This window comes from Psychroflexus salarius, assembly GCF_900129035.1.
In the GTDB taxonomy this organism is placed as follows: Bacteria; Bacteroidota; Bacteroidia; order Flavobacteriales; family Flavobacteriaceae; genus Psychroflexus; species Psychroflexus salarius.
In genome coordinates, this window is sequence record NZ_FQTW01000002.1 from 1 (window position 1) to 57671 (window position 57671).

A 57671-nucleotide genomic window follows, 5' to 3' on the forward strand; every position below is an offset into this window, starting at 1 on the left:
ATCAATGAACTTTAATCTAAATTCTTCGCTTAAACAAACCAAATCAATGACTCGTTTCTGTTTCTGATTTTGCGAGTGCAAATGTAAAACTATTTCCTAACATAACAAGCTTTTTTAGAAAAAAAATTTTACAGCCCTTACACAAAATCAACCTTAAATACTTTTAAAGAACTTTATTTCCTTGCGGGGCGCAAAACTACAACCTTTATCCGCAATCACAAAACTTTTTTTAAACGTTTTTGAAAGAAATATCAAATCTCTACTTTTGCGAACTTATAATCAAGCAATTATAAACAAATTACTTATGTTTAGCATTTATCTTATTAGTGTCATTTTCATCATTGGAGGTGCATTTCACTTCATAAAGCCTAAAATTTACTTAAGAGTTATGCCTCTTTATTTACCATACAGGTTATTTTTAATTTATTTGAGTGGTGGATTAGAAATATTAGCAGGTTTATTATTTTATTTTCACAACACTAGAATATTTGGTGGTTATTTAATTATAGGATTATTAAGTATTTTTTTAGTTGTACACGTTAATATGCTAAGAGGTGGAAAACATGCTGCTGGATTACCAATGTGGATCTTAGTGATACGTTTGTTATTACAGTTTATACTTATTTACTGGATTACATATTTAATTTAAAAATCATGAAAAATTTTAATTTAAGACAAATCGATCGAATTATAGAAATGGCTTGGGAGGATCGCACCCCATTTGAGGCTATTGAGTTTCAATTTGGGGTGACTGAAAAAGAAGTGATTAAAATTATGCAACGTGAAATGAAAGCCTCAAGTTTCAGAATGTGGCGGAAACGTGTTGAAGGGCGAGCAACAAAGCATAGAACACTTAGAAGTTATAAAAAAGGACGTTTTAAGAGTACACGTCAAGGAAATATCAATATGAATAAAATTTCGAAGAGATAATTTAGCCAAATACTTTATTAAGCATAACTGCTAATCTAATTCCACCTTTATTTAGTTGTGATTTCACTACACTAAACCAATCATACATATATTTATAACTTAAATTTTCGTTAGTTTCAGCAGAGTTGTACACTTTTTTAGTTAAACCTCTAGTTTCTTCGACCCAATCTAATAGGCTTCCTTTTTGAATTTCAGCAACTTGATATTTTGATAGTGAATTCAAGTTGGCAGCTAATTCTGAATAACTCATATTATAACTTCTAATCATTTCAGTGTCCCAAACTCTATGCATATTTGAATTATTGTAAAACCATTTTACTTTAAAATCATTTGCACCACGATCTTCTTTTTTACCAAAATGAAGTGGTTGATGCATATCACCCATTAAATGAACCAACATTTTTAAGTAAAAAACCTTATCAGCTTTTGAAGCCTTTTTATCTTTTAAAATTTTAAGACATTTATTAATACCTGTAACAATATCGCCTTTTTTACTTGGTTCAGACTCTAAATAGGTCAAATGAAAATCAACATTTGCATAATGCCAAGGCTTAAATTCGTCGTATTTGTTATCACTCTTTATTTCATCGGCATAAGTGGAAATTACAGCAAGACTTTGACCCTTTAAAAGTCTATTAATTTTACGTTTTGCTTTTTTAGATAGGTATTGTTCAGCAACTTTACCAACAACACGATGACCATTTTGTCCCCAATCATTGCTTTTAGAATGTGAACTTGCAAAAACTGAAAAATTTAAAACTAATAGTAAGGCCAATAACTTCATAAGAGATTTTTTTTGCAAATATAAGTTGTGTAGCTTTACCTTAATATTAATTTTACAGAATAAACAAACTTTATGAGGGCTACTATCATTTTCATATTGTCAACGAGTTTTCTTTTTTGCCAAGAAGTGAAAGAAATAGAAATTGATTCTATTATTAAAGGTGATTTAAGCCTTGTAAATTCAAATAAAAACAGTCCACTGCTTATCCTAACACAAGGCTCAGGACCAACCAATCGAAACGGAAATCAAGGCATGATGATAAGCAATCACAGTAAATTACTGACTGATAGTTTAAAAAATCGTGGAATTAATAGCTTTCGATACGATAAAAGAACAATACATTACATAAACCGGAAAAACATACCGAATAATATAAAATTTAATGATTTTGTTTTAGACTTAGTTAATGTCATCAGGTACTTTAAAAAGCATGGCTTTACAAATATTCACTTAATTGGTCACAGTCAAGGCTCCTTAGTAAGTCTTAAAGCAGCTGAAATTGAGCCAGTTAATTCTGTCATTTCAATTGCTGGTACTTCAAGAACAATCGATTTAGTCTTAACTGAACAAATTACAGCACAATATCCAAGTTTAAAATCTGCATTAAAGAAAAGTTTTAAAGAGTTAAGAGAAAATGACACTATTTTAAAAGTGAATCCCTTTTTAAAATCTGTTTTCACACCTCAGAATCAAAAATTTATAAGTAGCTGGGCTAAAGTTGACCCTGCTGAAGTTTTGAAAAAGTTAGATGAAACTTCAATTTTAGTTATTCAGGGAACTAAAGATCTTCAGATTCCTGTTGAAGACGCTAAAAAAATTGATAGTATAGCAAAAAATTCTAAATTAGTTGAAATAAAAAATATGAATCACGTATTTAGAATAATTGAAGGTAATAGAAGTGAAAACTTAGCTTCATATTCTAACCCAAAACAAGCGATTTCTTCTGAAATGGTAAAAGCAATTTCAAGTTTTGTTAGACAATAATTTATGGACGTAAAATTAATTTTTAGTGATATTGATGGCACTTTATTGAATAAAAATCGAGAGATTTCAACTGAAACTAAATCAGCTGTCAATCGTCTAAGCCACTTGCCTTTCATTTTAATTTCATCACGAATGCCTTCTGCAATAAATCATTTACAGAAAGTCTTAAATATTGAAGACTTACCGATAATTGCCTACAACGGTGGATTAATTTTAGACGCTAATACAGTTTTAGAATCAACTGAAATCAGTTTTGAAATTACACAAGAAATTGTAAAAATCAATCAAAACAAGACTCATTTAAGCCTATATCATCATAACAATTGGTTTGTACCTGAGCTTGATTATTGGTCAAAACGAGAAATTAACAATACCAAAGTCCAACCGAAGGTCCAAAGCTATGCTGAAAGTTTAAGCTTTTTAGAAAATAATAACTTTGGGACACACAAAATCATGTGTATGGGCGAAGAAATTAATATCGATAATCTTTACAATTCGCTTTCCAAAAGATTTTCAAATCAAATTCATTTGTATCGTTCTAAACCAACTTATATTGAAATTGCACCAAAGCAAATTTCAAAATTAAGCGCTATAAAGCTTCTTATCAATCAGAATTTTAGTAATTTAAGTATTAAACAATGTTTAGCATTTGGTGATAATTACAATGATATTGAAATGCTTAATGGCGTTGGTTACAGCGTTGCAGTTAATAATGCTAAGCCAGAAGTTAAAAAAATTGCTCAATACATTACTTTAGACGCTAAACAACATGGCGTTGCACATTTTTTAAATAATTACATTAATTAATTATATGGATCAACAAACTACTTTTTTTAATAATGATGCAATTGTTCTAGGAATTTTAATGCTTAGTATTGCTGCTATTTTTTATACAGCAAGCCGCAAACAAGGATTTTGGAATAAATTTTATAAGGTTGTACCTGCCCTATTAATGTGTTATCTTCTACCTGCAATTTTTAATTCTTTAGGTATAATAGACGATTCAACATCGAAACTTTATCATGTGGCAAGTCGATATTTTTTACCAGCTTCATTGGTTTTAATGACTTTAAGTATTGACTTAAAAGCAATTAAAAATTTAGGACCTAAAGCTTTAATTATGTTTTTTACAGGAACAATTGGCATTGTTATCGGCGGACCTATTGCCATTCTAATCATTTCTACGTTTTCACCTGAAACAGTTGGTGGAAATGGTTTTGATGCCATATGGAGAGGCTTATCTACACTAGCCGGAAGCTGGATTGGAGGCGGTGCTAATCAAGCTGCAATGCTTGAAATTTTTAAATACAACCCAGACAAATACGGTGGTATGGTTTTGGTTGATATTATTGTCGCTAATCTATGGATGGCTATTATTTTACTTGGTATTGGTCGTAAAAATCAAATTGACAATTGGCTAAAAGCCGATACTTCAGCAATTGAAAGTTTAAAGCAAAAAGTAATTAAATTTAGCGATAGTGTTTCTAAAAAACCAGACTTAAAAGATTACATGATTATGTTAGGACTTGCTTTTGGCGCTGTTGGACTAGCACATTGGGGAGCCGATTTTATATCAGGGTTTTTGAGCTCTAACTTTGAAGTTTTTAATGACAAGTCATCTTCACTTGCCTCATTCACATCAAAATTTTTCTGGATGATTACAATAGCAACAGCTGTAGGCGTCGCCTTATCATTTACCAAAGCAAAAAATTATGAAGGCGCTGGCGCAAGCAAACTCGGTAGTGTATTTATTTATTTCCTAGTGGCTACTATCGGCATGAAAATGGATTTAGGCATGGTCTTCGAAAACCCTGGACTTATACTTATAGGTTTAATTTGGATGGCTATTCACGCTGGCTTACTCATCTTGGTCGCCAAGCTAATTAAAGCACCTTACTTCTTTTTAGCCGTAGGTAGCCAAGCTAATGTTGGTGGCGCTGCATCTGCACCTGTTGTAGCAAGTGCATTTCATCCATCACTTGCTAGCGTTGGTGTATTACTTGCTGTATTTGGCTATGTTGTAGGAACTTATGCTGCACTAGCTTGTACTTTTTTAATGGAAACTGCTTCAAAATTTTAATTTAAAATAATGAAAAAAATCACGATTACTTTAATGACCTTCATCGGAATCTTATCTTGCACGAATCAAGAAAATCAACTTCATGTTAATGGTAAAATTGAAGGCTTAAAAAAGGGTACACTTTATCTTCAATCATTTCAAGATTCAAGTTTTTATAATCTTGACTCCATAACTTTCAAAGGTTCAGATGAATTTAATCTAAATAGTCAAATTTCTGAACCTCAAATTTTAGCTCTAAAACTAAATGATAAAAGCAAAGATGAAGATTTTAAACGCTTATATTTCTTTGGAGACCCAAATGAAGCTTATACGGTCAACACAACTTTAGATGGCTTTATAGTAAATCAAGAAATTTCAACAAAGTCTGATAACCAGCAAAAACTTGAAGAGTTTAATGCTATGCTTAAACAATTTAACGATGAAAATTTAAATCTTATTGCTACTAGCTTAGAACAAGAAAACAACAAAACAATAGCCCCTCAAAAACAAGATAGTCTTCAAAAACGCTATAATAACCTATTAAAACGTAAATATCTTTATACTGTGAACTTTGCCATAAATAATAAAGATTTAGAAGTTGCGCCTTATGTAATGTTAACCGAGGCATATAACGCCAATGTCACCTACCTTGATACTGTTTATAAAAGTCTTAAACCTAAGATTCAAAAAAGTAAATACGGCAAACAGCTCAGCGACTTAATAAAAAGTATAAAAAAAGCCGACTAAGTTTGTCGGCTTTTTTGTTAGCTGTACTGTAAATCAATTCAGATTAAAGTTTATTTAAACGCTCAATAAATGCATTAAGTTTGGTTTCAATATCAGATTTAACAGCTTTAAGATGTTTAGCTCTATGGTCAACATCTTTGCGGTTAATTTCAGAGATAAAATGATCAAAACTATCAATGATATCATCAATCAATTGCTCAGATTCGGCTTTATCTTCTTTGTTATTAACTTGTTGATGAACTAAAACGGCATCAATTACCTCACCGTAAGTATTATTCAAATCGTTTTTTAAGTCTCTTATACTTGCCATAAATATTTTTTTTGCAAAAGTAAGCTAATTTTACATGCTAACCTCTAATAATTTACATTTCATACTACTAAGCTCAATTTGCTTTATGCAAGCTGGTATAAAAAGTGTTTCTCCTGAATTAACTTGATATAAAACTGAATTGTAGGTAAAGTTAAACTCGCCTTCAACACACATTAAAACCACAAAATTTTTATGATTTGAATAGTCTAATAATTTTAAACCTTCATTTAAGTTTAAAAAATTAGTTTTAAAATACTTACAATGCACAAGTTTTTCGGGGTCGGTTGAATTTTTATTGTAATCTATTTTATACTTGTAATCTGGTTGAAATTTAATCGCCTCTAAAGCTTCAAAAGTGTGTAAATCACGGGAATTCCCCTGATCATCTACTCTATTCCAATCGAAAATACGGTAAGTAATATCTGATGTCTGCTGTATTTCAGCTAAAACAACGCCTTCACCAATAGCATGTACTAAACCAGGTTGAATAAAAAAGACGTCGCCAGGTTTAACCGGTATTTTTTGAAGGTGTTCTACTAAAGTACCTTTTTCTAAGGCTTCAATATAGTCTTGTCTAGAAAGTTTTTTTTTAAAATCTACTATAATAAAGGCATCTTTGTCTGTGGCCATAATATACCACATTTCAGTTTTACCAAAGGAGTTATGCTTTTTCTTCGCAATAGTATCGTCTGGGTGAAGCTGAACGGATAGGGTTTGCCTAGCATCAATAAATTTAAATAAGATAGGGAATTTATTGCCAAATCGAGATACACAATCTGCCCCTAAAAATTCTTCAGCTGAAGTTTCAATAAAATCATTGAGACTTGAGCCTTTAAATTTTTGAGGGAAATCTACTTCAGAAACATGACCTTCAACTTGTGATAGTTCCCAACTTTCTCCTAATTGAGTTGATTGAGACTGTTTGTTATATTGACTTATTAGCTTTTGACCACCCCAAATTTTTTCTTTTAAAATAGGCCTAAATTTAAGCGGCATCAAATGTGACGACTTCATTCTAGATTTTTAATAACTTTCAATGCTTTTTGCATGTGCTTAGAGGCGTCTAAGTTATTAAATTTATATACAAGTTGTCCGTTTTTATTGAACACAAAGGTTTCTCGGCCTGGAACTAAGCCCAGTAAACTTTTTTTAACACCAAATTTTTTACGAAGTCTACCACTAGCATCAGATAAAAGCGTAAAAGGTAGGTTATGCTTTTTAGAAAATTTTTCGTGAGAAGACTGATTATCGCTACTTACACCTATAACTTCAGCACCTAGTTCTTTAAAGTCTTCATAGCTATCTCTAAAATTACAGGCTTCTTTTGTGCATCCTGGCGTAAAGTTTTTAGGGTAAAAGTAGATTACAAAAGCTTGCTTTCCTTTTAAACTGTCAATATTAAATTCATTACCGTTTTGGTTTTTTAGTTTAAAATCAGGTATAATATCACCTTTTTCAAGTGCCATAAATTTAAGCTTTATAGGTTACAAAATTTCTTGGGGTTTCGTAAAGAGTTACTTCTAAATCGAGTGATTGGTCTAAATGTGGCCTTAAATTATTCCAAATAACAACTGAGATATTTTCAGCAGTAGGATTTAAATTTTTAAAAACATCAACTTGCTCATTTAGATTTTTATGATCAAATTGATCTTCAACTTCAGTTTTAATTAAGTCTTTTAAAACTTTCATATCAATAACATAGCCTGTTTCTGGGTCAATTTCACCTGTTACTGAAACTATTAGCTCGTAATTATGCCCATGAAAATAAGGATTATTACATTTACCAAAAACAGCTTCGTTTTGGTCTTCACTCCAATCTTTTCTGTATAATCGGTGAGCGGCGTTAAAATGTGCTTTTCTGTGGACAGTAACTTTAGCCATAATATTTAGTTTTTAAGTTTCATTTGGTCGTAATGTTTGTCAAAAATTATTTTAAACCATTCTGTATATTGATTTGGATTTTTTTTGATGTCTATTTTAATATCATCAAGTTCCATCCATTTCCAGTCATTAACTTCTTCGGGGTTAATATTAGGCGTCTGATTATATCGACCAATTAAAATATAGTCAAATTCATGCTCAGTTAGACCATTTTCAAATGGCGCCTTGTAAATAAAAGAGATTGTTTCTTCTAAATCTGTTGTAAATCCCATCTCTTCTTGCAACCGACGTTTACCAGCTTGAATATTAGTTTCACCTTGTTGTTGGTGGCTGCAACATGTATTTGTCCATAATCCTGGCGTATGATATTTAGTTAAAGCACGCTGCTGAAGCATTAATTGGTTTTTATCATTATAAATAAATACCGAGAATGCTCGGTGAAGCAAGGCTTTTTCATGAGCTTCAATTTTTTCCATCAAACCGAGTTCATGGTCGTTTTCATCGACGAGGATCACATATTTATTTGCTGAAATGTTAGTCATATTACAAGTATATCTACAAATAAAAAGCGCTTGAATTTAACAAGCGCTTATTTATGAATTATTTAGTAGTTTATGAAATTAAAATCTTGTTTTTCCTTTTAAACCTACTGTAAAAGCACCTTTAATTCCAGCCTTTCTTACTTTAGTTTTGTAACGGTCGGCTTCTACTCTAGTTTCGAAAACACCTGAATAATAACGTTTATAACCATCGGAATAAGTATAAAAGTAAACATTTTGAAATTGAGGAAATTTTGGATTCTTCCCAGGTTGGTAAGCGCCTATTTGTACTGTATAAACTTCAGATGTTGAGTTTTCAAAGTCATAGCCGGAATTATTGAGTCCATTTTTTGGCAAAGACAATTGATTAGGCTGATTTTCTTTATTTACAACTCTGCTATACACTTCTGCTCGTATAGATTCTGGAGTTTCGTTTTCATTGAGAATAATAAATTCGGCACGCCGGTTAAGCGCATGTTCTTCTTCGCTACAATTTACACCGTTAGAACAACGATTAACCAACTGAGTTTCGCCATATCCACGACCAGATATTCTTGTAGAATTAATACCTTTAGTAGTGATATAAGCCATGGCAGATTTTGCGCGTTTATTTGATAAGATTTTATTATAAGCATCACCAGCTCGGCTATCAGTATGAGAACGAATATCAATTTTCATGTTAGGATATTGCCTTAGCACAGCAATGACTTTTTGTAACTCAACTTCGGCATCAGGTCTTATTTTAGATTCATCAAGATCGAAATAAATAGGATCAAGTTGAAGTAAATCTCTTAAATCATCTCCTTTTGAAGCTTTTGTAACACCAAGTTCACTACCTTTATTTACTTCAAAGTTTTGATTTAATTCTCCTTCATAATCAGAGCCTGTTTTAACCAAATCTTCAATCGTAGCAAAACCATCTTTAGAAACACGAACTACATAACGTTTATTACATTCAACTTTAAATTTATAATTACCTAGATTATCAGTATTAGTTGTCTCTATGAGGTTCAAGTCTTCATCAAACAATTCCACTTTAACTGCATTAATTCCTTCTTCGTTGTTAGTTGTTGAAATGTAACCGCTTAAATATTGGGTGCAATTTGTTATAAGTTCATCGATTTGATTTAATATATAAATGTCATCTCCACCAATTCCACCATCACGATTAGAAGCAAATAAGCCTTGCTTTGTTTTGGTATTTAGATATAAGCTAAAATCATCTTTAGGGCTATTTACAGGTCTACCTACATTAAATACATCACCAAATGATCCATCTTTTTTTATAACACTTACAAAAACGTCAAGACCACCTAGACCGATATGGCCGTTTGATGAAAAATAAAGTAAATTATCTTCATCGATATAAGGAAAGCTTTCTTTAAACTCAGTATTAATTTTATCACCTAAGTTGACGGGATTCGAGTAAGAACCATCGGGATTTATATCAACATAAAAAATATCAGACATACCTTTAGTTCCTGGCATATCTGAAGCAAAGTATAATTTGTTTTCATCTGGGTTTAAACATGGATGAGCCACAGAATATTCATCACTATTAAAAGGCAACTCTACAGGGTCTGACCAAATACCATCTTGGTTTAAAGTAGATTTGTAAAGTTTGAGATAATTATAACCTTTCGCACTTTTACCAAACTTGTTTTTCGTAAAATTATTTCTTGTGAAATATATCGTTTTTCCATCTTTAGTATAAACTGCTGAGGATTCGTGAAATTTTGAATTTAAAACATCTGGTAATCGAGTTACACTTCCTGAAGGTTTTAGAGAATCGTTTAATGAAACTTTGTATAAATCTAGATAAGGCTCATTATTCCATTCATGAATGCGTTGTACTGAAGAGGCTTGTTTTCGGTTTGAAGCAAATATAAGTAATGTGTCATTAATCACTTTAGGCGCAAAATCAGATAACTCAGAATTTATATTAATGGTATCTAAGTTAAATTTACCGGATTGCATTTCAATTAACTCCAAATAATTGGGCTCAACTTTAGTTGATGTTGAATCATCAAAATACAAAGACTCATATTTTAATATTAATGAATCTGCAACAGCATATTTTTTTTGTGACTTTAAGCTTTGAGCGTATCTAAAAAGGTAGTCCTTATCTTGCTGATTATTTAAGTTAAATAGTTTAGAATACCATTTTTCAGCATTCTCCAAGTCATTATTAAAATAATATGAGTCTCCTAATTTTTTAAACAAATTTTCAGACTCAAAACCAGCATTGGCGACTTCTAAATAAATTTTTTGTGCATCTATAAAAGCGTAACTATCAAACATTTTATTGGCTTCTTCCAGTTTTGCTTTTTGTGAAAATCCAGAAAACTGAAAAAAGAGCAGAATGATATATAAGTATTTTAATTTCATAATTAAAAGAATCTTGGCGTATACATTTTTTTATAACGTTTAAATAGTTCAAATCTTAAGAAAAACTCAATTGAACCATCATTATAATTTGAAATATCTGAAATTGAGGAGTCATATGATAAACCTAACAAAATAGAGTCTGAAGCTTGAAAACCAAACAGCCCGCTAAAAGCACTATCAAAACGATAGGCCGTACCTAAGGTAAATTTATCGTTAAACAGGAAGTTCGTTGAAACTTCAGCCAATAATGGTGAACCGCTAACATGCCTCAATAAAACAGATGGCTTAAATTTTATATTTTGATTAATATCAAGAACTACACCTGATGTAATGTAATAGTGTACACGATCGCGAAGTTCAATATTTTCGTTGGTACTTCCATCAAAATGATTAGTTCTAAGCAGAGCTGGTGAACTTATGCCAACATAATATACATCATTACTCAACAAAACACCTAAACCAAACTGAGGAGAAATTTTATTTTCAATATTATTTGCAAAAAGTGGATCTGTGTTATCTTCGATATTAAGCCTATTAAAATCGACATTTAAAAGCCGAGCACCTGCATTCAATCCAAATCGAATTTTAGCAAAGCGTGTTAATTGTATTGAATAACTATAAACTGCACTTAAATAAGTATCTGATACAACACCAATTTTATCATTAACTATAGATAAACCTAAACCCATTTGTTCATTTTTAAGTGGCGAATGAACTGTTAATGTTTGAGTTTGTGGCGCATCATCAAAACCTAACCACTGAGACCTGTGTAAAAGTGTGGCACTTAAAACATCTCTTGATCCTGCATAAGCTGGATTAATAGACATTGTATTATACATATATTGTGTAAAGTTTGGATCTTGTTGTGCATTAACCTGTAACACAAAACTTAACGAAACAAACGAAAAGTATACTAGTTTTAAACTTATATTATTTATTAAGTTATTCAACATTAATTAATTAATTAATTATTTAAATATAAATAGCCTTTTTGTTTCTTTGTATCGCCTTGGTCATTAACATATTGCAATACATAAAAGTAAACGCCAGGTGGTAATAAATCACCTTTCTGTATTGTAATAGCTCCATCGCTTTTTCCTTCAAAACGAATTGAAGCATTATTATATCCACTGGCATTATAAACCTCGTTGCCTTGGCGATTAAATATCTGTACCGTATTTTGAGGGAAATTGTCTATTCCTTCAATTTTAAAATAATCATTTTTACCATTTCCATCAGCAGATACGGCATTATAGATTATTAAACCATCGTCTATGTTTTCATTAGTAAAACCATCATTCTCCGTAAATGTATTCACCGCTGGTGGTGCAAATGTTGTGCTTGGGTCTGTACCTTCCGTTTGTACAAATCCTGCAGGAAAGTCCACATCAGCTTCATCTATGTCTGAAGTTATGTTTCCAGCGGTCACCGTTGCTAACCAATCACCTGAGGCATCGGTAGCTACAGTTTGCTGATTACCAAAATCATCCGTTAATTCTACATCGATATTGGCTAAGTCTGGTTCACCTGTATCTTGTGTGCCATTGCCATTGGTGTCTTCGTATAAATGACCATTTACCTGAGCGCTTACAGTTTCATCTGGTACAAAAAAGCCATCATTATCTGATAAAATAGTCTGATCTTGTAAGACTGTTGTTGTGCTTGGATCTGTACCTTCAGTTTGTATCGCTAAGGCTGGAAAATCAGGATCGGCTTCATCTATATCTGAAATCGCATCACCTATTGGTAATTCAATACTCCAATCGCCATTAGCATCAGTCGTAACAATTGTAATATCACCATTAATATCAGTAATTTCAATATCAATGTTAGCTAAATTCGGTTCGCCTGTATCTTGTGTGCCGTTACCATTGGTATCTTCATATAAATGACCCGTTAAAATACCAACTTCTAATACTGTTGGGTCGGTAAAACCATCATTCTCCGTAAATGTATTCACCGCTGGTGGTGCAAATGTTGTGCTTGGGTCTGTCCCTTCCGTTTGTACAAATCCTGCCGGGAAGTCCACATCAGCTTCATCTATGTCTGAAGTTATGTTTCCGGCGGTCACCGTTGCTAACCAATCACCTGAGGCATCGGTAGCTACAGTTTGCTGATTACCAAAATCATCCGTTAATTCTACATCGATATTGGCTAAGTCTGGTTCACCTGTATCTTGTGTGCCATTGCCATTGGTGTCTTCGTATAAATGACCATTTACCTGAGCGCTTACAGTTTCATCTGGTACAAAAAAGCCATCATTATCTGATAAAATAGTCTGATCTTGTAAGACTGTTGTTGTGCTTGGATCTGTACCTTCAGTTTGTATCGCTAAGGCTGGAAAATCAGGATCGGCTTCATCTATATCTGAAATCGCATCACCTATTGGTAATTCAATACTCCAATCGCCATTAGCATCAGTCGTAACAATTGTAATATCACCATTAATATCAGTAATTTCAATATCAATGTTAGCTAAATTCGGTTCGCCTGTATCTTGTGTGCCGTTACCATTGGTATCTTCATATAGATGACCCGTTAAAATACCAACTTCTAATACTGTTGGATCGGTAAAACCATCGTTCTCGGTAAATGTATTCACCGCTGGTGGTGCAAATGTTGTGCTTGGGTCTGTCCCTTCCGTTTGTACAAATCCTACTGGGAAGTCCACATCAGCTTCATCTATGTCTGAAATTATGTTTCCAGCGGTCACCGTTGCTAACCAATCACCTGAGGCATCGGTAGCTACAGTTTGCTGATTACCAAAATCATCCGTCACTTCTACATCGATATTGACTAAGTCTGGTTCGCCGGCATCTTGTGTGCCATTAGCATTGGTGTCTTCGTATAAATGACCATTTACCTGAGCGCTTACAGTTTCATCTGGTACAAAAAAGCCATCATTATCTGATAAAATGGTTTGATCTTGTAAGACTGTTGTTGTGCTTGGGTCTGTACCTTCAGTTTGTATCGCTAAGGCTGGAAAATCAAGATCGGCTTCATCTATATCTGAAATCGCATCACCTATTGGTAATTCAATACTCCAATCGCCATTAGCATCAGTCGCAACAATTGTAATATCACCATTAATATCAGTAATTTCAATATCAATGTTAGCTAAATTCGGTTCGCCTGTATCTTGTGTGCCGTTGCCATTGGTGTCTTCATATAAATGACCCGTTAAAATACCAACTTCTAATACTGTTGGGTCGGTAAAACCATCATTCTCCGTAAATGTATTCACCGCTGGTGGTGCAAATGTTGTGCTTGGGTCTGTCCCTTCCGTTTGTACAAATCCTGCCGGGAAGTCCACATCAGCTTCATCTATGTCTGAAGTTATGTTTCCGGCGGTCACCGTTGCTAACCAATCACCTGAGGCATCGGTAGCTACAGTTTGCTGATTACCAAAATCATCCGTCACTTCTACATCGATATTGACTAAGTCTGGTTCGCCGGCATCTTGTGTGCCATTAGCATTGGTGTCTTCGTATAAATGACCATTTACCTGAGCGCTTACAGTTTCATCTGGTACAAAAAAGCCATCATTATCTGATAAAATAGTCTGATCTTGTAAGACTGTTGTTGTGCTTGGGTCTGTACCTTCAGTTTGTATCGCTAAGACTGGAAAATCAGGATCGGCTTCATCTATATCTGAAATCGCATCACCTATTGGTAATTCAATACTCCAATCGCCATTAGCATCTGTCGCAACAATTGTAATATCACCATTAATATCAGTAATTTCAATATCAATGTTAGCTAAATTCGGTTCGCCTGTATCTTGTGTGCCGTTACCATTGGTATCTTCATATAGATGACCCGTTAAAATACCAACTTCATCGTTAGGTATAATAAAGCCATCAATTTCATTATAGGTCTCACCACAAATCGCATCAAAAGTTGAAGGATTAGTACCTTCTAATTGAATTGCACCACTTGGAAAATCAGCATCGGTCTCCACCACTTCTATGGTCGTGCTGCCTTGTGGCACGCGTAAATCATATTCGCCATTGGCATCCGTGATTAAGGTAGTTTGGAAACCAGACGAAAATGTCACTAAAACATCAACGCCAGGTATTCCTGATTCGCCAGTATCTTGTGTGCCATTTGCGTTGGTATCGTTATACACTAATCCGAATATTTCAGCCGATTCGAAAAATCCATTAATATCTGTAATAACTTCATCTGGTGCTAAATTTAAAGTTGTCGGGTTTGTCCCTTCAGTTTGAAAAGCGCAATTTGGGAAGTCAGGGTCATTTAGGTCAATCTCTAAGGTTACATCACCTGGTGGTAAATCAATCACATAATCACCATTAGCATCAGTTTCGACAACAGTAATATTTCCAAAAGCATCAGTCACAATAACATCTATATTTGGTAAATCTAATTCCGTTGCATTTTGAAATCCACTTCCATTAGCGTCTAGATATAAATGACCGAATACAGTTGAAGGATTGGTATTTATAAAAAAGCCATCATTATCAGACAAAATGCTTTGACTCGCTAAAACGTTTGTAGTTGTAGGATCAGTACCTTCTGTTTGAATTGCATCGAGTGGAAAATCAACGTCAGACTGATCGATATCAGAAATGGCAGGACCAATTGGCAACTCTATACTCCAATCACCATTGGCATCAGTCTCAACAATTGTAATATCACCATTAACATCGGTAATTTCAACATCAATACTAACTAAGTTCGGTTCGCCTGCGTCTTGTGTACCATTGCCATTAGTATCTTCATATAAGTGACCGTTTAAAACACCAACCTCATCATCAGGAACTATAAAACCATCAACCTCATTATAAGTCTCACCACAAATCGCATCAAAAGTAGTCGGATTGGTGCCTTGGGTTTGTACTGTGCCAGTCGGAAAATCAGCATCGGTCTCCACCACTTCTATGGTCGTGCTGCCTTGTGGCACGCGCACATCATATTCACCATTGGCATCAGTAATTATAGTGGTTTGAAATCCAGACGAAAAGGTCACCAACACATCTGCGCCGGGAATGCCGGCTTCACCTGCATCTTGTGTACCATTGCCATTGGCATCATTATACACTAATCCAAATATCTCAGCCGATTCAAAGAATCCATCGATTTCTGAAATTGTTTCATTCGCTACTATCGTTGAGGTTGTTGGATTGGTGCCTTCAGTTTGAAACGCACATTCAGGAAAATCTGGATCAGTCACATCTATAGTTGAAATTACTGTACCAGCTGGCAATACAACACTCCAATCGCCATTAGCATCGGTTTCAACTGTTTGAATATTACCAAAGACATCTTCAATAATTACATCTACATTAGGCAAATCAGGTTCGCCTGCGTTCTGAAAACTACTCCCATTTACATCAAGGTAAACATGTCCTTCTAAGGTGCCTAATTCTTGAAAGCCATCAATTTCATTATAAGTCTCACCGCAAACGGCGTCAAACGTAGTGGGATTGGTGCCTTGGGTTTGTACTGTGCCAGTCGGAAAATCAGCATCGGTCTCCACCACTTCTATGGTCGTGCTGCCTTGTGGCACGCGCACATCATATTCACCATTGGCATCAGTAATTATAGTGGTTTGAAATCCAGACGAAAAGGTCACCAACACATCTGCGCCGGGAATGCCGGCTTCACCTGCATCTTGTGTACCATTGCCATTGGCATCATTATACACTAATCCAAATATCTCAGCCGATTCAAAGAATCCATCGATTTCTGAAATTGTTTCATTCGCTACTATCGTTGAGGTTGTTGGATTGGTGCCTTCAGTTTGAAATGCACATTCAGGAAAATCTGGATCAGTCACATCTATAGTTGAAATTGCTGTACCAGCTGGCAATACAACACTCCAATCGCCATTAGCATCGGTTTCAACGGTTTGAATATTACCAAAGACATCTTCAATGATCACGTCAACATTAGGCAAATTAGGTTCACCTGCATCCTGAAAACTACTGCCGTTTTCATCAAGGTAAACATGACCTTCTAAGGTGCCTAATTCTTGAAAGCCATCAATTTCATTATAAGTCTCACCACAAATAGCATCAAAAGTAGTGGGATTGGTGCCTTGGGTTTGTACTGCGCCAGTCGGAAAATCAGCATCGGTCTCCACCACTTCTATGGTCGTGCTGCCTTGTGGCACGCGCACATCATATTCACCATTGGCATCAGTGATTAAAGTGGTCTGAAAACCAGATGAAAAGGTCACCAACACATCAGCACCGGGAATGCCAGCTTCACCAGCATCTTGTGTGCCATTGCCATTGGCATCATTATACACTAATCCAAATATCTCAGCCGATTCAAAGAATCCATCAATTTCTGAAAAAACATTAGTATTAACAGGAATATTATGAGTTGAAGGATTGGTGCCTTCAGTTTGAAATGCACATTGAGGAAAATCTGGATCAGTCACATCTATAGTTACTGTAATATCACCAACAACAACCTGCGCTGACCATTCGCCATTAGCATCGGTTTCAACCGTTTGAATATTTCCGAATTGGTCTTCAATAATCACATCAACATTAGGCAAATTGGGTTCGCCAGCATTCTGAAAACCACTACCATTTACATCACTATAAAGTGAGCCAGAAATTTGCCCAACAAAAGTATAACCATCTTTACCCGTATCAACTAAGGTATTTGCTACAACGGTTGTTACGCTAGGGTCAACACCTTCAGTTTGAAAAAAACCTACTGGCAAATCAGTCGTGTCTATAAAGACAAGCGCTGAACCTGGAATGACGTCAGCAATCCAATCGCCATTAGCATCGGTTTGAACGGTTTGGCCATTATTGTTAGAATTGATAATTAAGACATCAACATTTTGTATTCCTGGTTCGCCTGCGTCTTGAGTCCCATTTCCATTAGTATCTGCATAGACGCGACCGGTTAATTGACCTGTTTCAGCCATTGGTTCTAAGGCTAAGTCGATAAACTTAGTATCTGGTGCCTGTGCAATAGAAGCACACACCGATAAACAAGTCAGTATCAACGTTAAAACCAGTGATTTAACTTTCATAGATAGTTTTTTAATAATGTAATTGGTTAGATATCACCTTATTAATTAGTGCACTAAAGTAATATTTTTTTTTAACACGACATTAAATTAGAAAAATTAAATTTGCGGCATGAAATTTATTGAAGAAATTAGCAGAAGACGAACATTTGGAATTATTTCTCATCCAGATGCAGGTAAAACAACTTTAACCGAAAAGCTACTATTATTTGGCGGTGCTATTCAGGAAGCTGGCGCTGTAAAATCTAATAAAATCAAAAAAGGCGCTACAAGTGACTTCATGGAAATTGAACGCCAAAGAGGGATTTCTGTGGCGACTTCTGTTTTAGGATTTGACTACAAAAACAATAAAATCAATATATTAGATACACCAGGTCACAAAGATTTTGCTGAAGATACCTACCGAACTTTAACAGCTGTAGATAGCGTTATTGTTGTCATAGATGTTGCAAAAGGGGTTGAAGAACAAACTGAAAAATTAGTTGAAGTTTGCCGCATGCGTAATATTCCGATGCTTGTATTTATCAATAAACTTGACCGTGAAGGTAAAGATGCCTTTGAACTACTCGATGAAATTGAACAAAAACTCAATCTAAAAGTGACACCTTTAAGTTACCCGATTGGAATGGGTTACGATTTTAAAGGTATTTACAATATCTACGAACAAAATGTGAACTTATTTACAGGCGACCCCAAAAAGGATATTGAAGACACCATTGAAGTTAAAGACCTCAACACCGACCAAATCGACCAACTGATTGGTAGTGATTCTGCCAATCAATTACGCGAAGAACTCGAATTAGCTCAAGGCGTGTATCCTGAATTTAATCAAGATGATTATGTAAAAGGTAAACTACAACCCGTATTTTTTGGTTCTGCTTTGCATAATTTCGGGGTTCGTGAATTACTCGATTGTTTTGTTGACATTGCACCACCGCCAAGACCAAAATCAAGTGAAGAGCGTGAAATAAAACCCACTGAAGATAAATTTACTGGCTTTGTGTTTAAAATTCATGCTAATATGGATCCCAAACACCGTGACAGACTTGCTTTTGTTAAAATAGTTTCTGGAAAGTTTGAACGCAATAAACCTTATCTTCATGTTAGACTAGGCAAAAACTTAAAGTTTTCAAGTCCAAACGCCTTTTTTGCCGAGAAAAAAGCCATTGTCGACGAAATGTTCCCTGGCGATATTGTCGGTTTACATGACACTGGAAACTTCAAAATTGGCGATACCTTAACTGAAGGTGAACAAATACATTACAAAGGCATCCCAAGTTTTTCGCCTGAGCATTTTCGATACATCAACAATGCAGACCCGATGAAATCTAAACAGCTCAACAAAGGCATCGAGCAACTGATGGATGAAGGTGTCGCACAGCTATTTACACTAGAAATGAACAATCGAAAAATTATTGGAACTGTTGGTGCCCTACAGTACGAAGTTATTCAATACCGATTAGAACATGAATATGGTGCCAAATGCTCTTATGAAAACATCAACGTTCATAAGGCTTGCTGGGTTGAAGTTGATGATGAAAAAAGCGAAGAATTTCAAGAATTTAAACGAGTAAAATCTAAATATTTAGCTCACGATAAGCAAGGCCAATTGGTTTTTTTAGCAGATTCGGCTTTTTCTTTACAAATGACTGAACAGAAATACCCAAGTATTAAATTTCATATCACATCTGAATTTTAAGAGCTTATTGTTCTGGAGCCGAGAACCTGCTTTCCGTTTCAATTCCGCAGTATTCAGCAACTAAAACATCTACGCCACAAGAGCTTCATTAAGTCGCTTTGTGGCTTGTGTTTTTCTAGCTTCAAACTTTACGGGATTTACACTTCAATCAGGGCTAAAAACCTAATCGAACTTATACCAAATATTCTGTAAAATGAGGTAAAAGAAATTGAATTATAATTGTCTTATTATCATTAAACATTTAGAATTTCTTCTAAACACTAATCAAGGTATCCCATTTTTCTCATCCAATCGTCATTATACATTTTACCAACATAACGGCTGCCATGGTCATGAAATAAAACCACCACCACATCATCTTTTTTGAAATGTTCCTTCAATTGCAAAAGACCTTTTACTGCTGCACCGGCAGAATTTCCTAAAAACATGCCTTCTTCTTTGGCTAACTTCTGCGTGTAAACGGCTGCATCTTTATCGGTCACTTTAGTAAAACCATCAATAACTTCAAAACGAACATTTTTTGGCAAAATGTCTTCACCAATGCCTTCAGTTACATAAGAATAAATTTCATTTTCATCAAAAATTCCTGTTTCATGATATTTTTTAAAGACCGAACCGTAAGTATCAATTCCCCAAACCTTCACATTCGGGTTTTGCAATTTTAAATAACTACCAACACCAGAAATGGTACCACCTGTACCAACGCCAACCACAAAATGGGTGACTTTACCATCGGTTTGTTCCCAAATTTCTGGGCCAGTGGTTTGGTAATGCGCTTTACAGTTAGACGGGTTGTCATATTGGTTAACATACCACGAATTTGGGGTTTCTTCGGCTAGGCGCGCAGAAGTTGAATAATAAGAGCGTGGATCGTCAGGCGCTACGTCGGTTGGGCAAACATGAACTTCACAACCAACCGCTCGTAAAATATCCATTTTCTCTTTACTTTGCTTATCACTTAAAACACAAATAACTTTATAACCCTTTACAATAGCAACCAAAGCTAAACCCATGCCGGTATTACCAGAAGTACCTTCAATAATAGTTCCGCCAGGTTTTAAGCGACCATCGGCCTCTGCATCTTCAATCATTTGCAAAGCCATACGGTCTTTTACTGAATTTCCTGGATTAAAGGTTTCGTATTTAGCTAGCACCAAAGCATCAATTTCATCTACAATAGAATTCATTTTAACCAATGGTGTGTTACCAATTGTTTCAATAATATTATTTGCGTAATTCATAGTCAATTTTTACAACTGCAAACTTAAAAATATTCGTTTAGTAAAATGCTATTATTTTGAAAATGCTCAATCAAACTTCAAGGCTTTAACCGGCGAAATTTTAGCAACAATATAAGTTGGTACAATCAACATCAACAAACATAAAATTAAAGTTCCCAAATTAACACCTATAATATAAGTAGGATTCAATTTTACAGGCACATTAGTTACATAATAAGAGCTAGCATCTAGCGGCATTAATTGAAAATGTTGCTGTAACAATAGTAAACCTATACCAATAACATTTCCAATCACCAAGCCTTTTAGCATAATAAATACGGCATTGTATAAAAACACTTTTCTAATCACCCAATTACTTGCACCAATAGCTTTAAAAACGCCTATCATTTGGCGACGTTCTAAAATAAGCACAAGTAAGGCTGTAATCATGTTAATACCGGCAACTAATATCATGATAATGAGTATAATTAAGGTATTGATGTCGAATAGTTTTAACCATTCAAATATAGAAGGATACATCGTTTTAATTGATTTGGCATTTAAGAACGAGCCGATAGACTCATAAATTTTGACAGCCACGTTGTCTATGTTCGAAAAGTCATCTATAAAGACTTCAAACTGACCAATTTGGTAATCTTCCCAATTATTAAGCCGTTGAATTTGCCTTAAATCACCAATGACATAAGTCTTATCGAAGTCTTGAAAACCTGAATTATATAGACCTACAATTTCAAAGCCGACAGGTCTTGGTAATTGTTTGGCGCTATCTTGACGCATAAAATACATCACTAATCGGTCTGAAACCTTCAACTGTAAACGCTTGGCCAGATATTCAGAAATGATAATCTCATCACTTGCTCTAGTGGAGTTCAACTCAGGAAATTTTCCTTCACTTATAAATTCCTCAAAAGCTGTTAAATTAAAGAGTGAATCAACACCTTTAAGCACAACGCCTTCAAAATCAGTTTCGGTTCTTATAATTCCCCATTTTGTAGCGGTAGCTTGAATATGGCTAACTTCTGGCACTTCGCTAAATTGAGGATAAAAGCTTTGTCGACGGTCTATTGGCGTTAGGTTTTCTTTAGAGACATTGCTTGTAAAACTCGTGATCACGACATGCCCATTAAAGGCTGCAATTTTTTCGCGAATTTTAGTTTGTAATCCTAAACTTGTACCAAAAGCAATTAGCATCACAATAATGCCGAGTGCGATTGCCGTGATAGCGATTTTAATAATTGGTCCTGAAACACTACTTTTATAGTCGCTTTTAATCTGGAGGCGTTTCGAAACAAAATAAGGAAAATTCAATGCAATACCGTTTTATACAACTGCTCAAAAATACCATTTTATTTTTGGTCTTAACCATAACTTCTTGCCAAGCTCAAACTTCAACAAAACAATCTACCAAAACACCAATTTTAGGCGCCGAACAAATTGAAAATTATTTACCGCTTATTTCTGGTAAAAACTTGGCGATTGTTGGTAACCAAACCTCTGTTATTCCTCATAAAAACGGCTACACACACCTCGTTGACACTTTACTTAGTTACAACCAAAATATCCTAAAGGTATTTGCGCCTGAGCATGGTTTTAGAGGTCAGGCTGATGCGGGTGAAAAAGTTAAGAACAGTCGAGATGCTCAAACGGGTTTGCCTATTATTTCGCTGTATGGCAATCATAAAAAACCAACGCCAGAAGACCTTGCTGACGTAGACATGGTCATTTTTGATATTCAAGATGTTGGCGCAAGATTTTATACTTATATTTCTACCTTGCATTATGTCATGGAAGCTTGTGCGGAGCAAGACATCCCATTACTTATCCTTGATCGTCCCAACCCCAATGGCCATTATATTGACGGCCCAATTTTAGAAGACCAATTTAAAAGTTTTGTAGGTATGCATCCTGTGCCTGTGGTTCACGGTTTAAGCATTGGCGAATACGCACAGATGATTAATGGTGAAGCTTGGCTAAACAATGGTGTTAAAACTAAATTGCAGATTATTAAATTGAAGCATTACAACAAAGCAGAAGCTTACAAGCTACCTATTAAACCTTCACCCAATTTACCAAACGCAAAAGCCATTAATTTATACCCGAGTTTATGTTTTTTTGAAGGTACCACCGTTAATGCTGGTCGTGGCACCAATTTTCAATTTCAAATCTATGGTTCGCCATTTTTAAATCAACAAGTGTATTCTTTTAGTTACACACCGCAACCCAATGAAGGCGCAAAACATCCTAAGCATAAAGCAAAACTCTGTTACGGTGAAGATTTAAGAACAAGCGCAGCATTAACTGAACTCAATTTAAACTGGCTTATTAAAACATACAAGAACACTAAAAATCAAGATGATTTTTTTAATTCCTTTTTTAATAAGCTGGCAGGAAACTCAAGCTTACAAAAACAGATTAAAGCAGGTAAAAGTGCCGGTGAAATTAAAAAATCTTGGCAAACAGATTTAAAAACCTACCAACAAATGATTATGCCTTACTTGTTGTATGAATAATACCAAATCTTCTAAAAAGTAAGACAATTATAATTCAATTTCTTTTTATCTCATCTTATAGGTATTTAGTATAACACTATACGGAATCATTTAAGAAATAATTTAAGTATTTATTATTTTTTATCCTTTAAGTATATGTATTTTATTTTTTTTACATATCTTTAGCATAAATTTAATAACTAATCTTATGAAAAAAACAATTCAACAATTCAACAATTCAACAATTCAACAGATTGATTACTTTAAATTTAGTTGGATTTGGCTCTGTTTAATCATGCTGCCCATCAATATTTTAGCACAAGAGGCCCAATCCTTTTATGTGGTAGAAAAGCAAAATGAGACGGTTAACCTTAACAACTATGCACCTGGATATTATATTGTTACGCTAGTTTGTGACGGGCAAATCATCAATTCTAAACACCTCATAAAAAACTAATCATATGAAAACCTTAATATACATCAGCCTTATTTTAATCAGCGGCATAAGTGTTGCTCAAAATGAAATTTTAACAGAACACGAATGGGAATTAGAATATATAGAGTTAAATGGCGAAACCTTTTATCAACCAAATAATGAAGAGTCTAATACCAGTATTACTTTAGAAATTGGCGAATCAGCTATTATTCCAGGTCAGCCAGATCAGATTCTTCAAGTCCACAATTTAATATGTGGTGAACTTAGTTGTGTTTCTGTTGATTTCACAAGCGACAATATGTTTACTAGTTTAGGTTGTGGATTTACACTTGAAGGCTGTAGCGTTGAGGAAAATAATGTATTTCAGTCTAATTATATGATGGTTTATGAAAATTTAATGGGCGGTAGCGAATTAAACCCTTTCAACTATACATTCACCACAGAAAATGACATTATATCTTTAACCATTACCAACTCGCTTGGCGATTCTGCTACGTATTCAGCTACGACCTTAAGCAATAGAGATTATGAGGGCAATACGTTTTCTATCTTTCCCAATCCAGTAACCAGTAAGTTGCGTATTAGAAGTCAACAAACCATTCAACATATTGAGATTTTTGACCTCAACGGAAAACAAATTATAAATGTCGATTACCAAGAAAATCAAGCCATTAATGTAAGTAATTTAAATAGTGGTCTGTATTTAGTAAAAATAAAAACTAAAAATGGCTTTGTTACTAAGAAGTTGTTGAAGAAGTAAAGTATAATACCATTTAGGCATTAAATTAACTGGAATAAATCGCCCTTTTTCACTTTTTATTTCACTTGAAAAATAGACCGTAGCTAAGGCTATGCTCGATTTTTAAAGTTCATAAAAAGCTAAAAATCATCAATTTCTTTCCCAGCAAATTCAAAACATAAATGGTATAAAACACCTCATAAAAAACTAATCATATGAAAACCTTAATATACATCAGCCTTATTTAAATCACCAGTATAAGTGTTGCTCAAAATGAAATTTTAAAAGAACATGAATGATAATTAGAATATGTAGAGTTGACAAAAATGTAAAACTGAAATTATTAGTACTATAGTTTAAATTTGTAAATTGCATTAAAATTAGGAAAATGGGCAGCTTAACAATTTCAAATAAAATATTAGATCGGTATTTTGGTTATCTAAAAAACCTTGACAATACAACTAAAAAGAATTTAATAATAAAGTTGACAAAATCTTTAGAAATAAAACCTAAAAAAGAAATTGATCTAAAATCTCTATTTGGAGCTTGGGATGATGAAAGAAATTCAGATGAAATAATTTCTGATATACGAAGTTCAAGAGTTGATAAAACTAACACCATTTCTTTCGAATGAAATATTTGATTGATACGAATGTTTGTATTCACTTTTTTAGAGGGAAATTTAGTTTAATTGATAGTTTTGAGACAGTAAAACTTAGTAATTGCGCAGTTTCTGAAATTACATTAGCTGAATTAATCTTTGGTGCAGAAAATAGCTCAAATCCGAAGAAAAATTATAAACTCATAGACAAATTTACTGAACGAACTAAAATCTTACCTATTTACAATGCTATAGGTATTTACGCTAAGGAAAAAGTAAGATTGAGAAAAAAAGGTGAGATGATAAGTGATTTTGATTTGCTTATTGGATCAACCGCTATTTCTAATGATTTAATTATGGTTACTGAAAATGTAAAGGAATTTAAGCGAATAAATGGTATTCGTATTGAAAACTGGGTTAACCGATAAAAAACACTTTTGACAACAAAGCATAACAAAAATGGCGAGATTTAGTGATGAAACGAGAGTTTTGTATATTTATTTAAAATTAAAACATTAACCTGGCCTTGCCAGCAGGCAGATCGGTAAATTTGCCCATTTCAAGCCGCCGCTATTGCTATACAAGACCGTTTAACTGTGGTCTTGTTGATTTCACAAGTGACACTATGTTTACTATATTAGGTTGTGGACTTATACTTGCTGACTGTGGAATTGAGGAAAATAATGTATTTCAGTCTAATTATATGATGGTTTATAATAGCGAAGTATTAAACCCTTTCAACTATACATTCACCACAGAAAATGACATTATATCTTTAACCATTACCAACTCGCTTGGCGATTCTGCTACGTATTCAGCTACGACTCTAGGGAATAGCACGCAAGATCAAATTTCGTTTATAATTTATCCTAACCCAGCCACAAACTTAGTTTACTTTAAAGACAGCAAAATCAAAATACAAAACTTTAAAATTTTTAATGTTAATGGCCAACAAGTTTTACAATCTGCTTTTAATCCCGCTACAGGAATTAATGTGAGTCACTTAGCTAAAGGCATTTATTTTATAAAAGTTGATACAAAAGACGGGAGCTTAATGAAAAAGTTTATCAAAAACTAAAGATAAATTAAGCACAAAATCTAAAAAAACCTGCACAGTTTTAAAATTGTGCAGGTTTTTTATTCTTGAATAAAAGGTAGGACGGCAATTCGAAAATTGAAGCCGTTGCTTAATCAGTTAAGCATCTATTAATTCACCATTCAATTTTACTTGATAGTTAATTTCAACACTTGCCTCAAGCATTTTAGACACACTACAATAGGAGTCGAATGAGAGTTTAACCGCTCTTAAAGCTTTATTTTCAGGAACATCACCTTCAATTTTTACGAGTAAATCTATACTTTCAAACACTTTTGGAACAGTGTCTTTTCTATGGCCTTCAACTTCAACCTGTAAATCATCTATGGTGAGTTGTTGCTTTTCAAGAATATGCACAATATCAATACTACTACAGCTCGCAATACTCATCAAAATTAATTCCATTGGGCTAGCCGCTTTTGGGTTCTCGGCAGTAGAATTATACATCTCGACTTCATGACCTAAACTGTTTTTGGCTTTAAAATGGACGCTTGAATTGACTTGTTTCTTGAGTTGTATTTTCATTTTAATTTTTGTTACAAATTAAGTGAAAATGCAGCAGTTGACATCCTAAATATACGTTAAGCCTCATTTTTGAATTAATTAATTTTTATATTTGCATCGAGGAAAGATTTGAACTGCTTGCAACCTCTAAAAATGCTAAACTCAGTACGCTTTTAGATGTGCCATCAGTTGTTTTGTCTCTCCTTTTCATTAAAAAACAAATTGTTATGGCTTATTTATTTACCTCAGAAAGTGTTTCAGAAGGACATCCCGATAAAATTGCAGACCAAATTAGCGATGCACTACTCGATTATTTTTTAGCGTTTGATGAAAACTCGAAAGTGGCTTGTGAAACTTTAGTAACCACAGGTCAGGTTGTTTTGGCTGGCGAAGTGCGTAGTAATACTTATCTTGATGTGCAACAAGTGGCGCGTGATGTTATTAACGATATTGGTTATACCAAAGGCGACTATAAATTTAGTGGCGATTCTTGCGGTGTTATTTCGTTAATTCATGAACAATCTCAAGAAATTTATCAAGGTGTTGATAAAACTGACAAAGAAAACCAAGGTGCTGGCGACCAAGGTATGATGTTTGGCTACGCCACCAACGAAACCGAAAGCTATATGCCATTGGCATTAGACATATCTCACAAAATTTTAATCGAATTGGCTAAACTACGTCGTGAAGGGAAAGAGTTAACTTATTTACGACCAGATGCTAAAGCGCAAGTGACCATTGAATACAGTGATGATCATAAACCGATGCGAATTGACACGATTGTAATTTCTACACAACACGACCAATTTGATACCGATGATTCTAAAATGCTGGAACAAATTAAAACCGATATGCAAAAGGTCTTAATGCCACGAGTTAAAGCTTTATTTAGTGAAGAAATTCAAGCTTTGTTTAATGATGAAATTACCTACCACATTAACCCAACCGGCAAATTTGTCATTGGTGGACCACATGGCGACTCTGGTTTAACCGGACGTAAAATTATAGTTGACACTTATGGTGGTAAAGGCGCACATGGCGGCGGCGCATTTTCAGGAAAAGACCCTAGCAAAGTAGACCGTTCGGCGGCATATGCATCGCGACATATTGCTAAAAATATGGTGGCTGCTGGTATTGCTGATGAAGTTTTAGTGCAAGTTTCGTACGCCATTGGCGTGAGCAAACCGACATCAATTACCGTTAATACTACCAACAAACATATTGACGTAACTGATGGCGAAATTGCTAAAAAAATTAGTCAGATTTTTGACATGCGTCCTGGTATGATCGAAAAACGACTTAAACTAAGAAACCCGATTTACAGAGAAACTTCAGCTTATGGCCACATGGGTAAATCGCCTAAAACTGAAACTAAAGTTTATAAATCTAATTATTCAGGTGAAGTAAAAAAAGAAGTTGAGTTGTTTACTTGGGAAAAACTGGATTACGTTAACCAATTAAAGGAAGCTTTTGGTATTTAAAGTTTAGATAAGCTGAAGCATATAAAGCTTTTTTACATTTAGAGCAATATTGATTTGAACTTGTTGTCACCAATTGATTAATAAGTTTGAAATAGGTAATAATACCAAATCTCCTATAAAATAAGATAAATAAATAGTTTCTAATTGCCTTTCTCTTCGTTAAAAAAATAGACTTAATGCTAAAGCTTATAACTGATACTTAATAAAAACGTGCGTGGTTGTATAAAAGTTCTGCGGTCTATGGCTGTAAATTCTGATAACGAATTTTCACGTCTAAAATCGATATCAAACAAATTTGTAGCACTTAACTCAAAAGCCCACGGAGACGACTCTTTATTGTAGTATAATGAAGCATCAGCGAGCTCAAAACGGTTGCTATTATTAGTGGTATTGTTTTTAAAATATGTGTAGTTGTAATTGAAATTGAAAATAAAATCGGTCCAAAAATCATATTCAAGCTCAAGGTCTGGTGACCAGCGTGTAAATTTGTTTTTAAGGTTAGTAGAATTAAGTTCACTAAAACTATGGCGCATGTTAAGCGTCAAGTTAGGTAAATCATCAAAACGGGTTCGAACACGAACATTATAGGCGTATGAATTAGATTGATAATCGATGACTGATTGATTAATAATCCTGGAGTAGTTAGACCAATTGGCATTACCACTTAGGCTAAAACTAAAGTCAGGAATACGCTTAGTTATATTTCCAGATAATAAAAAGCGTTCTTCTGGCAAGTCGGTAAAAATACTGGTAACCACTTGGTCGATGCCTTCAATTTCAGTTTGGTTTCTAATACTTGATTCGCGGTAATTATAATTAGCACTTAAATTATAATTAAGCCCTTTAAACAGGCTAAAACTTGAATAAAACAAACGTAAACTGTTATAAATTTGGTTTTCTAAATTAGCGTTACCTTGGTAAAGTTGATTAAAATTTGTAAGTCTTAAGCGGTTTGCAAAATTATTAACATTACTGAAGTTAGAACGTCTATTGTACTCAAGCTTCAGTTTTTCTGAATTATTAAATTCATATTCTACAAAGAGCTCTGGCAACCAGACGCCTTGAGTTTTATTGGCGATTTCGGTTTGGTATTGTTGCGCTTTCCAGTCGAATAGCTGATAAACAATTCCTGGACGTAAAACTAATTTTCCGATTTGAGTTTTATATTGAAACCCTGCGTAAGGCGTGCTTAAACTGAAGTCTAATCGGTTATTGAAGTTGGCATTTTGAAAACTTTGACGATTGCCGTTGTTTAAAATTTGCTCATCTAAGGTATTATAATCAGATTGAAATAAACGAAAACCCGCTTTAGGGTAAACATGATGAAAATCGGCCAACACCCAATAATGCTTAGCGTTTAACTTGACTGAATTTAAACGGTTATAAACATCTTGATTGAGGTTATAAGTTTCATCTTCATTAACCAACGGAATTAAATCGCTAAAAATAGCCTGATTAAAATCCCACAAACGATTGGTGTTTTGCTCCTTATGGCTTAAAGTAGCTTCTACTTTTGTGGTATGTTTATATGAAAACTGCTTATTAAGATTAAACACCTGAGAAACTTCAACTTGGTCTGGCTTTGCTAAAGTATTAACAAACTCAGTACTGTTGTTGATAGTGGAGTTCAAATTGGTTAATTGATTACCTTCATTATATTTCACTGTGGTATTAGCGCGTAAATCGATGGTATTAATATCACTGTAACGCAACTTAATTTTGTTAATACTAAAAAGCAAACGCTGCTGCGTAGTGAGGTCTCTAAACTCGTTGGCTTGATTACCGGTTTGGTAGGCAATGTCTTGCTGATTGAGCTGATCTTGCTTGCTTTTGTTAAAAATACTGTAAGCATCGAGATTGGTTTTAGCACCTAAGCGTTGTGAAATACTTCCTGCCACAAAATCGTTTTTATTGTAAACGAAATCTGTATTTTGAAGAAATTGTGCAAAATCGTCTCGGTACAAGCTAAAATAAGCCGACGGATCTTCTAGGCTTAGGCCAATGCCGCCTTCAAAATCGATATAATCTTGAACGGTAAAGGATTTTTGCCCGATGTTATTAACATCAGCAATGACGTTAATAGCGGTGTTTGGGCTATAATAAAAGAGTTTAGGATGAAACAGAAAGCGGTCTTCTACACCACCACCAGCTTGAATATCGCCAAAAGCAAACTTCTTTTTACCTTCTTTAAGTTTAATGTTTAATGCCAGTTGGTCGCTATCTTCCAGGCCTTTTAAAAAAGCTACATCGCTGTAATTATCTAAAGCTTCAACCTCGTCGACAGCATCGGCAGGAATGTTGTTGACGCCTAATTTTTCATCACCCGTAAAAAAAGTTTTACCATCGACCATAAGTTTGGTAACAGGTTTTCCGTTAACGGTAACATTACCAGCCTTATCGACCTCTAGGCCAGGCAATTTTTTTAAAATATCACGCAGTTTACGTTCTTCGCCGGTTTTAAATTGGTCGGTGCGGTAAGTAATGGTATCTTCTTTAACCACGACAGCCATTTCTTGTTGGATAATGACTTCTTCTAAGCTGGTAGTGCTGGGCTGCATTTGGTAGTTTTTTTCAAGATCGGCTGAAAGCTGAATGGTATCGTTAACTTTTTTAAAGCCCAAATGGGTAATCTCGATTAAATAAGACGTGCTATCGGCTAAATTGAGCTTGTATTGGCCTTTGGTACTGCTAATGCTAAAGGTAATACCCGCATCAGGATTATTTAAAGGAGAAGCTATCACGTTAGTATTGGGTAAAGCTTGCTGTAAACTATCGGTAATTTGACCTGTGAGTTGGTGAGATTGGGCTAAACTGAGTTGAAAACTAAGAAATAAACAAAAGAATAGGAGATTGGTTTTTGGCATTGAGTTATTTAGGGTTTTTGAAATAATGCATTAGCTGCTTTAGATACTGTTTTTTGGTAGGCTTCAAAACTGATAATCTCTTGATTTTTAGGCATAAGCTTTATAGCTTCGGTTGTTGGTTCGATAGACTTTAGCTGAATTATAATCGTCTCGTTAATAACTACTTTAACCACCAGACCTGGTAACCCAATATATTTTTTAGGACCGATATTTAATGGTATATCTTTGGTGTACCAAAGTTTAACATTATCATCTTTATTTTCGGCTAGATAGCATTTATAACCATTGATTAAAACAGGTTGATTATTAATTAGTTTAAAATCTTTGGGTTGAAATTTAACATAAAATGTTTTTGAGTTTATACTTTTTTTAAAAACATAATTATCATTTTTTAAGTCTATGTAGTAAAATTCAGACTTTTGAAATAATAGGTTATTTATGTTTCGTAAAATCTCACTAGTAGCATCAGTAGATAAAGTCTTTTTTTTGTAACTGAAGGCTTTGCTAGAATTAGCAATAATAAAAAAATCTATTGGACGTGAATTTTCAAGCATTTTTTTAAAATAGGAAGCACTAGATTTTAGATTATTATTCTCGTTAAGACGTTTATACAATACATCTTTATCTTGAGAGATGCTATAAGTAATTTTATAGTTTTGTGCTTGATTGAAATTTACACAAAACATAAATAAAATCACTAAAAAAAGTTTTTCTTTCATAATAACAAAGTAATAATGGTGCTCAAGCATAATAACTTAAGAACCATAAATTTAAGATTAATCTGCTAAACAACTTTCATAAACTGCATTATGATAAGCAACATACAGGTCGTTGTTTTCGCTGCTGCCAGAAGCTTCTTCACCGAATACAAAATGTGCAAAATGATAAGTTGCTAATCTTGCTTGACGATTACAATCTGTTGGGTTGCCTTCTTCCTGAATAGTGGCTTGTTTTGAAGTTGAAAAACTACTTAAACTTAAGGTCATCGCACTTAAAGCGATGATAGATAATACTTTTTTCATGGTATTATATTTTAAAAATTAAATGTCAGTTTTTCATCATAACGGATGGTGTTTTCAGCACAAAGGCTGTAATTGGCTTCATGAAAATTCTTATCTTTGCATTGCAAGCGAGATGTGATTTTTCATGTCTTAAATTGGCGGAACGCTTTTCATCCCGAAAAGCGTTTCCTTTTTTTAAAAATTAGAAGAACGCATTTGTTTTTATTTAACTATTTGATGTAAAGCTAAAAAAAACAACAATATAAGCTTAATTCTAAATGTTAAATTTTATATTCTTTTCAAAATAAGTTTAATTATTTACAATATAAATAATTTATTAAGGTCTTTTCTGTTGGTTTGATATTTTTACATGCTTTTGTAGATGTTTTAATTTGAATGTTATAATGACTTCAATAGAACTCACATTAAGGTATAACTAACAATAAATATAAGAAAGAGGAAGTTTTTCATTTATGTAATTTATCGGTGTAAGGATTGGCTTAAATATTCCTTTCTTGTCATACTTTTATTGACATTAGGAAATTCAATTTTATGTTTTTTGTTACTTGATATCTTGAAGTAGTAGGTTATTTTTTTTCAATTCTTTACTATATTCACTTTCAGTCAAAAACCTGTAATCGTTTTTTTCAATAATTGGTTTGCCTTCCTTTTTTCTTTTAATGTTTGTTGCTAAATAGGTAATTAAACCGTTTTTGACCTCAGCCTTTAAAATTAAACCTGGCAAATTATTAAACGTGTATGGACCATAAGGAAAAGGGATTTTTTTTGTGAACCACGCATATATTTTTCCTTTTTGATTAAGAATTAGTTCAGCTTTATAGCAAGTAAAACCTAAAATCTCTTCTGTTTCGTTTAAGATTTTCCACTTATTTTTATAGATAACATTAGTTTTACTAAGCAAAGTAGAAGTATAATAAGTTCTTTTTTTCATATTATCAAAATAGTAAATTGACTCTCCTCCAGCGTGTCCCTCAAAATAATTAAATTTTGGTTTAGCATCGCTTCGTAGTTGTTCTCGAACAGCATATTTAGCAGCCTTAGCGTTAAAAACCAGCTTAGATTGGACTTCTTTAAAGGTCTCAGCTTGTTTGGAAATGAAAAATTTTGTGCTTTTATCTTTCATAGTTTTAAGAGATTTATTCAAAATCTCATTGTCTAGCTGTAAGATATAATCAACCTCATAAACACCATTAGTTTGAGCATAAGAAAAGTAGCAAAATATTAAGCTTATAAATAATATTAATTTCTTCATATCTAAAACTATTATTTTTTTGAAGGATCAAACCCAAAACGCTTCATTTTATTTTTTACTAGTTTCAAAAATTCGTCTTCTGTATAATACTGTTCTACTTTAGGCTGCTTGATTGTTTTAATGGAATTAAAACTTATTTTCTTCGCTTCTAAGTAGCGATGCCGGTCTTGATAGGCTAAAATCAACCCTGGCAAGCCATTATAATACATCGGTCCTGAATTAATGTTAATTTTTGGAGAAAACCATACCTTAATATTTTTCTTAATACCATCTGCTGAAAAACTAGCTGTGGCTAAATAACATTTATAGCCTAAAATTGTTTTAATCTTTTGATTATCAATACGCCAATTAAATTTTTTGAAATGGTCTTTGATAACTATACCTGAAAAGGATCTACTGTGTAAAAATTTATAATAGTACTCATCTTGTTGATTTTGATAATACACCGTACTGGCATCGGCATGTAATTGAAGGCTAGGTAATAATCCAGGATTTAAATCACTATCCATTATGGGTTTTGTTTTAAATCTTGAAAGGCCTTGATTAACGATGAGTTGATAGGTTATTCGGTCTTCATAAGGTTTTAAACTTTTAACAATAGATTTTACAAATTCTGCATTTGGAGCCTGACTTTTAATTGGCTTCAAAGTTAAAGAATAGTTAACCTCAATTGCATTAGTTTGCCCCACCATTGTGGTGAGGCTTACTAAGCAAAACATAAAAGTGATTATTATAAACTTCATTGTTAGTTAGTTTAAGTTTTTAGCGTGATAATTTTCTATAATCCTCGATCTTAATTGATTCGCCTTTAGTTGGTTTTTGTATATTCTGGTCGTTAACTCGTTTAATTTTAGTTGACTCTAATACAAATCCAAAGTTCCATTTATATTCTAACCTTAAAATTAAACCAGGCAGCCCTCTAAACCCAATCGGGCCAAACGGTAGGTTAAGTTTTGGAGTAAACCAAGCAACAATCTCTCGCTTTTGATTTTGATTAGTACCGTCACCTTCATTATATCTTAATACTGCTTTTTTGCATTTAAAACCAAGTATCTCTTGAGTCATATTTGTAATATGCCAAGATAAGTCAGAAAAAGCAGATTCAATTTTATAAAGTTTTCCGAAAGCATTTTTTTGAGTAATAAAAATATTGTTAGGTTGATTTCCATAATAAATTGCATCTGCTTTAGCAAAACCTAAAATCATTTTGAATAATTCAGGGTTAGAAGCATCATTAATCATTGACTGATTATACTGATATGAAGATTCACCGGCGTTTGCCTTTAATACAAAGTCTAAAGTTGGTAATACCTGTTTTGCTTTCAAAGCCAGTTTGCCGTAAAACGACTTATTAGATGGTGCTTTTTGATAATTAGTCTTATATGCATAAGTCACTTCAACACCTTGCTGTGCAAGGCATTGAAGTGATATTAAAAATATGATTACAAATCGCATGTTAAAACTTTATCATTAATAACATATAATCTATTCCTGAATCACAAGCTGTATAAACAAAGTTGGTCACACTATAAACTTCACTTGGGGATGCTCCCATTTCTTCTGCATTAGAGCCGGCTTCCCATGCTTCAGACATACAGTCTCTTTCTTGAGAGTCATCAGCACTGCTACTATTAAAACTACTTAAACTTAAGGTCATCGCACTTAAAGCGATGATAGAACATACTTTTTTCATGGTATAATTTAGGTGTGGTTAAATATACTATAAACTTCAATTAACTGTAAACACTACATCTTATCTCTGTAATTTTCTTGAATAGCTTTTATTGACTCCTCGTAAGTTGTTAACGATTGATTTTTTCTTAATTGTATTACTTGAACTGTTTCATCAGTTTGCTCGATTTTTGCTGCTTTAATTTGTGCCGTGCTATGTTTTAATTCAAGAACAGCTCCAGGTAAGTCTCCAAAAACACTTGGGCTCGCTTTGAAATTTAATTCAGGACTAAACCAAACATAATTGGGTATAAAGACGCTTTTATTAAATTGTTTTTTGGTTTTTAAATCCGGTACAGCCTTAAAGCATTTATAGCCTTCAATTATTTTAGTTTCTTTAGTGATTTGCCATGTTAAATACTTATCATTTATCACTTTAACCAGTTTGTCAGGATTAACTACGTTTTTGGCTAAACTTATGGCCTCATTATAATATATAGGATAAATAGGACTCACCGCAACTTTGGTTGATAATACATCATCAAACCTGAAGTTATCGCTTAACATTTGTTGGTTAAAACTTGCGTAATAGCGTTTACCGTCTGAAACAAGTATTAACCGTAAAGTTTTACTGATTTGTTGCTGTTTTTTAAGTCCCTCTTCAAAATATTGTTTTATGTATGCTTCTGTTTCCTCAGGATACTCAAGTTTATCAAATTTGAATTGATAAGTAATTTTATAGTTTTGCGCAATGCTAATATTTAAGCACAATAAACATAGAATAGACAGAAAGATTTTCATTGTTAAAAAATTGATAAGCCCACTAAAAAAAGTCTAGTAGGCTTAAGTTAATTATACTTTACTCACCTATGTTTGGTGCTGTAATTTGACCAGTTGAGTTGTCAAGGTTACAAGAACTTCTCCATCTACTCGACCTAATAAATGCCTGAGCTGGTGTAGCGCCTTGATAAATAGCGAAATCATAAATTCTAGAGGCTTCAGCTTCGCAATCTCTATCTTGTTCTACTGCGTTAAAGTTAAAGCTTATAAATGCTGTAATAATTAATAATGTTTTCATGGTTATCGTTTTATTTTTGATTTTATTTTTTTGTAATGGGCTTTCATAAGTTTTTTAAACTGCTTGTAATTAACTATTTTGTAAGTATCTAAAGGCTCAAATTCTAAATTCTTTGTCACCTCTTTCACCGAAATAGCACGAATTGTTGCTCTACTTGTTTTATATTCAAGTATAGCACCAGGTAAATCAGCAAATACGGCTGGTGAAGCCCTGAAATTAAGAACTGGAGCAAACCAAACTTCTTCAGGAATGTATCCATTAGTTATAGACCGGCCAAGACCTTTTTTAAGTTTAGGCCTAGCTTTATAGCACATTTTGCCCAAAATGATTTTTTTATCTTTAGTAATTTCCCAATCAAAATAAGCTTGAGACTTCGAAGCTACTACAAGACTATCTAAAATAATAGAATATCCATAAGCAGTTGAATTGTGATAATCTATTTTAGCAAATGCCGAAATATCTTTCATAGCAAACATTAAATCGTTTTGTGTTAACCCATCGATTGGCATTAACCTATTAAAGCGCAATTGGTAAGAATTTTCTTGAGGCTTAGCTATAACCTTAATCTTAAGCGCATCTGACATTAAAGCATTTTTTTTATTAATTTGATTAATAAATGCTTGCTGTGCTGCACTCAGATTATTTTTACTATCACTAGCGCCTTTATAGGGTTTTAAATCTGCCTTATAGATTAACTCATAGTTTTGGCTGCAGGTTATTTGAACAAATGCTAAAACTAAAATAATTACATAATACTTCATATTACCTGAATGGTGCAGCTGCTATTATCGCATTTAAAAAATCTGATCTACCTCCATCGATTACGCAATCAGCCCAATATTGACCTGCTTGATATTCAGCAACATCTTCACTAGCTCCGTTGGAAATTGCAAAGTCATATAATTCATTGTAAGATTCATCACAATCTTCTTGAGCTACAATTTGATTTGTCGTGTGAGTATTAAAACTACTTAAAATTAAGGTCATCACACTTAAAGCGATGATAGATAATACTTTTTTCATGGTATTATATTTTAAAAAATTTAAAGTCAGTTTTTCATCATAACGGATGGTTTTCAGCACTAAGTCTGTAATTGGCTTCATGAAAATTCTTATCTTTGCATTGCAAGCGAGATGTGATTTTTCATGTCTTAAACTGGCGGAGCGCTTTTCATCCCGAAAAGCGTTTCCTTTTTTTAAAAATTAGAAGAACGCATTTGTGTTTTATTTAACTATTTGATATAAAACTAAAAAAAAACAATATGAGCTTATTTTTAAATGTTAAATTTTGTATTTCATTGAAAATAAGCATAATTGTTTACAATATTTATAATTTATTAGGGTCTTTTATGTTGGTTTGATATTTTTATGTGCCTTTGTTAATGTTTTAATTTGAATGTTATAAATGACTTCAATAGAACCCACTTTAAGGTATAACTAAGAATAAAAATAAATGGGCTTTGGCATAGGTTAAGATTAGAAAAATAAGTTTAAAAATTTGATGAATTAAATTACTGTCTTATTCTATCCATAAATGCAGCATATTGTTTACGGGCAAACTCTTCATCTGTTAACTTTATTCCTTTATCTAAATCTATTTTTAGAGCTTTGTTCGAACTTTTGTGTTTTATCTTTTTAGCTATAATATAAAAGCTGCCGCGCTGAGATTCCAAAACAAGCCCTGGCAGCCCACCAAAATCTGCAGGACCAAATGGCAAAGGTATTTTTGGTGTAAACCACACAATAGCCTTTAGTGTTCTATCCTTTTTTAGAACATAATTATACTCTTTTCGAGTGCCTAAAGCTTTGTAGCACTTGTAACCTAATATTTGTTTGGTTTCTTTAAGGATTTCCCAATTCCAATTAGATTTACTTTTATCAATCAGATATCGTTTACCATCTTGCTCAGTAATCAATATATTAGTTTTGTCTTGACTATTTTTATAATATACACCTTTAATGTTTGCCATAGAAATGAGTCTTCTATTTTTAACTTGCTGATCTAAGCCTAAACGCTTAATTTTTTTAAAAATAGATTGCTTATGGTCAAAAACAAGCGTGTAACTTAAGTTAGCAATCTGTTTTGGCGAATGTTTGGACTCATCATCCGCTAATTTAAACGCACTAATATATTCAACCTTTGTTATATCTTGAGCATATAGCTTTGCAGCTACTAAAAGCAAGAATATTATTTTTAATTTCATATCGTGACTTTAAACAAAGTGCTGTAGAAAATAACTCTACAACACTTTTAAATTAACCTATTACATAAAAACTGGATCTAAAACTTCACCATCATCCATACAAGAATCATAGTAAAATAATAAACCATCTAAATAAGCGCCTCTATCTCTAATAAAACCGTACATTTCTTGCTCGTCAACCATTGCGGCCATTGCGTAATCTAAACAATCACCTTCTGCTTCAATAGCGGCTTGTTTTGAAGTTGAAAAACTACTTAAACTTAAGGTCATCGCACTTAAAGCGATGATAGATAATACTTTTTTCATGGTATTATATTTTAAAAAATTTAAAGTCAGTTTTTCATCATAACGGATGGTTTTCAACACAAAGACTGTAATTGGCTTCATGAAAATTCTTATCTTTGCAATGCAAGCGAGATGTGATTTTTCATGTCTTAAACTGGCGGAGCGCTTTTCATCCCGAAAAGCGTTTCCTTTTTTTAAAAATTAGAAGAACGCATTTTTTTTTTATTATATCCTCAAATTAAAAAACAACAATATGAGCTTATTTTTAAATGTTAAATTTTGTATTTCATTGAAAATAAGCATAATTTTTTACAATATTTATAATTTATTAGGGTCTTTTATGTTGGTTTGATATTTTTATGTGCTTTTGTTAATGTTTTAATTTTAATGTTATAATGACTTCAATAGAACTCACATTAAGGTATAACTAAATGTCTCAAAACAACAATTGATTACAAAAAAAGCCAAATCTTTTAAAATTTGGCTTTTTTGTTTCAAACTAAGGTTTATACTTTAAAGCTAATCATCGCACGCGATCAACAAGCGAAGGTGTTCCACAGATTAGAGTCGACATGGGTCCAGTTCTTGTTACCGAAAAGGTCTCGCCTGGTTTAATTTCATTAGCAAGTTCTGCAGCTCTTTTCTTTGTACAACTTTTTGTGAAGACACCTGAACATGAAGCATACTCAGTCAATCCTTCTGGACATGACCTACTTTTTGATAAATCTTCTGGTGGTGTATGTACGCTTTGTTTAACAACAAGCTTGTTATCAGTGTAACTAATTAACCACTTTACATTTCCAACTTCATTTGGCTTAGCAAATAAATCTTTACTAAACATGTAAGCATCTAATTTATTAAGAAGTTGATTAGTGACTTCTTTTTTTGTTCCTTCAAATGTAAATTCTTCATTCAAAAAGTCAAACTCTAATTCCGTAAAATCTAAAATTTGATTTTCTTCAGATTCATTTAAATTGTCTTGTGTACAGCTTGTTATAAGTAAGCCCACAAACAAAGTCAAAACTAATTTTAATTTAAAAACTTTCATCTTTTAATTAATTATAAATTCAACATAATGGGGAATCATCTGTGCCAATGCACAGTAAAGTTATAAAAACAATTCTATTTTTTATAAAATGAATTATTTAACATTTTCAATAATAATAATAATAATAATAATTAAGTTATAAGGCCTAAAAACAAAAATTAACATTTAACAACTTCAATACTAGCACTTGGCTAATATTATTTATGATGTACATTAAACAAAATACATTAATACAAGAAGTTATTAAGACCAGTATCTAACTTAACAGGCGTTTAATAATTATAAACCTAAAACCTTCAATCGCTTGATCAAAGCTAATTGACGAAATCTACAGATATTTCAATATTGATTTTAAACCTTAAAAACAACAACTCAAACAACATAATACTTCAAAAAAATAGTTAGCTTATTTAAATAAAAAATCAAATCATTCCATAAAATTTGTGTAGGCCTTTCACTTCAATTATATTTACGAAAACATTTTCGTTATGCAGAAACTTATGCTTTTAGTGACCTTGGTTGGTTGTTTGATGGCCTGCCAAAATCAGCCTACATCAGATCAATCTACTAAAGAAAGTTCAGAACAAAAGCAAGCCTTAAATTCAGCTAAAAAAGAGCCAAAAACAGTACTTGACTCGATTGCTATGGCGCATGGTTTAGCAAAATGGAACGCTGCTAAAAAGCTCACATACACCTTCAACGTTGATCGTGGCGACAATCATTTTGAGCGTTCTTGGACTTGGCAACCTCAAACGCATCAAGTTAGCATAACAACAAAAGACACCACAATCACTTACAATCATAAAAAAGTAAGCGAAGCATTAAAACCTACTGACCAAGCCTTTATTAACGATAAATATTGGTTGCTATTTCCTTTTCAATTAGTTTGGGACTCAGGCCTTTCTTTTAAGGATTTAGGGTCAACTAAAGCCCCAATCTCAGGGCAAAACTACCGAACAATCGAGCTTAACTATAACGCCAGCAACGGCTATACACCAGGCGATACTTATGTAGTTTATATTGACCAAAACTACCAACTCAAAGAATGGAGTTATATCCCTAACGGAAGCGAAACGCCAAGCCTATCAACAACTTGGGAAGATGATGTAGACTTAAATGGAATTAAAATTTCTAAAATGCATCAAAATCAAGACCAAAGCTTTCAACTTTATTTTACAGATATAAGCATCGATTAAATGAATTACAACACAACTGAAGCCTTTGCGCAAGAACTCGACCAAAAAGACCCGCTGAAGGAATTTAGAAACGAATTTTTATTCCCTAAAAACCAAGACGGCAAACCTCAACTTTACCTCTGTGGTAATTCGTTAGGTCTACAACCCCAACAAACCGCCAATTATATTCAGAAAGAATTACAAGATTGGGCTAATTATGGCGTAAACGGTCACACTGAAGCCGAACATGCCTGGATGCCCTACCACGAGTTTTTAAGCGAATCTATGGCCAAAATTGTTGGCGCCAAACCGCACGAAGTTATCGTTATGAATACACTAACGGTTAATTTGCACCTCATGATGGTTTCATTTTACGAGCCTAAAGGAAAGCGGAACAAAATTATAATCGAAGCTGATGCTTTTCCCTCTGATAAATATGCCGTAGAGTCTCAACTGAAGTTTCATAACATCGATCCTGCTGAAGGCTTGTTACTATGGAAACCAAGACCAGGCGAATATACTTGCCGCACGGAAGATTTAGAACAATTACTTGAGACACACAAAGATGAAGTCGCCTTAGTCATGATTGGTAGCACCAATTATTACACTGGCCAAGCTTTTAACCTTAAAGCTATTACCAAACTCGGACATAAACATGGTGCAAAAGTGGGATTTGATTTAGCACATGGTGCAGGAAACATTCAACCCGATTTACATAACACCAATGCAGATTTTGCTGTGTGGTGTACTTATAAATACCTTAATTCCGGACCTGGAAGTTTAGGCGGTTGTTTTGTACACGAACGTCACGCTAATTCACCTAAACTTAAACGTTTTGTGGGTTGGTGGGGACACGACAAAAGCACCCGATTTAATATGCGAAAAGATTTTAAACCAATGCCAGGTGCCGAAGGTTGGCAACTCAGTAATCCGCCAATTCTATCAATGGCGGCTATTCGTGCATCTCTAGATGTGTTTGAGCGAGCAGGATTTGATAATTTACGTCAAAAATCAAAACAACTCACGGGCTATTTAGCCTATTTGGTTGAGGAGCTTAACAATCCTAATATTAGAATTATCACGCCAAGCCATCCCGATGAGCGTGGTTGTCAACTCTCGTTTCAAATTAAAGGCGCTAATAAATCGGTCTTTGATGCTTTAAGCAAAGCTAATGTGGTGGCCGACTGGCGCGAACCTGATGTCATTAGAATTGCACCAACACCATTGTATAACTCCTATACCGATGTTTATACCTTTATACAACGCTTAAAACAAGTTTTAGCATGAGTAAAACCGAACATATTTTAATTATTGGAGCTGGCCTTTGCGGCTCGATGTTAGCCTTGCGCTTAGCACAACACCAATACAATATTACCTTAGTTGAAAAGCGCCCAGACCTACGCCAAGCTAAACTTTCGGCGGGTCGCTCTATAAACCTTGCCTTTTCAAACCGTGGTCTTAAAGCCTTTAAACGGGTTGGTCTTGAAGATCGCGTAAAAGCGCTTTGCATCCCAATGCATGGCAGAATGCTTCATGATCAAAACAGCAAGACCAAACTCTCTAAATACAGCGGTCGCGATGGCGAATATATTAACTCTATTTCTCGGCCAGGGCTTAATGCTTTATTGCTAGACGAACTTGAAAATTATCCTAATGTCAATGTAAAGTTCGAAATGGCATGTCACGAAGTGAACCTTGAACAGACCTCTGCTGAGTTTGAGTTAGCTAATGGATCTTCACAAAGCCTAGAAGCCGATTATATATTTGGAACCGATGGCGCTGGTTCGGCAGTTCGTAAAGCCATGCAAGCAAAACGAGACTTCTTATTTAGTCATTCGCAAGACTTTTTAACCCATGGTTATAAAGAATTAAGTTTTCCACCCACTAAAGATGGTGATTATGCCACTGAGCCTAACGCCTTACATATTTGGCCAAGAGGCGAAAATATGATAATCGCTTTACCTAATCAAGATAAAAGTTTTACGGTAACCTTGTTTTTAGCTTATGAAGGTGGTCGAGATAATTTCAATAATCTAACCACTCCTGAAGCGGTAAGTGATTATTTTAAACGCGAATATCCCGATGCTTTCGAATTGATGCCGCGATTAACTGAAGAGTTTTTTGAAAACCCAACAGCTCCACTTGGGACGGTTCGTTGTAATCCTTGGACTTATCACAACTGTTTAATTATGGGCGATGCCGCACATGCCATTGTGCCATTTTATGGTCAAGGTATGAATGCTTCGTTTGAAGACGTTGTCGAGTTTGACGATTGTCTAGAAGCGACTAATTTTGACTTAAAAGCGAGCTTAGAACAATTCAGCCGTTCGCGTAAAGCCAACGCTGATGCTATTGCAGATCTTGCTTTAGACAATTTTCACGAAATGAAGGCACATACGGCACAAGAATTATTTCAACAAAAACGTGAAATAGAGTTGGCATTAGAAGAAGAATTTCCTCAACAATACTTTTCTAAATACAGCTTAGTCACCTTTCAAGAACAAGTGCCTTATAAAACAGCTATGGATCGAGGTCGCGCACAAGATCAAGCTATATTGAGCTTATTAAAACATCAAAAATTACATCAAAAACAAACCCGTGAGGAGCAATTGCACCTTATTCGGAATTTCACCGAGCAAATTTTAAAAGGTGAATACATTATAAATTCATAAGTTATGGGAAGATTAGTAGACGGTAAAGCTAAACCAAGAGGTGCGTATCCACATGTGAAGCGTGTGGGCGATTTTATTTTTGTATCAGGCACCAGTTCACGCCGAAAGGATAATAGCTTTGCAGGTGTGGAACAAGTAGACGATATGGGCAGCGTAGCCATTGATATTAAAGCACAAACCAAAGCAGTTTTAGAAAATATAGAAGATTACCTTGCTACCGAGGGTGCAAGTCTTGATGATGTTGTTGATGTGACTACCTTTTTAGTCAATATGAATGATTTTGCAGGATATAATGAAGTGTATGCTCAATTTTTTAAACCTGAAACCGGCCCAACACGAACGACTGTAGCCGTACACCAATTACCGCATCCGCATTTAGTGATCGAAATTAAAGTGATGGCTTACAAACCTATTTAAAGTAATATGAAAAAGGTTTTACATTTTATCAATGGCACGTATACGGCATCGTTAAATGAAGATGAAATTGCTAATATTAATCCGTCTTCAGGTGATGTTTATGCACATATTACTCGTGGAAACGCCAAAGATGTAGACTTAGCCTTTACCGCAGCAAAAGAAGCCTTTCCGAAATGGTCTAACACACCCGTTCAAGAACGTTCTCGTATTTTAAATCGTTTAGCAGACTTAATTGAAGCTAACTTAGAAGATTTAGCCAAAGCAGAAGCCATTGATAATGGAAAACCCCTAAGCTTAGCCAGCCAAGTTGATATTCCAAGAGCTGCTGCTAATTTTCGGTTTTTTGCCCAAGCCATTACCCAGTTTTCAACCGAAGCGCATGAAAGCCAAGGTTTACATACCGTCAATTTTACTTTACGGCAGCCACACGGCGTTGTCGGTTGCATTTCTCCGTGGAATTTACCACTTTATTTATTCACCTGGAAAATCGCACCAGCATTAGCCGCTGGAAATACGGTACTAGCTAAACCGAGCGAAGTGACGCCAATGACCGCTTATTTGTTAGGCGAACTTTGCAACCAAGCAGGTTTACCAAAAGGCGTACTTAATATTTTACAAGGCTATGGGCATGAAGTTGGACAAGCCATTATTGCGCACCCACTAATCAAAGCCATTAGTTTTACAGGTGGCACTACCACAGGACAACACATTGCCAAAACAGCAGCACCCTTATTTAAAAAATTATCATTAGAACTTGGTGGTAAAAATCCTAATCTAATTTTTGCTGATTGTGATTATGAGCAAATGCTGAAAACTACGGTACGTTCATCCTTTGCCAATCAAGGGCAAATTTGTTTATGTGGGAGTCGTATTTTAGTTGAAGCCTCGATCTACAAAAAGTTTAAACAGGATTTTATAAAGCAAACCAAAGCCTTAAAAATTGGGCATCCGTTAGACAAACACACCCAAGTTGGCGCCTTAGTTTCTAAACAACATCTAGAAAAAATTGAAGCCTACGTGAACATTGCTAAAGCCGAAGGTGGCACGATTCTCTGTGGTGGAAAGCGTCACCAAAATCCTGACTACCCTAAAGGTTTTTATTTTGAACCTACCATTATAGAAGTACAAAGCAACCAGTGCCGTATTAACCAAGAAGAAATATTTGGCCCTATAGTTAGCCTCATGCCATTTAAAGATGAAGCTGAAGCTTTAGCGCTTGCAAACGATAGTAAATACGGTTTATCAGCAAGTGTGTGGACGTCTAATTTAGACCGATCAATGCGCCTTAGCCAACAACTCCAAACTGGAATAGTTTGGGTTAATACTTGGCTAAACCGTGATTTAAGAACGCCCTTTGGCGGCACTAAGCAAAGTGGTCTTGGTCGTGAAGGCGGACTTGAAGCTTTGCGATTTTTCACCGAACCAAAAAACGTATGTATCACTTACAAGCCTTAATTTATGACACTAAATTTTTCAGATAAAAATGCCCTAATTTGTGGCAGCACAGCTGGTATTGGCAAAGCCATTGCTTTACAATTGGCCAACGCCGGTGCTTCTATTACCCTTGTAGCTCGAAATGAAGCAAAACTTAAAGCAACACAAGCTGAATTGCCTCAAGAACAGCATCAAAACCATGACTATATCGTCGCAAATTTTGAACAGCCCGAAGAACTTAGAGCAAAACTTGAAACAGCTTCATCTCAAAAAAACTATCACATCTTACTCAACAATACTGGCGGACCCAAAGGTGGTTTAATTCATGAAGCAAAAACTGAAGAATTCACAACAGCCTTTAAAATGCATTTGGTGTGTAATCAAATTTTAGTGCAAGCCTTATTACCAGGAATGAAAGCAGAAGGCTTTGGACGAATTTTGAATATTATTTCAACTTCGGTTAAACAACCAATCGATGGCCTTGGTGTGAGCAATACAATTCGTGGTGCTGTTGCTAATTGGAGTAAAACCCTAGCCAACGAACTTGGTTCTTATGGGATAACCGTCAATAATGTCTTACCTGGTTTTACCGCAACCGGTCGCCTAGATGGTATTATTGCCAATGCAGCAAACAAAAGAAGCAGTACTGAAGAAGAAGCCGCTAACTTCATGAAATCGATTGTCCCTGCTAAACGCTTTGCAACACCAGAAGAAGTGGCTCATGCCGCTGTATTTTTAGCTTCAGAACAAGCGGCCTACATCAACGGTATTAACTTACCCGTAGATGGTGGTAGAACTAAATCACTTTAAGCCATTTATATGAAACGAAAGCTACGTATTAACGGTCATTCACACCTCTTACCTTACCCTCATGAAATTCCAGATTTCATGAAGAAAAAAGAAATTTTTTGGGTAGATGATGATAAGAAATTCATGTTACAAAAAGGTTGGAAACGCCCAGTGACTGACTCTAGTTTTTTCTTAAATGAAAAGCTAGAATGGATGGAACGCTACAATATTGATCATGCGGTGGTTTTAAACCTTTCGCAACTTTATGGTAATGGCTTACGAGTTGAAGAAATGAAGCAAGCTTTACGGTTTCAAAATGATTTTAATGCTCGCGTACAACACAATCACCCTGATAAGTTTACCTGTGGCTTTGTGGTACATCCAGGTTTTGTTCGTGGTGCACTATGGGAAATTGAACGCTGTGTAGAAGAATTAGATTTAAAGCTGTTATGCTTACCTACACATTATATGGATAGTATTGGTACATGGCGCTGTATTTTTGATGAAGAAAATGAACCCATTTTTGAACTTGCTGATAAATATAACTTGGCGGTAGAAGTACATCCTTACGATGGTGAAAAGTTTATAAAACTTGAAAATACGTCTTGGCGATTTCACTTAATTTGGATGTTAGCTCAATGTGCTGATGCTTATCACTTTTTAACCTTAAACGGTTATCCTGAAAAGTATAAAAATATGCGGGTTTGTTTTGCTCATGGTGGGCAATTGGCACAAATTAATTTAGGACGCCGTATTCAGGGATTTGATGGACGTCCCGACTTATTTGAAGGGAAAACCCATCCCCGAAAATCGGTAGGACATAAAAACATCTTTTTTGACACCTTGGTGCATGATACAAGATCCTTAAAACTACTGCTAGAAAATCAAAAAAGTTCTCAAATTCTAACTGGTTTAGACGACCCTTATCCGTTAGGCGAAATGGAAAGTGAACCACAATCGTCTTACCCTGGAAAAATACTTGACTTAGCTTTAGATGAGCAGATTATCAATACCCAAGAGCGTGATGAAATTTGGCATGATAATGTGCTGCAATGGTTATTTGGTGATGATGAAAAACGAAAACAAGAGTTGGTCAATAAAATTTTAGGCTAAATGGATTTTATTACAAATACGCTTCAAGATTACGTTGAAGAACATACGGAAGACGAACCTCAACTGCTAGCTGAATTAACGCGTGAAACCTGGCAAAAAATATTACAACCTCGCATGTTATCAGGACATTTTCAAGGGCGATTGTTAAGCTTGATCTCCAAATTGATTAAACCAAAAACTATTCTTGAAATTGGTACCTATACAGGCTATTCGGCTTTAAGTTTGGCTGAAGGCTTAGGTGAAGATGGTGTTTTACATACCATAGATCGGAATGAAGAATTATATGATTTTCAACGGAAATACTTCAACCGTAGTGCGTATGCCAAACAGATCATTCAACATATTGGAGATGCTCAACATATTATCCCACAGTTAGAAACCAACTTTGATTTAGTGTTCATTGATGCCGACAAATCCAGTTATAGTCTTTATTTTGATTTGATTATTGATCAATTAGATTCAGGTGGATTAATCTTATCAGACAATGTCTTATGGAGTGGCAAAGTGGTTGAAGATTTAGACCCTAAGGATAAAGATACCAAAGCCCTACTGGCTTACAACAGAAAACTAAAAGAAGATCCTCGTGTAGAAACGATTGTATTACCTATACGTGATGGCTTGACGTTATCTAGAAAAATCTAGGAATCCTAACAAGTTGACCACCATGAAGATTAGGTTTAAAGCAAAGCCTTATTTAAGACATAGACCATATAACCTATAACTAAGATTCCCCATCAACACCCCAAAGCAAGCGCCTACTATAATATCGCTAGGATAATGTACACCTACAAATAATCGGCTAGTAGAAAACAGAAACGGCCAAATAAATATTAAACCTATTCTAGAATAACGACTTCTCAGTAACAAGTAAATGAAAATACTTGCTGCAAATGAAGTTGAAGCATGACCTGAAAAAAAAGAGTAATGTTGCGGCTCAAAAATAATGTTGGCTTGCTCTGCAATATGTTGAACACTATTTGGCCGTGGTCTTGATATCAGGTGTTTAACACTTCTTGTTATAAGATGTGTAATAATAACAGTTGTGCCAAGTGCCAATAATTGGTAAATACCAGTTCTTAGTTTTTGTTTATAAAACAACAGTACTATAACTGCAATATACAATGGAAGCCAGTTGAGAGGCTGAGTCACTAAAAGCCAAAAGGCATCGGTAATCGGTGTATTAAATTGATTGATCCATAAGAAAAGAGCTTCATCAAGCTGGGATACCTCAACTTGCATTAAAAGCGCCGTTTAATAGGTCCAGTAAGATTTTCGAATTCTTCTTTAGCCTTATTTACACCTTCTTCAATTTTACCTTTGTGTTGATTAAGTTGAGATTTGGTTTCTTCTAAATCTTTTTTTAAGTCGACTTTAATATCTTCGACGTCTGTCTGTTTAGTGATTTCGTATTTAATTTCGTCGGTAGCATTACGGAATGACTTCATAGTTTTACCTAAAAAACGCGCTATTTCAGGTACTTTATCGGCTCCAAATACCATGAGTAGAATAAACAATATAAATGCAATTTCAGCACCACTAATAAAAAACACAGTTCTCATCATAATGCAAATATACAGAAGTTAGCATAAAAAAACCGACTATATTTTAGATAGTCGGTTTAGAAAGTTTATGAGAATATGAGTTAGTTATTCTCTTTAAATTTATCAAATTCAGATTTTTCATCTTCAGATGTAGGCCAGACATTATTAGTGGTATCAACATCAGCTGTTTCTAAGTTAGGATCAACAAGTATTTCTGTAATTTGTTTTTCCGATAAAATTGCCTTTGTTACACTCTTATCATTTTTTCGCCATACTTGAACTGGATAACGCTTCATTTCAGTTGAACCATCCGCATAAGTGAATTTAACTATGATTGGCATTACTAAACCACCTGGTTTATTAAAAGTAACTTCATAAACATAATTAGGCATTTCCATGGCATTAATTTCAGCTTGTGAAAAATTATCCATCAAATATTGGTTAAGTTTAGGTGCATTTTTAAGCGGATCGCCTGATAAATCTATTTCTTCAGCTTCTTCAGAAGAAGTGTCTAATAAATAGACCGCGTCTTTGGTACGTTCATTTTCAGCAGGATTTGTAATCCCATAACGCGCTAAAAGAGCTTTTCCTTCTTCGGTTGGTGTGTTGGTTAAAACGTAAGATTTAACATCTTCAACCCCAATATCCACATAATCTGTGGTGTAAAACCAGCCTCTCCAAAACCAATCTAGTTCTACAGCAGAAGCATCTTCCATCGTTCTGAAGAAATCTTCTGGTGTTGGGTGTTTAAACATCCAACGTTGAGCGAAAGTTTTAAAAGAGTAATCGAATAAATCATGCCCCATAATAGTCTCTCTTAAGATGTTAAGAGCTGTTGCAGGCTTTCCGTAGGCATTGTTTCCAAGTTGATAAACTTGTTCTGGGTTAGTCATGATCGGTGAAATGTAGTCCTGATTACCTTTCATGTAATTAACAATTTTACTCGGCTCACCTCGACGACTTGGGTATTTATCTAGAGTTCCATTATTAGATTCAAGAATTTCTGGATACTCTTTAGCAAATTCTTGTTCTGATAAGTATTGCATAAAGGTATTAAGACCTTCATCCATCCAACCCCATTGACGCTCATCAGAATTAACAATCATCGGGAAGAAATTGTGACCAACTTCGTGGATAATAACACTTACCATACCATATTTTGCACGATCTGTGATGGTGCCATCTGGATTAGGACGACCATAATTCCAGCAAATCATTGGATATTCCATCCCTTGGCTTTTGGCATGAACCGAAATTGCTTTGTGGTATGGATACTTAAATGTAAAGTTACTGTAAGTTTTTAATGTACTTGCCACAGCGCGAGTTGACCAATCTTCCCATAAAGGATTACCTTCTTTAGGGTAAAGCGAAACCGCCATCACGTCTTTATCGCCAACTTTTACAGCCATCATATCCCAAATAAACTTTCTTGAAGTTGCAAACCCAAAGTCACGAACATTTTCGGCTTTAAACTCCCATGTTTTGGTTTGGTCTGAAAAACCTTTTTCTGCTTCGATGGCTTCATCTTCGGTAACTATTACGACAGGTTCATTATAAGATGTTTTAGCTTTTTCAAAACGGTCTAACATTTTATCTGAAAATACTTCTTTACGATTTTGTAATTCTCCTGTGGCATCTAAAATATGATCGGCTGGAACAGTTATATTAACCTCGTAATTACCGAATGGTAAAGCAAACTCTCCACTACCCCAAAATTGATAATTTTGCCAGCCTTCTTTATCATTATAAACCGCCATTCGTGGAAAAAACTGTGCTATGACATAGGCACGATTACCATCTTCCGGGAAAAATTCATAGCCTGAACGTCCGCCATCATTAACGTGATCATTGATGTTATAATTCCACTTGATTGAAAATTCAAATGAATCACCAGACTCTAATGGTTCTGATAAGTTGATACGCATCATAGTGTAATTAATGGTATGTGACAATGCTTGACCATCATGCGTAACCGATTCAATATTAAAACCGCCATCAAAGCCTTCTGTCATATGTGAGTTAACAAAACCACTTGGTGTTGTTATTGGTGCAAAACCACTACCATTTTTTTTACCAGCTGGACTATCTTTTTGGCGAATGTTTTGGTCTAATTGTACCCAAAGATATTCTAAATCGTCTGGAGAGTTGTTAGTGTAGGTAATGGTTTCTTGACCGTAAAGTTTAGTATTTTTATCGTCAAGTATGATATCCATCTCATAATCTGCACGGTTTTGGTAATATCTATAGCCAGGAGCACCAGCTGCATTTCTATAAACATTTGGTGTAGCAAACTCATCGTAGAGTTGTCTAAACTTATTTTGATTGGTGTGACCTTCTTCTTTTTCAGTTTCTTTTTCTTGAGCAAATGTGAATCCGCTAACGAAGAGAGTAAACATTAAAAAGTAGAGTAATGATTGCTTTTGCATGATCTATTAATTTAAATGTAGTGTTTTAGTTTCTAAATCTTTTTCTAAAATAAAACTTTGCCTAAAGTTTTGGGCTGTAAAATGAATTAAATTTTTTTGTGTCTTAAACAAATCTATTAAAATTTCATCTTTGATTGTAATTTTTGAAAATGGTTTAATGTCATTAATTTCTATAAATAGAAACACCATATCATCTTTATATTTAAAACCAAGATAGTTGAGTTTTGTAGATTTACCATCAACTTCAACTGAGAACTTTTGATTTATGTAACGTTCGATGTATGTTTCGGTTTCTTCGATTTCATTGCCTTCAATTAAAACAAAAGGTTTTTGGTAGCGTTTTTTGAGTACATTTTCAAAATCGTCTACAAACACACGAGAAATAATTTGAATACTATTTTGGTCTTCAATGTAGTCAACATCTGTAACACTTAAGTAGTACTCGTGTTTTGAGGCTGAAAAACTCATTAGAAAACTTAAAATAAAAGCTAAGTTGATGTTCATTGATTAAACTTTAGGCGTTTATAGTTTTTTGCTTTTTCTTGAATTGAATCATAAACAGCCAATTTATTGTTTCGAAGTGTTTTAAGTAAACTTAAATCTTCGGCACAATAATACAGAAAATCTTCAACATAAAGCGAATCAATTTCTAAACTCTCAACAAGGTATTTTTGTGTGAAATAGCCTTTTAGTTTAGCTTGACGTCTAGATATGATATTATTCTGCCTTAATCGCTTTAATTCGGCTAAATCACCATTTAAGGCCATAATGATATAATCTAAAGGGATTGAAGTTGCCGGACCAATGCTAAACCGGCTTACACGCTTAAGTTCACGTTGAGGATAACTTAAACGCCGCGGTTTACTAAAACCTGTTATGCTTTTTTGATTAAAAGTGGTGTTTTTAATTTGTTGAGCATCTTTTTCTATGAATCCCGTTAAATCATATTGACTTAATACGACTTCTGGCAATTGATTAATTTCAATTTTTAAAGGAATTTCAACGACTTGATGAAAATCGGATGCTTTGATAATTCGGTAAGCAAACTCATGCTTTATTGATAAAAAAACCACACTATCATTCACTTCAGCCGGAATACTAAATCGACCATTTTTTCTTGTAGTTGTGCCTTGCTTGTTACTAATATTAACAATATTGATTTGGTAATTATCTAATGAATCAGCTATAATTTCACCTTCAAAAATTTGTGCATAATTGAAGCCAAAACTTAAAAATAAGAGCAAGCCAACACATTTATTCATTAGACTGCTTTAAGTTATATTTACTTTTCCTGTAGGGCACTACTTTTGCTTTTATAGCTTCAATAATTTTAAGACGGTCTTTTTGTCTTACTAAATTCAGCAATTGTGAGTCCTCAGCACAGAAGTAGGCAAAATCATCTTTATACATCAAGTCTAATTTAAAAAAATTGACCATTAATGAGTCGGTAATAAATGGCAAGACCATTTGTTGATTTCTTTGCTGTTTGGCATACTTTATGCGACGTTTTAATGATGCCATTTGACCGTTAAATTGCATAATCATTAAAGCTAAAGGTCCAGATGTTTGCACGGCATATAACTGACGCTGTACAGGAGTTAAACGTCGCGGTTTACTAAATCCAAATCTAGCTTTTTGATCTATATATTCAACTTCGACTTGGCTGATATCTTTAGCTACATCTCCAGTTAAGTCGTACGGATTTAACACCACTTCTGGGAGTTCGTTAATTTCAATTTTTAAAGGAACTTCAACCACTTGGTTAAAATCTGATGCTTTTATAATACGGTAGGCAAATTCATGTTTTACTGATGAAAAAACCACACTATCATTAACTTCAGCCGGAATTCTAAATCGGCCATTTTTTCGTGTGGTCGTCCCTTGCTTATTGGTAATGTTAACAATGTTAATTTGGTAATTGTCAAGTGAATCGGCTATGATTTTACCTTCAAAATAATTTTGAGCAAAACAAATGCTTAATCCTAGTAAGCAAAAAATGGCTAGCAAAGAGACTTTCAACTATTATCCTTTTTTAAATTGCTCGGCTTTTACAAGTAAAAATCGAATTAAATCAAGTTCGTTATCCTTCTTTAATAAATTTTCGGTCAAACCATTATTTTCAACAAAGTTGATAAATGCATTAATATTTTCTGGGTTTATGTTAAGCTGTTGTTTAAAAAACTCATCTTGAAAGATACCGCGAAGTTGTTTTTGAGTTCTTGTTTTGGGTTGCTTAGAAGCCAAATCTTCTTTAAAAATAGCTCTAAACATATTAGCAACATTTAACCCATTTTTTATAAACCTTACTTCTGTAGGGCTTTCTTGCACGGTAATTGGCACGTAATTAGGATTATTAGCCTCGTAACTTTGCATAATTTCTCTTGTATCACTAAGGCGCGGATTAACATCAACTAAATTAATTTTTTCTAAATCAACTTCAATATTACCATTTAAGTCATAAGGTGTTACCACAACTTCTTCAAGCTCATTCACGCCAACATTAATCGTGATAATCATTTGCTTAGAGTTTATAATTCCACGATCTACAACAACACTAAAGTCCTGATATTGAACGGCTTTAAATTCAATTTTATCATCCAGACCTACCGCTAATTTAAAACTTCCGTCTGCATTGGTTATGGTGCCATATCCTGTAGTACTGTTGAGAACTTCAATTAAAGAAGCTTGCTCATTTTTTGGAACAATAACTTTACCTTCAATTGAAATCCTGTTTTGCGCAACAACGCTAAAACCAATTAAAAAAAATAATAATATTTTATTCATGATGTAAGTTTATTTAAAAGTATTAAATGTCTATTAAAATACTGAAATTTATAGGCATAAACTTTTGTTAAGCTGTCGACAATGCTAAATTTACACTAAAAAAGATGAACTGCATTATTGCAAGCACTTCAACTATTCATGGCTCTAATTACCTTGAATATTTAAAACCAAAGTTAATTGATTTCTTCAAGCAAAAATCAAAACTTGTATTTATTCCTTTTGCAAGACCAAGTGGAATAAGTCATGACGAATATACCACAAAAGTAAAACAAGCTTTAGGTGATGTGTTCACTGAAATAAAAGGTTTACATGAGTTTAAGCATCCCATTGAAGCCATTACCCAAGCTGAAGCCATTTTTACAGGTGGTGGCAACACCTTTTTGTTAGTTAAAGAACTACATCAAAAAGGTTTAATGGAGCCTTTGGCTAATGCTATACGAAAAGGTACAAATTACTTAGGAACTTCAGCTGGCAGTAACATTTGTGGACCAAATATGAAAACGACTAACGATATGCCCATAGTTTATCCGCCAAGCTTTGAAACACTGGGCTTACTTAACTTCAACATCAACGCTCACTATTTAGACCCAGATCCAAATTCTACCCATAAAGGTGAAACTCGCGAAACACGTCTTAAAGAGTTTCTTACACAAAACAAACAATCTGTAGTTGGCTTACGCGAAGGCGCTTACTTAGAAACTAAAGATCAAAAAATTACATTAAAAGGTAACTTAAGCGCACGTATTTTTGAAGTTGATAAATTGCCTTATGAATTACAGCCTGAACAAACTTTAAATTACTTGTAATGGATTTTCAAAATCTGCTGAATATCATATACAAAGATTGTAAAAGTGCTTCAACTGAAGGTAAAGTTGCTAATTACATTCCAGAGTTAGCAAAAATAAATCCCAATAAATTCGGAATGGCTCTAATAACAAAAGATGAAAGCCTTTACAGTGTTGGCGATTCTGCTGAAGCTTTTTCTATACAGAGTATTGTAAAAGTAATAAGTTTGTGTATAGCTAAAGAATATCTTGGTAAAGACTTGTGGAAGCGTGTTTCTGTAGAGCCTAGCGGCACGCCATTTAATTCGCTAACAGAACTTGAACGCGAGAATGGCATCCCTAGAAATCCGTTTATTAACGCTGGTGCTTTAGTTGTAACAGACGTTCTAATTGATATCTTAGAACATCCTAAACAAGACTTTTTAAAGTTTGTACGTCGATTAACCAAAGACAATAGCATTAACTACAACGCTGAAGTTGCCAAAAGCGAACAAAAACACGGTTACCGCAACACAGCTTTAATCAACTATATGAAAGCTTTAGGTAATATTAATAACTCACCAGTTGAAGTTTTAGATTTGTATTATCACATGTGTGCAATTGAAATGAACTGTGAACAACTCGCCAAAACCTTTTTGGTATTTGCCAATCAAGGTCGCCTTGCAAATTCTGATGAGGAAGTTATTTCTGCTAAAAGCGTAAAACGAATTAACGCTATTATGCAGACCTGTGGCTTTTATGATGAAGCTGGAGAGTTTGCATACAAAGTTGGTTTGCCTGGTAAAAGCGGTGTAGGTGGCGGTATTGTGGCCGTACATCCTAATGCATATTCAGTAGCGGTTTGGAGTCCTAAACTTAATCAAAAAGGAAATTCACAATTAGGAATTTCTGCCTTAGAAAGTTTAACGACTTTATCAGGCTTGTCAGTTTTTTAAACCAAAGTGTTAAGAGGCTAATAAGTCAAGCCAATTTTTAAAATATTAGTTTAATTTCGCAATTTTAAAACAAATTTTATGAGCAATAAACCTAATAAAGTTCAAGATTTAATAGACAATAAATTTTTAGAAGAACGCAAAGTGTTTTTAAACGGTCAAGTTGATGGCAAAAGTGCTAAACACCTTATAGACCGTCTACTCTATTTAGATCTTCTAGAAACTAAGGATATTCAACTATACATTAATAGTCCAGGTGGTTATGTAACAGATGGTTTTGCTATTTACGATACCATAACTTCGCTTAAAAGTGATGTTTCAACCATTTGTTCTGGATTAGCTGCTTCAATGGGTTCAATCTTACTTTCGGTTGGTGCAAAAGGAAAACGTTACATTCAACCGCATGCTAAAGTCATGATTCACCAACCTTTGGGCGGCGCTCAAGGACAAGCTTCAAATATTGAAATACAAGCACGTGAAATTTTAAAAACTAAAGAGTTAAGTGCTCAAATCTTAGCTGATAATTGTGGCCAAGATTTTGATAAAGTCATGAAAGATTTTAGCCGTGATTATTGGATGGATGCTCAAGAGTCTCTAGATTACGGTATTGTTGATGGCATTTTAGAATAATTCTATGAAAATCTTACCCATTTCTGCTAAAGAATGTTTGCCACTAAGGCAAGAAGTTTTAAGAAATGGGAAAGATTTTAGCTTTTGTAAATTTAAAGGGGACACCTTAAACAACGCCTGTCACCTAGGTGCCTTTAAACAACAAAACTTAGTTGGTATTGTTAGTTTATTTGAAACTAAACTAACTCACTTTAAAACCGCTTCGCAATATCAATTGCGAGGTATGGCAATTAGCCCGAAATTTCAAAATCATGGCATAGGTAAAAGCCTATTAATAGCGGCTGAAAATTGGCTTATTAAAAAACAAATTGAATTAGTTTGGTGCAATGCTAGAACTTCAGCGCTTGATTTCTACAAAAAGCAGCATTACCAAAGCTTAGGTGAAGAGTTCCAGATTGAAGGTGTTGGACCACATTTTAAACTTTACAAATTTCTTTAATTGTGAAGCGATCAAGATTTTTACAACTCACAGGCTTTGCATCAGCTGTAATAGTAAATCCCTTGTTATTTCAACAAGACACAAATGCTACAATAAATCAATTATTGGGCTTAAATCAATCTCATTTAAATGCTCAAAAGACTTTAGAAAATCAAACTTACATCGCCTACTTAAAACTAAAAGATGCGGCTAAAAAAGATGGCATCGATTTAAAAATTGTTTCAGGTTACAGGAGTTTTCAGGATCAAAAGCGCATTTTTGAAACCAAATTTAAACGCAACAAATCTAATGGCTTATCTGACGCTGAAAATATCAAAAACATTATTAATTACTCTACAATACCAGGAACGTCAAGACATCATTGGGGTACAGATTTTGACATTATTGACGCTAAGGTAAAACAGCCAAAAGGTGACCTATTACTTGAAGAACATTATCATGGCAATGGTGTTTATTGCAAATTATTTGAATGGATGCAAAAACATGCCTCTAGCTATGGGTTTAAATTAGTCTACACCAATAATTTTCATCGCAAAGGCTTCAAATATGAGCCTTGGCACTACTCATATCAACCAGTAGCGAAAACTTATTTTTCAATACAGCAATCAAAAGAGTTCAAATCAAAATGGAATCAGCTTCAATTTGAAGGTAAAAATAGTATGACATCAAAAATTCTAAATAATTATTTTAAAGAACATCTTGGTCACATTAATCCGTCTTTAAAATAAAGCTTCATTTTCTTTTATTATTCATATTTTAGCACAAAAGAAACAAACCATGGATAAAAAAGTCATTTTAACCATTCTTGATGGTTGGGGCATTGCCAAAAACAAATCGGTTTCGGCCGTAGATGTTGCCAAAACGCCTTGCATGGATAAGCTGTATAAAACCTACGCTAATGCAACTTTACGCACAGACGGACTCAATGTTGGCTTACCTGAAGGCCAAATGGGAAACTCTGAAGTTGGCCATATGAATCTTGGCGCTGGACGTATTGTTTACCAAGACCTTGTAAAAATAAATAGGGCTGTTGAAAAAGATACACTTAAAGATGAGCCTGTTTTAGCACAAGCTTTTAACTATGCCATAGAAAATAACAAATCGGTTCACTTTTTAGGTTTGGTAAGTGACGGTGGCGTGCATTCTCACATCAAACACCTTGAAGGCCTTGTAAAAGCTGCAAATGA

Annotated in this window: 61 protein-coding genes (1 of these 61 running past the window's edge); 28 read left to right on the forward strand and 33 right to left on the reverse strand. The window is 34.2% G+C overall.

The genetic code is table 11. The annotated features are described in order from the left end of the window. The first annotated feature begins 388 nt into the window (after positions 1–388). Positions 389–649, forward strand: coding sequence for a DoxX family protein (locus tag BUB82_RS03165; protein WP_234949753.1), 261 nt, complete (start codon positions 389–391; stop codon positions 647–649). Between the two features lie 5 nt (positions 650–654). Continuing rightward, positions 655–930: a TIGR03643 family protein gene (locus BUB82_RS03170; protein ID WP_073191899.1), complete on the forward strand. Its 276-nt coding sequence runs from the start codon at positions 655–657 to the stop codon at positions 928–930. Between the two features lies 1 nt (position 931). Here the strand turns inward: BUB82_RS03170 and BUB82_RS03175 are convergent, their stop codons facing one another. Continuing rightward, entirely contained in the window at positions 932–1714 is a 783-nt protein-coding gene (locus tag BUB82_RS03175; RefSeq protein ID WP_073191901.1) for a S1/P1 nuclease, read from the reverse strand. A gap of 126 nt (positions 1715–1840) precedes the next feature. On the opposite strand from BUB82_RS03175, the gene BUB82_RS03180 reads away from it, so the two are divergent. Genes BUB82_RS03180 through BUB82_RS03195 form a run of 4 tightly spaced genes read left to right on the forward strand, consistent with a single transcriptional unit; the run spans position 1841 to position 5504 of the window. Next, positions 1841–2698, forward strand: a complete 858-nt coding sequence (locus tag BUB82_RS03180) for an alpha/beta hydrolase (RefSeq protein ID WP_143185635.1) — start codon at positions 1841–1843, stop codon at positions 2696–2698. A 3-nt stretch (positions 2699–2701) separates the two neighbouring features. Further along, positions 2702–3505 (forward strand): Cof-type HAD-IIB family hydrolase, encoded by an 804-nt coding sequence (locus BUB82_RS03185; protein ID WP_073191905.1) that lies wholly within the window; start codon positions 2702–2704, stop codon positions 3503–3505. Between the two features lie 4 nt (positions 3506–3509). Then, entirely contained in the window at positions 3510–4778 is a 1269-nt protein-coding gene (locus tag BUB82_RS03190) for a DUF819 family protein (RefSeq protein ID WP_073191907.1), read from the forward strand. Positions 4779–4787: 9 nt separating this feature from the next. Then, positions 4788–5504 carry a DUF4369 domain-containing protein gene (locus tag BUB82_RS03195; protein WP_073191909.1) on the forward strand — a complete coding sequence of 239 codons (717 nt, stop codon included), beginning with the start codon at positions 4788–4790 and terminating at the stop codon, positions 5502–5504. 43 nt (positions 5505–5547) lie between these two features. Here the strand turns inward: BUB82_RS03195 and BUB82_RS03200 are convergent, their stop codons facing one another. The 8 genes from BUB82_RS03200 to BUB82_RS03235 form a co-directional block, all read right to left on the reverse strand. Beyond that, positions 5548–5814 carry a hypothetical protein gene (locus BUB82_RS03200; protein WP_073191911.1) on the reverse strand — a complete coding sequence of 89 codons (267 nt, stop codon included), beginning with the start codon at positions 5812–5814 and terminating at the stop codon, positions 5548–5550. A 30-nt stretch (positions 5815–5844) separates the two neighbouring features. After that, entirely contained in the window at positions 5845–6828 is a 984-nt protein-coding gene (locus BUB82_RS03205) for a type I phosphomannose isomerase catalytic subunit (RefSeq protein ID WP_073191913.1), read from the reverse strand. Then, positions 6825–7280: a peroxiredoxin gene (locus BUB82_RS03210; RefSeq protein WP_073191915.1), complete on the reverse strand. Its 456-nt coding sequence runs from the start codon at positions 7278–7280 to the stop codon at positions 6825–6827. The genes BUB82_RS03205 and BUB82_RS03210 overlap by 4 nt, the downstream gene beginning before the upstream one ends. Before the next feature lie 4 nt (positions 7281–7284). Then, positions 7285–7695 (reverse strand): 6-pyruvoyl trahydropterin synthase family protein, encoded by a 411-nt coding sequence (locus tag BUB82_RS03215; protein WP_073191917.1) that lies wholly within the window; start codon positions 7693–7695, stop codon positions 7285–7287. A 5-nt stretch (positions 7696–7700) separates the two neighbouring features. Then, the gene (idi, locus tag BUB82_RS03220) at positions 7701–8237 is read right to left on the reverse strand and encodes an isopentenyl-diphosphate Delta-isomerase (RefSeq protein ID WP_073191919.1); all 537 of its coding nucleotides are present in this window, start codon (positions 8235–8237) and stop codon (positions 7701–7703) included. A 78-nt stretch (positions 8238–8315) separates the two neighbouring features. Further along, positions 8316–10622: an OmpA family protein gene (locus BUB82_RS03225; protein ID WP_073191921.1), complete on the reverse strand. Its 2307-nt coding sequence runs from the start codon at positions 10620–10622 to the stop codon at positions 8316–8318. A gap of 2 nt (positions 10623–10624) precedes the next feature. Beyond that, positions 10625–11575: a PorP/SprF family type IX secretion system membrane protein gene (locus BUB82_RS03230; RefSeq protein ID WP_073191923.1), complete on the reverse strand. Its 951-nt coding sequence runs from the start codon at positions 11573–11575 to the stop codon at positions 10625–10627. 11 nt (positions 11576–11586) lie between these two features. Next, a complete protein-coding gene (locus tag BUB82_RS03235) occupies positions 11587–17640 on the reverse strand; it encodes an SdrD B-like domain-containing protein (RefSeq protein WP_083574458.1) in 6054 nt (2017 codons plus the stop codon). Between the two features lie 109 nt (positions 17641–17749). Between BUB82_RS03235 and BUB82_RS03240 the strand changes: the two genes are divergently transcribed. Further along, on the forward strand, positions 17750–19336 hold the full coding sequence (locus BUB82_RS03240) for a peptide chain release factor 3 (protein WP_073191927.1): 1587 nt from the start codon (positions 17750–17752) through the stop codon (positions 19334–19336). Positions 19337–19596: 260 nt separating this feature from the next. Here BUB82_RS03240 and BUB82_RS03245 read toward each other — a convergent pair whose 3' ends face one another. Next, the gene (locus BUB82_RS03245; protein ID WP_073191929.1) at positions 19597–20577 is read right to left on the reverse strand and encodes a PLP-dependent cysteine synthase family protein; all 981 of its coding nucleotides are present in this window, start codon (positions 20575–20577) and stop codon (positions 19597–19599) included. Between the two features lie 66 nt (positions 20578–20643). Next, positions 20644–21885, reverse strand: coding sequence for an ABC transporter permease (locus BUB82_RS03250; protein WP_073191931.1), 1242 nt, complete (start codon positions 21883–21885; stop codon positions 20644–20646). Here BUB82_RS03250 and BUB82_RS03255 point away from each other — a divergent pair. From BUB82_RS03255 to BUB82_RS03280, 6 genes are all read left to right on the forward strand, one after another. Next, the gene (locus BUB82_RS03255; RefSeq protein ID WP_073191933.1) at positions 21885–23087 is read left to right on the forward strand and encodes an exo-beta-N-acetylmuramidase NamZ family protein; all 1203 of its coding nucleotides are present in this window, start codon (positions 21885–21887) and stop codon (positions 23085–23087) included. The genes BUB82_RS03250 and BUB82_RS03255 overlap by 1 nt on opposite strands. Before the next feature lie 187 nt (positions 23088–23274). Then, on the forward strand, positions 23275–23523 hold the full coding sequence (locus BUB82_RS03260) for a hypothetical protein (protein WP_073191934.1): 249 nt from the start codon (positions 23275–23277) through the stop codon (positions 23521–23523). Positions 23524–23527: 4 nt separating this feature from the next. Then, positions 23528–24262 (forward strand): T9SS type A sorting domain-containing protein, encoded by a 735-nt coding sequence (locus tag BUB82_RS03265; protein WP_073191936.1) that lies wholly within the window; start codon positions 23528–23530, stop codon positions 24260–24262. Positions 24263–24629: 367 nt separating this feature from the next. Beyond that, positions 24630–24875 carry a hypothetical protein gene (locus BUB82_RS03270; protein ID WP_073191938.1) on the forward strand — a complete coding sequence of 82 codons (246 nt, stop codon included), beginning with the start codon at positions 24630–24632 and terminating at the stop codon, positions 24873–24875. Next, complete coding sequence (locus BUB82_RS03275) at positions 24872–25270, forward strand: type II toxin-antitoxin system VapC family toxin (protein WP_073191940.1); 399 nt, start codon at positions 24872–24874, stop codon at positions 25268–25270. Before BUB82_RS03270 ends, BUB82_RS03275 begins: the two co-directional genes overlap by 4 nt. A gap of 197 nt (positions 25271–25467) precedes the next feature. After that, on the forward strand, positions 25468–25920 hold the full coding sequence (locus BUB82_RS03280) for a T9SS type A sorting domain-containing protein (protein WP_143185636.1): 453 nt from the start codon (positions 25468–25470) through the stop codon (positions 25918–25920). Positions 25921–26037: 117 nt separating this feature from the next. On the opposite strand, the gene BUB82_RS03285 is transcribed toward BUB82_RS03280, so the two are convergent. Continuing rightward, entirely contained in the window at positions 26038–26463 is a 426-nt protein-coding gene (locus BUB82_RS03285) for an OsmC family protein (protein ID WP_073191944.1), read from the reverse strand. A 206-nt stretch (positions 26464–26669) separates the two neighbouring features. Here BUB82_RS03285 and metK point away from each other — a divergent pair, with 206 nt between their 5' ends. Beyond that, positions 26670–27923 carry a methionine adenosyltransferase gene (gene metK / locus BUB82_RS03290; RefSeq protein WP_073191947.1) on the forward strand — a complete coding sequence of 418 codons (1254 nt, stop codon included), beginning with the start codon at positions 26670–26672 and terminating at the stop codon, positions 27921–27923. Between the two features lie 179 nt (positions 27924–28102). Here the strand turns inward: metK and BUB82_RS03295 are convergent, their stop codons facing one another. The 14 genes from BUB82_RS03295 to BUB82_RS03360 all read right to left on the reverse strand — a co-directional run bounded on the left by BUB82_RS03295 (position 28103) and on the right by BUB82_RS03360 (position 39347). Next, positions 28103–30787 (reverse strand): peptidase associated domain and porin domain-containing protein, encoded by a 2685-nt coding sequence (locus BUB82_RS03295; RefSeq protein WP_073191949.1) that lies wholly within the window; start codon positions 30785–30787, stop codon positions 28103–28105. A gap of 8 nt (positions 30788–30795) precedes the next feature. Further along, positions 30796–31506: a GLPGLI family protein gene (locus tag BUB82_RS03300; protein WP_159432020.1), complete on the reverse strand. Its 711-nt coding sequence runs from the start codon at positions 31504–31506 to the stop codon at positions 30796–30798. A 57-nt stretch (positions 31507–31563) separates the two neighbouring features. Next, the gene (locus BUB82_RS03305; RefSeq protein ID WP_073191954.1) at positions 31564–31809 is read right to left on the reverse strand and encodes a hypothetical protein; all 246 of its coding nucleotides are present in this window, start codon (positions 31807–31809) and stop codon (positions 31564–31566) included. A gap of 541 nt (positions 31810–32350) precedes the next feature. Then, the gene (locus tag BUB82_RS03310) at positions 32351–33061 is read right to left on the reverse strand and encodes a GLPGLI family protein (protein ID WP_073191956.1); all 711 of its coding nucleotides are present in this window, start codon (positions 33059–33061) and stop codon (positions 32351–32353) included. 11 nt (positions 33062–33072) lie between these two features. Further along, positions 33073–33804 (reverse strand): GLPGLI family protein, encoded by a 732-nt coding sequence (locus BUB82_RS03315; RefSeq protein ID WP_073191958.1) that lies wholly within the window; start codon positions 33802–33804, stop codon positions 33073–33075. Between the two features lie 19 nt (positions 33805–33823). Further along, positions 33824–34516, reverse strand: coding sequence for a GLPGLI family protein (locus BUB82_RS03320; protein ID WP_073191960.1), 693 nt, complete (start codon positions 34514–34516; stop codon positions 33824–33826). A gap of 1 nt (position 34517) precedes the next feature. After that, entirely contained in the window at positions 34518–34754 is a 237-nt protein-coding gene (locus BUB82_RS03325; RefSeq protein WP_073191962.1) for a hypothetical protein, read from the reverse strand. Positions 34755–34807: 53 nt separating this feature from the next. Next, on the reverse strand, positions 34808–35533 hold the full coding sequence (locus BUB82_RS03330) for a GLPGLI family protein (protein ID WP_073191964.1): 726 nt from the start codon (positions 35531–35533) through the stop codon (positions 34808–34810). 58 nt (positions 35534–35591) lie between these two features. Then, the gene (locus BUB82_RS03335) at positions 35592–35810 is read right to left on the reverse strand and encodes a hypothetical protein (RefSeq protein ID WP_073191966.1); all 219 of its coding nucleotides are present in this window, start codon (positions 35808–35810) and stop codon (positions 35592–35594) included. 2 nt (positions 35811–35812) lie between these two features. Next, positions 35813–36571: a GLPGLI family protein gene (locus BUB82_RS03340; RefSeq protein ID WP_073191968.1), complete on the reverse strand. Its 759-nt coding sequence runs from the start codon at positions 36569–36571 to the stop codon at positions 35813–35815. A gap of 1 nt (position 36572) precedes the next feature. Beyond that, positions 36573–36914 (reverse strand): hypothetical protein, encoded by a 342-nt coding sequence (locus BUB82_RS03345; RefSeq protein ID WP_073191970.1) that lies wholly within the window; start codon positions 36912–36914, stop codon positions 36573–36575. 407 nt (positions 36915–37321) lie between these two features. Further along, entirely contained in the window at positions 37322–38014 is a 693-nt protein-coding gene (locus BUB82_RS03350; RefSeq protein ID WP_073191972.1) for a GLPGLI family protein, read from the reverse strand. A gap of 60 nt (positions 38015–38074) precedes the next feature. Then, positions 38075–38320 (reverse strand): hypothetical protein, encoded by a 246-nt coding sequence (locus BUB82_RS03355; RefSeq protein WP_143185637.1) that lies wholly within the window; start codon positions 38318–38320, stop codon positions 38075–38077. A 502-nt stretch (positions 38321–38822) separates the two neighbouring features. After that, positions 38823–39347, reverse strand: coding sequence for a hypothetical protein (locus BUB82_RS03360; protein ID WP_073191976.1), 525 nt, complete (start codon positions 39345–39347; stop codon positions 38823–38825). A 488-nt stretch (positions 39348–39835) separates the two neighbouring features. Here BUB82_RS03360 and BUB82_RS03365 point away from each other — a divergent pair, with 488 nt between their 5' ends. Genes BUB82_RS03365 through BUB82_RS03400 form a run of 8 tightly spaced genes read left to right on the forward strand, consistent with a single transcriptional unit; the run spans position 39836 to position 47589 of the window. Continuing rightward, positions 39836–40543: a hypothetical protein gene (locus BUB82_RS03365; RefSeq protein WP_073191985.1), complete on the forward strand. Its 708-nt coding sequence runs from the start codon at positions 39836–39838 to the stop codon at positions 40541–40543. Beyond that, positions 40544–41809 carry a kynureninase gene (gene kynU, locus BUB82_RS03370; protein WP_073191987.1) on the forward strand — a complete coding sequence of 422 codons (1266 nt, stop codon included), beginning with the start codon at positions 40544–40546 and terminating at the stop codon, positions 41807–41809. Further along, on the forward strand, positions 41806–43194 hold the full coding sequence (locus tag BUB82_RS03375; protein WP_073191989.1) for an FAD-dependent oxidoreductase: 1389 nt from the start codon (positions 41806–41808) through the stop codon (positions 43192–43194). Before kynU ends, BUB82_RS03375 begins: the two co-directional genes overlap by 4 nt. A gap of 3 nt (positions 43195–43197) precedes the next feature. Next, positions 43198–43611, forward strand: a complete 414-nt coding sequence (locus tag BUB82_RS03380; RefSeq protein WP_073191991.1) for a RidA family protein — start codon at positions 43198–43200, stop codon at positions 43609–43611. Between the two features lie 6 nt (positions 43612–43617). Continuing rightward, the gene (locus tag BUB82_RS03385) at positions 43618–45066 is read left to right on the forward strand and encodes an aldehyde dehydrogenase (RefSeq protein ID WP_073191993.1); all 1449 of its coding nucleotides are present in this window, start codon (positions 43618–43620) and stop codon (positions 45064–45066) included. Positions 45067–45069: 3 nt separating this feature from the next. Next, on the forward strand, positions 45070–45855 hold the full coding sequence (locus tag BUB82_RS03390; protein WP_073191994.1) for an SDR family oxidoreductase: 786 nt from the start codon (positions 45070–45072) through the stop codon (positions 45853–45855). 9 nt (positions 45856–45864) lie between these two features. Then, positions 45865–46947 carry an amidohydrolase family protein gene (locus tag BUB82_RS03395; RefSeq protein ID WP_073191996.1) on the forward strand — a complete coding sequence of 361 codons (1083 nt, stop codon included), beginning with the start codon at positions 45865–45867 and terminating at the stop codon, positions 46945–46947. After that, positions 46948–47589, forward strand: a complete 642-nt coding sequence (locus BUB82_RS03400) for an O-methyltransferase (RefSeq protein WP_073191998.1) — start codon at positions 46948–46950, stop codon at positions 47587–47589. Between the two features lie 48 nt (positions 47590–47637). Here the strand turns inward: BUB82_RS03400 and BUB82_RS03405 are convergent, their stop codons facing one another. The 7 genes from BUB82_RS03405 to BUB82_RS03435 all read right to left on the reverse strand — a co-directional run bounded on the left by BUB82_RS03405 (position 47638) and on the right by BUB82_RS03435 (position 53698). Then, positions 47638–48186 carry a phosphatase PAP2 family protein gene (locus BUB82_RS03405; RefSeq protein WP_073191999.1) on the reverse strand — a complete coding sequence of 183 codons (549 nt, stop codon included), beginning with the start codon at positions 48184–48186 and terminating at the stop codon, positions 47638–47640. Further along, positions 48186–48509: a twin-arginine translocase TatA/TatE family subunit gene (locus tag BUB82_RS03410; protein WP_073192001.1), complete on the reverse strand. Its 324-nt coding sequence runs from the start codon at positions 48507–48509 to the stop codon at positions 48186–48188. The genes BUB82_RS03405 and BUB82_RS03410 overlap by 1 nt, the downstream gene beginning before the upstream one ends. Positions 48510–48589: 80 nt before the next feature. After that, complete coding sequence (locus BUB82_RS03415; protein ID WP_073192003.1) at positions 48590–50914, reverse strand: M1 family metallopeptidase; 2325 nt, start codon at positions 50912–50914, stop codon at positions 48590–48592. Positions 50915–50920: 6 nt separating this feature from the next. Then, positions 50921–51418 carry a DUF6702 family protein gene (locus BUB82_RS03420; RefSeq protein ID WP_073192004.1) on the reverse strand — a complete coding sequence of 166 codons (498 nt, stop codon included), beginning with the start codon at positions 51416–51418 and terminating at the stop codon, positions 50921–50923. Next, positions 51415–52176, reverse strand: a complete 762-nt coding sequence (locus BUB82_RS03425) for a hypothetical protein (RefSeq protein WP_073192006.1) — start codon at positions 52174–52176, stop codon at positions 51415–51417. The genes BUB82_RS03420 and BUB82_RS03425 overlap by 4 nt, the downstream gene beginning before the upstream one ends. Further along, positions 52169–52933 carry a hypothetical protein gene (locus tag BUB82_RS03430; protein ID WP_083574459.1) on the reverse strand — a complete coding sequence of 255 codons (765 nt, stop codon included), beginning with the start codon at positions 52931–52933 and terminating at the stop codon, positions 52169–52171. The genes BUB82_RS03425 and BUB82_RS03430 overlap by 8 nt, the downstream gene beginning before the upstream one ends. Before the next feature lie 3 nt (positions 52934–52936). Further along, positions 52937–53698 carry a hypothetical protein gene (locus BUB82_RS03435; protein ID WP_073192008.1) on the reverse strand — a complete coding sequence of 254 codons (762 nt, stop codon included), beginning with the start codon at positions 53696–53698 and terminating at the stop codon, positions 52937–52939. A 104-nt stretch (positions 53699–53802) separates the two neighbouring features. Here BUB82_RS03435 and pepE point away from each other — a divergent pair, with 104 nt between their 5' ends. The 6 genes from pepE to gpmI all read left to right on the forward strand — a co-directional run. Next, positions 53803–54504 (forward strand): dipeptidase PepE, encoded by a 702-nt coding sequence (gene pepE, locus BUB82_RS03440; RefSeq protein ID WP_073192010.1) that lies wholly within the window; start codon positions 53803–53805, stop codon positions 54502–54504. Then, entirely contained in the window at positions 54504–55418 is a 915-nt protein-coding gene (locus BUB82_RS03445; protein WP_073192012.1) for a glutaminase, read from the forward strand. The genes pepE and BUB82_RS03445 overlap by 1 nt, the downstream gene beginning before the upstream one ends. A 78-nt stretch (positions 55419–55496) precedes the next feature. Further along, a complete protein-coding gene (locus tag BUB82_RS03450) occupies positions 55497–56045 on the forward strand; it encodes a ClpP family protease (protein ID WP_073192014.1) in 549 nt (182 codons plus the stop codon). Positions 56046–56049: 4 nt separating this feature from the next. Then, positions 56050–56484, forward strand: coding sequence for a GNAT family N-acetyltransferase (locus tag BUB82_RS03455; RefSeq protein WP_073192016.1), 435 nt, complete (start codon positions 56050–56052; stop codon positions 56482–56484). A gap of 2 nt (positions 56485–56486) precedes the next feature. Then, entirely contained in the window at positions 56487–57212 is a 726-nt protein-coding gene (locus BUB82_RS03460; protein WP_073192017.1) for a M15 family metallopeptidase, read from the forward strand. Positions 57213–57261: 49 nt separating this feature from the next. Next, positions 57262–57671: the beginning of a 2,3-bisphosphoglycerate-independent phosphoglycerate mutase gene (gene gpmI / locus BUB82_RS03465; protein WP_073192019.1), read on the forward strand. Its footprint extends 1114 nt past the window's final position; 410 of the gene's 1524 nt are visible here — the first part of the coding sequence; its start codon is at positions 57262–57264; the stop codon falls past the right edge of the window.

Excerpts from the sequence above, each read along its gene's own strand:
- BUB82_RS03325 (WP_073191962.1), bottom strand. The coding sequence starts at position 34,754 with ATGAAAAAAGTATGTTCTATCATCGCTTTAAGTGCGATGACCTTAAGT.
- BUB82_RS03230 (WP_073191923.1), bottom strand. The coding sequence starts at position 11,575 with ATGTTGAATAACTTAATAAATAATATAAGTTTAAAACTAGTATACTTT.
- BUB82_RS03320 (WP_073191960.1), bottom strand. The coding sequence starts at position 34,516 with ATGCGATTTGTAATCATATTTTTAATATCACTTCAATGCCTTGCACAG.
- BUB82_RS03260 (WP_073191934.1), top strand. The coding sequence starts at position 23,275 with ATGAAAAAAACAATTCAACAATTCAACAATTCAACAATTCAACAGATT.
- BUB82_RS03210 (WP_073191915.1), bottom strand. The coding sequence starts at position 7,280 with ATGGCACTTGAAAAAGGTGATATTATACCTGATTTTAAACTAAAAAAC.
- BUB82_RS03360 (WP_073191976.1), bottom strand. The coding sequence starts at position 39,347 with ATGAAAGTTTTTAAATTAAAATTAGTTTTGACTTTGTTTGTGGGCTTA.
- BUB82_RS03185 (WP_073191905.1), top strand. The coding sequence starts at position 2,702 with ATGGACGTAAAATTAATTTTTAGTGATATTGATGGCACTTTATTGAAT.
- BUB82_RS03270 (WP_073191938.1), top strand. The coding sequence starts at position 24,630 with ATGGGCAGCTTAACAATTTCAAATAAAATATTAGATCGGTATTTTGGT.
- kynU (WP_073191987.1), top strand. The coding sequence starts at position 40,544 with ATGAATTACAACACAACTGAAGCCTTTGCGCAAGAACTCGACCAAAAA.
- BUB82_RS03340 (WP_073191968.1), bottom strand. The coding sequence starts at position 36,571 with ATGAAGTATTATGTAATTATTTTAGTTTTAGCATTTGTTCAAATAACC.
- BUB82_RS03310 (WP_073191956.1), bottom strand. The coding sequence starts at position 33,061 with ATGAAGAAATTAATATTATTTATAAGCTTAATATTTTGCTACTTTTCT.
- BUB82_RS03165 (WP_234949753.1), top strand. The coding sequence starts at position 389 with ATGCCTCTTTATTTACCATACAGGTTATTTTTAATTTATTTGAGTGGT.
- BUB82_RS03455 (WP_073192016.1), top strand. The coding sequence starts at position 56,050 with ATGAAAATCTTACCCATTTCTGCTAAAGAATGTTTGCCACTAAGGCAA.
- BUB82_RS03255 (WP_073191933.1), top strand. The coding sequence starts at position 21,885 with ATGCAATACCGTTTTATACAACTGCTCAAAAATACCATTTTATTTTTG.
- BUB82_RS03215 (WP_073191917.1), bottom strand. The coding sequence starts at position 7,695 with ATGGCTAAAGTTACTGTCCACAGAAAAGCACATTTTAACGCCGCTCAC.
- BUB82_RS03240 (WP_073191927.1), top strand. The coding sequence starts at position 17,750 with ATGAAATTTATTGAAGAAATTAGCAGAAGACGAACATTTGGAATTATT.
- BUB82_RS03410 (WP_073192001.1), bottom strand. The coding sequence starts at position 48,509 with ATGATGAGAACTGTGTTTTTTATTAGTGGTGCTGAAATTGCATTTATA.
- BUB82_RS03190 (WP_073191907.1), top strand. The coding sequence starts at position 3,510 with ATGGATCAACAAACTACTTTTTTTAATAATGATGCAATTGTTCTAGGA.
- BUB82_RS03275 (WP_073191940.1), top strand. The coding sequence starts at position 24,872 with ATGAAATATTTGATTGATACGAATGTTTGTATTCACTTTTTTAGAGGG.
- idi (WP_073191919.1), bottom strand. The coding sequence starts at position 8,237 with ATGACTAACATTTCAGCAAATAAATATGTGATCCTCGTCGATGAAAAC.
- pepE (WP_073192010.1), top strand. The coding sequence starts at position 53,803 with ATGAACTGCATTATTGCAAGCACTTCAACTATTCATGGCTCTAATTAC.
- BUB82_RS03245 (WP_073191929.1), bottom strand. The coding sequence starts at position 20,577 with ATGAATTACGCAAATAATATTATTGAAACAATTGGTAACACACCATTG.
- BUB82_RS03170 (WP_073191899.1), top strand. The coding sequence starts at position 655 with ATGAAAAATTTTAATTTAAGACAAATCGATCGAATTATAGAAATGGCT.
- BUB82_RS03235 (WP_083574458.1), bottom strand. The coding sequence starts at position 17,640 with ATGAAAGTTAAATCACTGGTTTTAACGTTGATACTGACTTGTTTATCG.
- metK (WP_073191947.1), top strand. The coding sequence starts at position 26,670 with ATGGCTTATTTATTTACCTCAGAAAGTGTTTCAGAAGGACATCCCGAT.
- BUB82_RS03385 (WP_073191993.1), top strand. The coding sequence starts at position 43,618 with ATGAAAAAGGTTTTACATTTTATCAATGGCACGTATACGGCATCGTTA.
- BUB82_RS03305 (WP_073191954.1), bottom strand. The coding sequence starts at position 31,809 with ATGAAAAAAGTATTATCTATCATCGCTTTAAGTGCGATGACCTTAAGT.
- BUB82_RS03425 (WP_073192006.1), bottom strand. The coding sequence starts at position 52,176 with ATGAATAAATGTGTTGGCTTGCTCTTATTTTTAAGTTTTGGCTTCAAT.
- BUB82_RS03400 (WP_073191998.1), top strand. The coding sequence starts at position 46,948 with ATGGATTTTATTACAAATACGCTTCAAGATTACGTTGAAGAACATACG.
- BUB82_RS03225 (WP_073191921.1), bottom strand. The coding sequence starts at position 10,622 with ATGAAATTAAAATACTTATATATCATTCTGCTCTTTTTTCAGTTTTCT.
- BUB82_RS03265 (WP_073191936.1), top strand. The coding sequence starts at position 23,528 with ATGAAAACCTTAATATACATCAGCCTTATTTTAATCAGCGGCATAAGT.
- BUB82_RS03380 (WP_073191991.1), top strand. The coding sequence starts at position 43,198 with ATGGGAAGATTAGTAGACGGTAAAGCTAAACCAAGAGGTGCGTATCCA.
- BUB82_RS03330 (WP_073191964.1), bottom strand. The coding sequence starts at position 35,533 with ATGAAAATCTTTCTGTCTATTCTATGTTTATTGTGCTTAAATATTAGC.
- BUB82_RS03375 (WP_073191989.1), top strand. The coding sequence starts at position 41,806 with ATGAGTAAAACCGAACATATTTTAATTATTGGAGCTGGCCTTTGCGGC.
- BUB82_RS03405 (WP_073191999.1), bottom strand. The coding sequence starts at position 48,186 with ATGCAAGTTGAGGTATCCCAGCTTGATGAAGCTCTTTTCTTATGGATC.
- BUB82_RS03200 (WP_073191911.1), bottom strand. The coding sequence starts at position 5,814 with ATGGCAAGTATAAGAGACTTAAAAAACGATTTGAATAATACTTACGGT.
- BUB82_RS03175 (WP_073191901.1), bottom strand. The coding sequence starts at position 1,714 with ATGAAGTTATTGGCCTTACTATTAGTTTTAAATTTTTCAGTTTTTGCA.
- BUB82_RS03420 (WP_073192004.1), bottom strand. The coding sequence starts at position 51,418 with ATGAACATCAACTTAGCTTTTATTTTAAGTTTTCTAATGAGTTTTTCA.
- BUB82_RS03415 (WP_073192003.1), bottom strand. The coding sequence starts at position 50,914 with ATGCAAAAGCAATCATTACTCTACTTTTTAATGTTTACTCTCTTCGTT.
- BUB82_RS03395 (WP_073191996.1), top strand. The coding sequence starts at position 45,865 with ATGAAACGAAAGCTACGTATTAACGGTCATTCACACCTCTTACCTTAC.
- BUB82_RS03435 (WP_073192008.1), bottom strand. The coding sequence starts at position 53,698 with ATGAATAAAATATTATTATTTTTTTTAATTGGTTTTAGCGTTGTTGCG.
- BUB82_RS03195 (WP_073191909.1), top strand. The coding sequence starts at position 4,788 with ATGAAAAAAATCACGATTACTTTAATGACCTTCATCGGAATCTTATCT.
- BUB82_RS03355 (WP_143185637.1), bottom strand. The coding sequence starts at position 38,320 with ATGAAAAAAGTATTATCTATCATCGCTTTAAGTGCGATGACCTTAAGT.
- BUB82_RS03285 (WP_073191944.1), bottom strand. The coding sequence starts at position 26,463 with ATGAAAATACAACTCAAGAAACAAGTCAATTCAAGCGTCCATTTTAAA.
- BUB82_RS03205 (WP_073191913.1), bottom strand. The coding sequence starts at position 6,828 with ATGAAGTCGTCACATTTGATGCCGCTTAAATTTAGGCCTATTTTAAAA.
- BUB82_RS03345 (WP_073191970.1), bottom strand. The coding sequence starts at position 36,914 with ATGAAGCCAATTACAGACTTAGTGCTGAAAACCATCCGTTATGATGAA.
- BUB82_RS03315 (WP_073191958.1), bottom strand. The coding sequence starts at position 33,804 with ATGAAGTTTATAATAATCACTTTTATGTTTTGCTTAGTAAGCCTCACC.
- BUB82_RS03280 (WP_143185636.1), top strand. The coding sequence starts at position 25,468 with ATGTTTACTATATTAGGTTGTGGACTTATACTTGCTGACTGTGGAATT.
- BUB82_RS03335 (WP_073191966.1), bottom strand. The coding sequence starts at position 35,810 with ATGAAAACATTATTAATTATTACAGCATTTATAAGCTTTAACTTTAAC.
- BUB82_RS03450 (WP_073192014.1), top strand. The coding sequence starts at position 55,497 with ATGAGCAATAAACCTAATAAAGTTCAAGATTTAATAGACAATAAATTT.
- BUB82_RS03390 (WP_073191994.1), top strand. The coding sequence starts at position 45,070 with ATGACACTAAATTTTTCAGATAAAAATGCCCTAATTTGTGGCAGCACA.
- BUB82_RS03445 (WP_073192012.1), top strand. The coding sequence starts at position 54,504 with ATGGATTTTCAAAATCTGCTGAATATCATATACAAAGATTGTAAAAGT.
- BUB82_RS03365 (WP_073191985.1), top strand. The coding sequence starts at position 39,836 with ATGCAGAAACTTATGCTTTTAGTGACCTTGGTTGGTTGTTTGATGGCC.
- BUB82_RS03300 (WP_159432020.1), bottom strand. The coding sequence starts at position 31,506 with ATGAAAGAAAAACTTTTTTTAGTGATTTTATTTATGTTTTGTGTAAAT.
- BUB82_RS03295 (WP_073191949.1), bottom strand. The coding sequence starts at position 30,787 with ATGCCAAAAACCAATCTCCTATTCTTTTGTTTATTTCTTAGTTTTCAA.
- BUB82_RS03350 (WP_073191972.1), bottom strand. The coding sequence starts at position 38,014 with ATGAAATTAAAAATAATATTCTTGCTTTTAGTAGCTGCAAAGCTATAT.